The following is a 57,281-nucleotide window of genomic DNA, read 5'->3' on the forward strand; positions in this document are numbered from 1 at the left end:
ATCCAGGCCAAAGCCCAGGGCTACTCGCGTGACTCCCAGCAACTGGCACTGATTCGTTATTACGGCTGGCGCATAACGATCCTGTCGATGTTCCCCAACGTGACAGAGGTTGAGGCGGTGACGAGTCGTGATCAGCCGTTTCCGATTTTTAATACGATCTTTTTTGTGGTGGTGGGGTTGCTGGTGGTGATGGTTGTGGTTGGGGTGAGGAGGCGGTTTCGTAGGCAGCCGCGGGTTGATGGGGTGGCGCGTTAACACTGGGCTTTGAGCTCTGGCTCTCGACGGATGGCTTCCGGTGAGAGCCTTAGTGAGCGGAAGTGTCGGGCTTCACTGCGAGGATACCGCCCAACAGCAGGCAGATCGTAAGTATTGCTTCAGAAGAAACGGTTGCCCATGCAGCCCCCATGGCGCCATGTAGTGGTACAAGCCACGCATTAAGGCACACGTTCGCGAATAACGAAAATGCCGCACTGATCAGAAAGAAACGCTCTTGATGAGTTGCAACTGCGCATTGCGTAAGAACAAAATTTGGGAGAGCAAAGAACAATGAAATCGACAACCAACCCATGATGGGCTGTGTTTCGTCCACATAAGCGCTACCAAAAAGCAGGCCTACTCCCCAGCTGCCTGATATCCAGCCACCGCCTGCCAGCAACGCACCAATCGCAAAAGCGATCAGGATCGCCTTGCGGCTGAAATTAACGCTACCCTCCGGCGTCTCCGCCAGATGCCGCATGCGCCGGAATATAACTAGCGCTACAGGAGTAGCAAGCAGCATGACGCCGTCAATCAACCGGCAAGCAACGGCGTAGGAGCCTACTTGCGGGACATAACCCAGCACGCTATGCAAAATGACGATGTCTACGCGGTGGTAGATTGTTGTAAGCAGGTCTAGCAACAGAAAAACGAACGCACTGCGGTAAGCCCACACGGGCAACATCAGCGGTGCTTTGATCAACGTAGGCAACTCTCGCCGAAACCAAACAAACGTCAATAACAGGCCAAGCCCCCAGGCAGAGAAGATAGCGACCGGTGTCAGGCCGAAGATGGCAATGCTGGACAGGATCATCAGCGCGCTCAAACTTCGAGAGCAAACCTGAAAGAAAGCATCCTTGGAAAACTCTCCAGCGCCTTTTAGCCATGACGATAACCATGTAACCAGCGTAATTGCGCTGAAACAGAACACTGCAGCAGCCAGCGCGAAACCATCTATCCAGCGGGAAGCCAGACAGGCGAGCAGCATTAACATCAGGCTGCTGATTACAAGATGCAATAACGCCTGGCGCGGCAGCGTTTGATTCAACGCCTTCAGGGCTGCCGTAGGAGAGGCTCGCTCACGTAAAAAAAGGGTTTTAAGTCCCGCGTCCTGAATCAGTGCCAGAAACATAGCGAGAACATAAATGTAGGTGTAAGCGCCAAAGGCGTCTGGCCCCATGCTTCTCGCCAGGAGAACTGAGATCCCAAGCGACATTGCAGCGCCGTAAATCGTTGACATCCACTGAACGATCAGAGGACTGCCTTTCCTCAACAGAGAAAATACCGAGAAATTCGATGGAGTTTCAGTGCCCTGTAAAGGCATCTTTGCAGCCATTGAATACTCCGAAAGAAAAATTTTATCCACAACTCACAAAGACGAGTCTCTGCTTACTCGTCTCAGGATCAGGCTACCTCACGCACAAAATGCTAGCACAAGTGTTGTCGTCATCTCGCGGGGGGATCCGCAATAACTCCCTGCATCCAAAAACGTGGAAGATATCGCCCACCGAAATCCTCACTAAATTGCTGTCTGCGTGTGTCCATGTCGGGTACGTCGCGAACAATGGTGTAGAGAATCATGCCCGTCGCAAGCGTCAGGCAAAGCAACCATGCACGACTGAGCGCAATACTGGCCGGACGGGGGGCTATTTGCCATTCATGCAACGCCAGCAGCCAGCCTATAATGATCGCCAGCCAAAGTTGTGAATACGGCATAACTATCACGCCATCAACCATTGACTGGGTAAGGGCACCAATAAGACTGGCGAACAGGCACAGGCGCATCAGGTCTACAGGCTCAAGGGACAGCGCACGCTTACGCACTAGAACAGCGGTGGCGCTCAGCCCATATAACGCCAGACCTGCCACGCATAACGTCGAGGGAATCCCCCACTCACAGGCCCATTGCAGAATGGCCTGATGTGGGTGCGCCGCCACGGCATTCCACATATCAGCGAAATGCATGGGGCCGAAGCCCAATAGCGGGCGCTCTTTGATCATAGCCCATGCTTGTTGCCAGAGGATTTCCCGTGCGGACAGTGACGTGGTCAGGCGGTCGCCGGCAAAATTGCTGACTTCGATACCCAACAGGCCTGGTAGCACGCTGAATAGCAGAGTAAATAGCAGAAGCCCGGCCGTAGCAGCAGCGAGTTGCCAGCCTGACCAGCGTCGCCCTGCATGCCCCAAGCAAAACATTAAGGCAACTGCAACCCCCATACCCAGCCATGTCCCGCGAGTCCCTCCACTGATCGCGATCATCCACCAGAGACTGGTCAGGCAGAACAAGCCGATCTTGATCGAGCGCCGTGTAGAGGTCAGTAGTAGCGGAAGTACAAGTAAGGGCAAAGTGAAGGTCTGAAATTGGCCGTAAAAACGCTTGTTGGAAAAGCCGTCGAGTAGCAGGTCGGTGTCCAGCACATCTGCTGCGCTTAGAAATGCCGCGATAGAGGCGGAAAGAAACTGGGTTGTTTTGACGGCGCAGATGAGAGTAACCGCACCTACAAAGGCAAGATCCAACAGTGCTCCATGAAATCGTCTTTGTTGAGTGAACGCGGTGGCGATGGCGCAGGACAGCAACAAGACTGACAGTTCGGTTAGCGCCCATAGCGGCTGGTGGGCATTAAGACTTGAAGTAACCCCACCAAACAATATAAGAAAAAAAACCACCTTTACCTTCAGCTCCATGGCGCTGACAGCTGAAGACCTGGAGGAACCCAAGAATAGAATTGCGCTGGATAATAAGCCTATAAAAAACTGCCCAATCCTTTGAGAGTCATGCATAGTGAGATCAGAGATACAAGCGCATGCAAATAGGCCAACAAGACACAAGAAAAAAAATATACTATCTCTGGATACTAAAACCAAAATTCTTTCCACCTTAAAGAAAACCCGACCAATGGTGATCGGGTTTCTATTAAGCTAAGCAAACAAGCGCTGACCCTTTTTATTTAGCTGAGCCCAGCACACCGCGTTTCAAGTCACGCTAACCACAAATAACATACTGGGATTACATTCATAAAATGTACTTTCAGACTGATCAGCTGCTTGACTTGCAAGAGCCAGGCATCCAATTGGAAGGTGTACCTATACAAGTCCAGCCTGTAATATCAGTACCACCAGAGTTTTTAGTAGGCGTCATGGTGACAGTTGTGTCATCCGCCACTTTAATAAAGCCTTTCACAGTGATTGCCCCAGTAGTCGCGTTGACGGTCAGGCTTTTTGCATAGGTAGTAGGGACAAAGCCTGTGCCACATGCGTCAAGTGCAAGGAATCCTTTGCTGGCCACAGTCTCAGTCACGCATGTGCGAGCGCTGCTCGCAGCCAAGATCAACTCCGAAGCTTTGGCTCGAGCGGTGTAGTCCTGATAGGCTGGCAGTGCGACAGCAGCCAGAATCCCGATAATCGCAACAACGATCATCAGTTCGATCAACGTAAAGCCTTTTTGCTTTTGCATAAATACTTCTCCAGGCGTCAAAAGGTAGTGCCTTCGCTAAAGAGAAGCATAGCTCGTGCCACAATAAGGCTAGGCTACGATTACGTCGTCTAGCGAAGACCGTCATCGTCAAAAGGTTTCAGAAATTCGCAGAAACTGACAATTTTCGTCACATCTATCACTGCCATTTGGCAGCATCGTCCGACTGCGCTATAACCCTCACACTGTCTGTGTCTGGTGGTTTTATGACTGATGTTGTTCTCACTGGTTTGGCCAAACAACTGGTCCTGGCCGAGCTCCTTACAGAAACTGCCGCGCAGCAGGCCTATCAGCAGGCTCGCCGCGAAAAAGTCTCGCTGGTTAGCTACCTCGTACAAAACAAATTGGTCAGAAGCCTGACGCTGGCGGAAATAGCATCCGATCAGTTCGGCGTTCCATTCGTAGATCTTTCAAGTCTGGACAAGGAAAGCCAGCCTAAAGGGCTGGTGAGTGAGAAGCTTGTACGGCAGCATAATGCCCTCCCTCTATGGAGGCGTGGTAACAAGCTGTTTATCGGTATATCGGACCCGACAAACCATCAGGCGATCACAGACATTCAGTTCAGCACAGGCCTGAATACTGAAGCGATCCTGGTTGAAGATGACAAGCTGACCGTTGCGATAGACCGTTTTTTCGACACTGAAAGCGGCCTTGGGGAGTTAGCTGACATTGATCTGGGTCTTGAAATTGAGCCTGCCAGTGACAAGGAAACCTCGCTTGCAACTCAGAGTGACGCCGATGACGCTCCAGTGGTGCGTTTCGTCAACAAGATGCTGATGGACGCCATAAGGCTCGGTTCTTCCGACCTCCATTTTGAACCCTACGAAAAGATTTTTCGCGTTCGCCTGCGCACCGACGGTATTTTGCATGAAGTGGCCAAACCACCGATCCATCTGGCCAACCGAATTGCAGCGCGCTTGAAAGTCATGGCAAGCCTTGATATCTCTGAGCGGCGCAAACCGCAGGACGGCAGGGTCAAGCTGCGAGTGTCCAAAAATAAAGCGATCGACTTCCGTATGAATACGCTGCCAACACTGTGGGGCGAAAAGATCGTGATGCGGATTCTCGATCCGACCAGCGCACAGATGGGCATTGACGCATTGGGCTATGAGCCGGACCAAAAAGCTTTGTATATGGAAGCCTTGAAACAACCACAAGGCATGATTCTTGTAACCGGTCCCACCGGCTCGGGTAAAACCGTTTCGCTATACACCGGCCTGAACATTCTCAACACCGTGGATATCAACATTTCCACAGCTGAAGACCCGGTAGAGATCAACCTGGAAGGCATCAATCAGGTCAACGTCAACCCGCGTCAGGGACTGGACTTTTCTCAGGCATTGCGCGCATTCCTGCGTCAAGATCCCGACGTAATCATGGTCGGCGAGATACGAGACCTGGAAACGGCAGAAATCGCCATCAAAGCTTCGCAGACTGGCCATATGGTACTTTCCACACTGCACACCAACAGCGCGGCGGAAACATTGACTCGCCTGCACCATATGGGCGTTGCAGCATTCAATATTGCAACAGCGATCAACCTGATTATTGCGCAACGACTTGCGCGGAAGCTGTGCAGCCATTGCAAGAAAGAACTGAATATCCCTCGCGACACACTGATTCAGGAAGGTTTTCCAGAAGCTAAAATCGGCACCTTCAAGATCTTTGGACCGGTGGGCTGTGAGCACTGCAATGGGGGCTACAGAGGCAGGGTCGGTATTTACGAAGTGGTCAAAAAAACACCGGAGCTGGAGCGCATCATCATGGAAGAAGGCAATTCACTGGATATCTCCAGACAGATGCGTAAGGACGGCTTCAATGACCTGCGTACCTCCGGACTGTCAAAGGCCATGCAGGGCATAACTAGTCTTGAAGAAGTCAACCGCGTGACCAAGGATTAAGCATGGCCAGCAAGGCAGTTAAAGTCAGTGTTTACACATGGGAAGGTGTGGACAAGAAAGGCAGCAAGCTCAGTGGAGAAGTGAACGGGCACAATCTTGCGCTTGTGAAGGCGCAGTTGCGCAAACAAGGTATCAACGTCACCAAGGTACGCAAAAAGCCCGTATCAATCTTTGGCAAAGGCAAGAAGATCAAGCCGCTGGACATCGCATTCTTTTCTCGGCAGATGGCAACCATGATGAAGGCAGGTGTACCGCTTCTGCAGTCATTTGACATTATTGCCGAGGGCGCAGAAAACCCGAACATGCGTGCGCTAGTCGATTCACTAAAGCAGGAGGTTTCAGCAGGGAACAGCTTTGCGACTGCTCTGCGACAGAAACCGGAATACTTCGATGACCTGTTTTGCAATTTGGTAGATGCTGGGGAGCAGGCTGGAGCGCTAGAGAGCCTGCTGGACCGAGTGGCGAGCTATAAGGAAAAGACAGAAAAGCTAAAGGCAAAAATTAAAAAAGCCATGACTTATCCTGCCGCTGTTTTGATAGTGGCTGTTATTGTTTCAGGCATCTTATTAATTAAAGTAGTACCACAATTTCAATCTGTATTTACCGGTTTTGGTGCAGAGCTACCGGCGTTCACACTGATGGTCATCGGGCTGTCTAACATCGTACAGGAGTGGTGGTTAGGCATAGTTGGATTATTTTTTTTCGGTTTCTTCGTATTCAAAAAATCTTATAAGCAGTCCCAAAAATTTCGAGACAGCATTGATCGATTTTTGTTGAAAGTGCCTGTCATAGGACCACTTATTTTCAAGTCTTCAGTAGCTCGCTACGCCCGAACGCTTGCAACGACATTTGCAGCAGGCGTCCCGTTGGTAGAAGCACTTGATTCAGTTGCAGGTGCTACTGGTAACGTGGTTTTTAGAAACGCGGTCAATCAGGTAAAACAGGATGTCTCCACGGGCATGCAACTGAATTTCTCAATGCGCTCGACCGGTGTTTTCCCGAGTCTGGCGATTCAGATGACCGCTATTGGCGAGGAATCAGGTGCACTGGACAATATGCTCGATAAAGTCGCGACCTATTACGAAGAAGAAGTCGACAACATGGTCGATAGTCTAACCAGCTTGATGGAACCCATGATCATGGCTGTGCTGGGTGTCATCGTTGGCGGCCTTGTCATTGCGATGTACCTCCCCATTTTCAAACTCGGAAACGTCGTCTGACATGCCCCTCCTCGACCTACTGGCCAGCTCCCCTCTGGCCTTCGTCACCACCTGCTGCATCCTCGGCCTGATCATCGGAAGCTTCCTCAACGTAGTCGTCTACCGCCTCCCCAAAATGATGGAGCGCGACTGGAAAGCCCAATCCCGTGAACTGCTCGGCCTGCCCGCCGAACCCGATCAACCCATCTTCAATCTGAACCGCCCCCGTTCCAGCTGCCCGCATTGCGCACACAAAATCCGCCCATGGGAAAACCTGCCGGTGATCAGCTATCTGCTGCTGCGCGGTAAATGTTCGCAGTGCAAAGCGCCGATCAGCAAACGTTACCCGCTGGTCGAGCTGACCTGCGCAGTGCTATCAGCCTACGTGGCCTGGCATTTCGGCTTTGATTGGCAGGCGGCGGCGATGCTTGTACTGAGCTGGGGGCTGCTGGCGATGAGTCTGATCGATGCCGATCACCAACTGTTGCCTGATTCTCTGGTGCTGCCACTGCTGTGGCTGGGCCTGATCGTCAACGCTTTCGGGCTGTTTACCTCGCTTAACGATGCGCTGTGGGGAGCGGTGGCCGGCTATCTGGCGCTGTGGTCGGTGTTCTGGCTGTTCAAGCTGGTGACCGGCAAGGAAGGCATGGGTTATGGCGACTTCAAGTTGCTGGCCATGCTTGGCGCGTGGGGCGGTTGGCAGATTTTGCCATTGACCATCCTGTTATCGTCGCTGGTGGGCGCGGTGCTCGGGGTGATCATGATGCGTGTGCGCAGGGTCGAAAGCGGTACGCCGATCCCCTTTGGTCCTTATCTGGCCATTGCGGGGTGGATCGCTTTGCTCTGGGGTGGTCAAATAACCGACTCTTACATGCAGTTTGCCGGTTTCAGATGACTCACCCTGATGAAAAACCCTGGATTCTTGGCCTGACTGGCGGCATCGGTAGCGGTAAAAGTGCAGCGGCGAAGTGTTTTAGCGACCTTGGCGTCGACACTGTGGATGCCGATCATGCCGCCCGCTGGGTAGTCGAGCCCGGGCGCCCGGCGCTGGAGCAGATAGCGGCGCACTTCGGTAAAGGCGTGTTGCAGACCAGCGGCGAGCTGGATCGAGGCGCGCTGCGCAAGCTGATCTTCGAAAACCCCGAGCAGCGGCGCTGGCTGGAAGCGCTGCTGCATCCGCTGATCAATCAGGAAATCGTCAGCCATCTGGCCAAGGCCAAATCGCCGTATGCCATTCTGGTCTCGCCACTGCTGGTCGAGTCCGGGCAATACCGCATGGTCCAGAGGCTGCTGGTGATCGATGCTCCGCCGCACCTGCAGATAGAACGCACCATGCTGCGCGACAGCTCCAGCCAGGAGCAGGTCGAAGCCATTCTCAAGGTGCAGATCCAGCGTGAAGACCGCCTGCGTCATGCCAATGATGTGCTGGTCAACGACCGCGATCACGCCTGGCTTACCAGCGAAGTCGAGCGGCTGCACCACTTTTACCTTACTTTGCGTGGAGGCCAATCATGAGCCAACCAATGACCGTTCAATGCCCAACCTGCGACGCCCCGGTGGAATGGAGCGCAGCCAGTCCGAGCCGCCCGTTCTGCTCCGAGCGCTGCAAACTGATCGACCTGGGAGCCTGGGCTTCTGAAGAGCATGCGATCCCGGTGAGCCCGGATGCCGAGGATGAGTTGTTCTCGGGTGATCTGGAGGCTCCGCACAGGGGACATTGATAACACGTCGATGTGAAGCAACTCGCTTTACGCAACTACGAGGGCTATCTTTCAGCCGCATCTCAGGACGCCTGTGATGGCCCTTTCGCGAGCAAGCTCGCTCCCACGACGCTAATGTCCCGCGATTATTTATGCTCCAACGCAGCCCTCAACGCATCAGCACTGCCAAACTGTTGCTGGCTGACCAACTGCCCGTCGCGCAACTGTAACCACAGCACTTTATCGTCATCGCCTGCGTACTGCGGCACGATGCGCGCGTCTCGATCGAGCATTACGCGGTAGCTGTAATCGCGCATTTTGGGGATGGCGAACATTTTGGCGATGATGGTTGGCATTTTCTGGATGTCAGCGACATACACCGTGTGGCGTGATTCCAGAAAGCCTTTTGGCTTGTCCTGAAGGGCAGCGTTGACTAGTTTCGCGGCGTCCATGCTGCGTGCGACCAGCAGGGTTTGTGTCTGGTTGTTCAGGGTGTAGGGCTGGTCGTATTGATCGAGCAGTGTCCAGGAAGACAGACGCTCGCCGACTTGCAGGGCGTTGGCGGTGAGGGGCAGCAAGGCAAGCAGCAGAATGGGCAGAAGCTTCACAGGTCGATCCTCGATAAAAACGGCGCCTGCGGGCATTTTTTCGCAAGCGATCAAAAAATGAATTGCCAGTCTACACCCCTGCATTCACTCTTCCAGTCATGGCAACTTGAACGCTAAGCTTGGCCCTATGGATGACTCAGACTACCTGCGCCTGTTGACGATCCAGGCCGAACAAGCCAACGCCTTTCTTTCCAATGCGCGGAAGTGGGAGCGTGAGCGTTGGGTTTGTCAGCGCCTGTTGCAGGGGCTGAACATTGCGCATCGCAATGAGGACTTCACGCCTGCCAGTCAGGAGCCGCCGGATGTGCTGTTTCGTGACGGGCGCTTCGAGGTGTTTTTCGTGCTGGATGAGGGGCGGCGTCTCAATGACGAGTGGCGCGAGGAACTGGCGCGACGACGAAGTGCGTTCTCGTTGAGCCAACTGGTACGTCGGGAGGCCAAGCCCAAGCGGATTCCGGCCTCTGAACTGCTGCACCGACTTGCCCCTACCCTGCGCAAGAAATCCACCAATTATCGCGAACGCGGCATCGACTTGGGCGGGCTGGATATCATTGCCTTCGCCAGCCTCAAGCGCGAGGTGCTGGACCTCAACAGTCACTTTCCACCACCGACCGAATACCTGCGTCAGGGCTGGCGCTCGTTGTCGCTGGTGGGGCCGACCTTCGCTCGGGTATTGTTCGCGCATCCCGGCGCACCGGATTTTCTGCGTACCAATCTGGGGCGCAGTGTCGTTTTCGATGTTGGAATCAGTTTATGAGCCCCTTGCAGGAACTGCTGGCCGATGTGCCGCAACAAGGTCGCGTGCGCTGGATAGGCGTGCGTCCGCAATCGCGGGTCGAGATGATCGAGCTGGATGCCGTGGAAGCGCGTCGCGAAGCGGGTCTGACCGGCGATCACTCGCGGCCCGGCCCGCGCAATGCGCGGCAGGTGACGCTGATCCAGTGGGAACATCTGGCGGTGGTTGGCTCGTTGCTGAACCGCGCGGCGGATAACCCCATCGTGCCGCAGGATTTGCGGCGCAATCTGGTGATCAGTGGCATCAACCTGTTCAGCCTGAAGAATCGACGCTTCCGGATCGGTCAGGCGATATTCGAAACCACCGGCTGGTGTCAGCCGTGTGCGCGACTTGAGCAGCGCCTTGGTCACGGGACGTTCCAGGCGGTGCGCGGGCATGGTGGAATCACCGCGCGAGTGTTACAAAGCGGCATCATCCGCCTGGACGATACGCTGCAGGTCGAGCCGCTGGAAATCACCGATCCCTGGCCCCCTGCCCGACAGCACGCCTGAGACAACGGATAAATTGAGCAGACACCTGAACCCGGAACCGCAAAGGTGTGTCGAAGAGTACCTTCAGGCACACCGGCATCCAGTCGAGCGCAGGCCGCTCCTGAACCGGACAGTGTGGTGATGAACCCTTTATTGAGCCTTCTGACGCTATGAGCTGCCTTGCGCTCGCGAAGATCGAGCTCCCCCCGAATTCCTTAAACCTTCCGAGTAATCCTTATGACGCATCGTATTGTTATCGTTGGCGGAGGCGCTGGCGGTCTGGAGCTGGCTACCAGTCTGGGCAAGACCCTGGGCAAGAAAGGCACGGCCAGTGTCACGCTGGTTGATGCCAACCTGACGCATATCTGGAAACCGCTGTTGCACGAAGTGGCTGCCGGTTCGCTCAACTCGTATGAGGACGAGCTGAACTACGTGGCTCAGGCCAAGTGGAACAACTTTCAGTTTCAGCTCGGGCGCATGACCGGGCTGGATCGCGCCAGCCGCCAGATTCATCTGGCCGAGACGCTGGATGAAAACGGTGCAGAACTGGTTCCGGCACGCAGCCTGGGTTACGACTCGCTGGTCATCGCCGTGGGCAGCACCACCAACGACTTCGGTACCACGGGCGCGGCAGAACACTGCCTGTTTCTCGACAGCCGCAAACAGGCCGAGCGCTTTCACCAGCAACTGCTCAACCACTACCTGCGCGCCCACGCCGGCCAGGCCGACAGCGCACAGGAAATCACCGTGGCCATCGTGGGTGCCGGTGCAACCGGTGTCGAGCTGGCGGCAGAACTGCACAACGCGGCGCATGAACTGGCGGCTTACGGGCTGGGCCAGATCAAGCCGGAAAACCTGCGCATCACGGTGATCGAAGCCGGTCCACGGGTGTTGCCCGCGCTGCCTGAGCGCATCGGCGCGCCGGTGCACAAGACGCTGGAAAAACTCGGCGTGACGGTGCTGACCAATGCAGCAGTCAGTGAAGTGACGGCTGATGGTTTGATCACTGCTACCGGGCAGGTCATTCCGGCGAGCTTGAAGGTCTGGGCGGCAGGTATCCGTGCCCCGGCCTTCCTGCAGGAACTGGATGGCCTGGAAAGCAACCGGATCAATCAGTTGCAAGTGCTGCCGACGCTGCAAACCACCCGTGACGAAAATATCTTCGCCTTCGGTGACTGCGCGGCCTGCCCGCAAAAAGGCACCGACCGCAACGTCCCGCCGCGCGCTCAGGCCGCCCACCAGCAGGCGTCCTTGCTGGTCAAATCGCTGCGCTTACGGATCGAAGGCAAGACGTTGCCTGAGTACACCTACAAGGACTACGGCTCGCTGATCTCGCTGTCGAGCTTCTCGGCGGTCGGCAATCTGATGGGTAACCTGATGGGCAGCGTGATGCTTGAAGGCTGGCTGGCGCGCATGTTCTATGTATCGCTGTACCGCATGCACCAGATGGCGCTGTACGGCACCTTCCGTACCTTGATGCTAATGCTGGGCAGCAAGATCGGCAAAGGCACCGAGCCGAGGATGAAGCTGCACTAAGGTACGCCAGACGAGAGGCGTACGGGAGAACACCGCCGTGCCCGTGCTTCGCGTGGGCATGCCGTTCTGGACGCGCTGCGTTCGCTCTTGACTGTGCGACGCAGCGTAGAACTTGCGACGCAGAGCGTCGTGAAATGCATTCCCACGCTGGAGCGTGAGGACCGATCACCTCACTATCGTGCGGCGCTCTGCGTCGCATGCCATTCCGGACGTTCCGCGTCCTCTTGCGACGCAGAGCGTCGTGAAATGCATTCCCACGCTGGAGCGTGAGGAACGATCATCTCACTATCGTGCGGCGCTCTGCGTCGCATGCCATTCCGGACGTTCCGCGTCCTGTTGCGACGCAGAGCGTCGTGAACTGCATTCCCACGCTGGAGCGTGAGGAACGATCATCTCACTATCGTGCGGCGCTCTGCGTCGCATGCCGTTCCGGACGCTCTGCGTCCTCTTGCGACGCAGAGCGTCGTGAAATGCATTCCCACGCTGGAGCGTGAGGAACGATCATCTCACTATCGTGCGGCGCTCTGCGTCGCATGCCGTTCCGGACGCTCTGCGTCCTCTCCTAAGTGAATCCGACTGTTCTGCCAACGCGTTTGCTGCGCCGACTTGCGGTGCCCCGAATACCCGCTATTTTTAACAGGATCGGGTTGTGCGCCAAGCAATCGGACGGAAGGCTCTCGTACTGTTATCAAGTTTGTCTGCAGCGCGCAGATAACCATTGAGTCGTGTACAACGCTGCACTGTTCAGGGATCGAACCCATGATGTCGAATCAATTCAGTAGCACTCCTGCGCAACGTCATCCGCGTTTCATCTGGTTCTCACTCATTCCCGTCGTCCCCGCCATTGCCTGGATTCTCTCTCAGTTCGGCATGGGCACCGACAATCTGGTGGCTTGCGCTGCATTGCTGGTGATCGGTTTCGGCGCTTGTGCCTGGTCTGCCCGCTCACAGCAGAACGAAGTGCGCCACGCAGTGGCTCAGGCGCTGGACCATCATCAGGCACATAGCGCTCAAAGCAGCGCCATGGCCTCCAGCGCCCAGTTCAATGAAATCCTCCTTGGTGCCATGCCGATCTGGGCCAAGCAGGTCGAGAGCTCGCGCCAGCAGACCGAAACCGCCATCGTCGAGCTGAGCACGCGTTTCATGGGCATTTCCGAGCGCCTGCAGGAAACCGTGCAGGCGTCGCAGCACGCTGCCGGTGAACTGGACGGTCAGAACGCCGACGGTGCGCTGAAAGTGTTGTCGCAGAGCGACAGCGAACTAAGCCGGGTAATCGACTCGCTCAAATCCACCCAGGCCAGCCGCGACCAGACGCTCTCCCAGGTGCGCAGCCTCACCGCCTACACCGGCGAATTACGCACCATGGCCGCCGACGTTGCAGCGATTGCCGCACAGACCAACCTGCTGGCCCTCAACGCGGCCATCGAGGCGGCGCGTGCCGGTGAAGCGGGCCGTGGCTTTGCCGTGGTGGCCGACGCGGTGCGCAGCCTGTCGAGCAAGTCCAGCGAAACCGGTCAGCAGATGTCCGCCAAGGTCGACATCATCAACAACGCCATCACCCAGCTGGTGCAGGCTGCATCGAGCGGCGCCGATCAGGACAGCCATTCGGTGGCCGCTTCCGAGCAAAGCATTCAGAACGTACTGGAGCGCTTCCAGAGCATCACCGGTCGCCTGGCCGAGTCCGCCGACCTGCTCAAGCAGGAGAGCTACGGGATTCGCGACGAAATGACCGAGGTCCTGGTGAACCTGCAGTTTCAGGACCGGGTCAGCCAGATTCTCGCCCACGTACGCGACAACATCGACTCGTTGCACGCGCACCTTCTGCAGGCTAGCCAATCCCCTGATGAGGCGGTCGCCATCGACGCCCGGCAATGGCTGGCGCGCATGGAGTCCACCTACGCGACCGACGAGCAGCGTCGCACTCACCGAGGTGAATCGGCAGCACAGCAGGATTCGCAGGAAATCACGTTTTTCTAGGAGTAAATCATGGCTAAGAGTGTATTGGTGGTCGACGATTCAAGCAGCGTCCGGCAAGTCGTCGGTATCGCGCTGAAGAGTGCCGGATACGACGTTATCGAAGCCTGTGACGGGAAGGATGCACTGGGCAAGCTCACCGGGCAGAAAGTGCACCTGATCATCAGCGACGTGAACATGCCGAACATGGACGGCATCACTTTCGTCAAGGAAGTGAAGAAGCTGGCCAGCTACAAGTTCACGCCCATCATCATGCTGACCACCGAATCCCAGGAATCGAAAAAGGCCGAAGGTCAGGCCGCAGGCGCCAAGGCGTGGGTCGTCAAACCGTTTCAGCCGGCACAAATGCTCGCAGCGGTTTCCAAGCTGATCCTGCCCTGAGACTCAGGCCCCTGGAGGCCAGCATGCCCACGCCAGACGAGAGCACCAACGACACTGCACGCGTGCAGATAGACGGCGAGTTGACGATCTACACCGTGACCGAACTGGCCGCCAGATTACTGCCACAGATCGGCGCTGCTACACGCCTGGAGGTTGATCTTTCACAGGTCACCGAGATGGACGGCGCCGGCCTGCAACTGCTGGCAGTGATTCAGCGCGAAGCCGGCAAGACCGGGACTTCGCTGCACCTGACCGGGCAAAGCAAGGCGGTCAGCGAAACCTTCGAGTTATGTAATCCGGGTGTGGTGCTGTAGCGCGTCCATTTGCAGTACGGCCCAGTGATCGATCAAGGAAGTCATCGTGAGTATTAATCTCGATCAGGCACAGCAGACGTTCATCGTTGAAGCGCGTGAGCTGTTGCAGGCCATGGAGGAATCCCTCCTGCAACTCGAAAGCGAGCCCGGCGACCAGGACGCGATCGGCGCGGTTTTCCGCGCAGCGCACACCATCAAAGGCTCGGCCGGACTGTTCGGGCTGACGCCTATCGTCAGTTTTACTCACATCGTCGAAGACGTGCTGGATCGTCTGCGTGAAGGCAGCGTTTCGGTAAGCGCCGAGCTGATCGCCGTGCTGCTCAAATCCGGCGATCACATGCTTGAGTTGATCGACGTGGTTGCCAGCCGTGGCGAGCAGTTGCAGCCGCCTGCCCTGGAGCGTGAGGTGGCGTTGCGTCAGGCATTGCAGGTCTTCCAGGCACCGGCCAGCGCCGGGGCCGCTGACAGCACCAGTGCGTCGGTCGTCAGTGATGATGAACAGTCAGCTGAAGTGCTCTGGCATATCTCGCTGCGCTTTGGCGTGGATGTTTTTCGCAACGGCATGGACCCGCTGTCGTTCCTGCGCTACCTCAATACCCTGGGGCAGATGGTCCAGGTCACGACGGTAACCGACAGTATTCCGGCAGTTGAGGCGTGGGACCCGGAATCCTGCCACTTGGGTTTCGAGATCGATTTCCGCTCTGCTGCCGGGCACGCCGCGATCAACGAAGTCTTCGATTTCGTGCGTGAAGACTGCGCCGTGGAAATCACCCCGGTGAACGAGACGCCAGACCACCTTGAGCCTACCGGCACCGAACTGGTCTCGCAGCCCGAGCACAGCCCTCTGGTGGCCAGCGGCGAACTGCTGGGCGATCAGCGCGCAGTGCCTCGTACGCCCGCAACGGCAACGGCAACGGCAACCGTTGTAGAGCGCCCCGCTTCGGCCAGCGAGCAGAAAAACAAGGATGGCCGCTATGTGCGGGTCAACGCCGACAAGCTCGACGAGTTGATCAATCTGGTCGGCGAGCTGGTCATTGCCAGCGCTGGTGCCAGCCTGCTGGCCAAGTCGTGCGACAACGACCCGCTTCAGGAAGCCAGTTCCACCGTATCGGGGCTGGTCGAGCAGATTCTGGATGGCGCGCTGCACCTGCGCATGATCCCCATCGGCGATACCTTCAATCGCTTCCGCCGTGTGGTGCGCGATGTCAGCCAGGAACTGGGCAAGGACATTGACCTGATCATCAATGGTGCGGAGACCGAACTGGACAAGACCGTCGTCGAAAAGATCGGCGACCCGCTCATGCACCTGCTGCGCAACTCCATGGACCACGGCATCGAGAGCGCCGAAGCACGTCGCGCAGCAGGCAAACCGGCCAAAGGTCATTTGAGCCTCAACGCGTACCACGACTCGGGCAGCATCGTCATTGAAATCGCCGACGACGGGGCCGGACTCAACCGCGAGCGCATCCTCGACAAGGCCCAGCAACGCGGACTGGTGGCGGCCGGCGCAAGCCTCACCGATCAGGAAATCTACAACCTGATTTTCGAGCCAGGTTTTTCCACTGCCGAGGCCGTCACCAACCTTTCGGGGCGCGGTGTCGGCATGGACGTGGTCAAGCGCAACATCACCTTGCTGCGCGGCACGGTGGATCTGGACAGTCAGCCCGGTCAGGGCACCATCGTGCGCATCCGCCTGCCGCTGACGCTGGCGATCATCAACGGTTTTCTGGTCGGTATCGATCAGTCGACGTACGTAATCCCGCTGGACATGGTGCAGGAATGCATCGAGCTGGACGAACACAACCGGCAGTTGACCCGCGACAGCGGCTACCTGGACCTGCGTGGCGAAGTGCTGCCGCTGGTCTACCTGCGTGACCACTTCAATCATGAAGGCCCGGCCGCCAGGCGCCAGAACGTGGTGGTGGTGCGTTACGCCGAGCACAAGGCCGGTCTGGTGGTCGATGACCTGCTTGGCGAGTTCCAAACCGTTATCAAACCTCTGGGCAAGCTGTTCGGCGCGCTGCGCGGCATCAGCGGCTCGACGATTCTGGGCAGCGGCGCGGTGGCGTTGATTCTCGACATACCCGCCCTGCTTAACCAGATCGTACACATGGAGGCCCGCTCGACCCAGGCGCCTCAATCCCTGTTGCCCACTTCTCGCTGACGGATTCGCAATTCCCAAGGAGTTACTTCAATGAAATGGTTCTACGATCTGAAGATTTCCACCAAGCTGATTACCTCGTTTCTGGTGGTTCTGGCGTTGACCGCGGCCATGGGAGTCTTTGCCATCATCCAGCTCGGCCAGGTCAACCAGGCCGCTCAGGACATCAAGGAAAACTGGATGCCGTCCATGCGCGCGGCTTCGGGCATGCGCTTCTTCGCCGCCAACTATCGCTTGAAGGAAAACCGCCATATTGCAGCCGACACCGCCCAGGAAAAGGCGCAGATGGAGCTTGAAGCCGCAGACTCTCGCAAACAGTTCGAAACCCGCCTGGCCACCTATGACAAGCTGGTGGTCAGTGACGAAGATCGCCAACTGTTCAATGGCGTTACCTCGACATGGGCTGCGTACCTCAAGAGCAGCAACGAGTTGTTCGACATGTCCCGTCAGGGCCTCGAAGCCCAGGCACGAGCGCTGCTGAAGGGCGAGTCCAAAACGCATTTCGACGAAGTGACCAGTCAGTTGCAAAAAATGGTCGAGCTCAACGACGCCGGGGCGACTGCTGCTGGTGACAAAGGCACCACGCTGTACGAAAACGCACGCATCTCGATCGTCGTCGTGCTGGTTGCAGCCTTGTTGATCGGTCTCGGCCTGGCGCTGTTCATCGCCCGGATCATCTCCCGCCCGCTGAAAGAGGCTGCAACGGCCGCCGAGCAGCTGGCAGAGGGCAACCTCAACGCCCACATCGGCCACGGTTCCAAGGACGAGACCGGCATGGTGCTCAACGCCATGCGCAACATGGTCGGCAAGCTGTCGCACATCATCGGCGAAGTGCGTAATGCCGCCGACAACCTGGCCAGTGCCTCGGAAGAAGTCAGCGCCACCGCTCAGTCGATGAGCCAGGCCACCAGCGAACAGGCCGCCAGCGTCGAAGAGACCAGCGCGTCGGTCGAGCAGATGAGCGCCAGCATCAACCAGAACACCGAGAACGCCAAAGTCACCGATGGCATGGCCAGCAAGGCCGCCAAGGAGGCCACCGATGGCGGAGAATCGGTGCAGCAGACCGTTGTGGCGATGAAGAAAATCGCCCAGCGCATCAGCATCATCGACGACATCGCTTACCAGACCAACCTGCTCGCCCTCAACGCTGCCATCGAAGCCGCGCGTGCCGGCGAACATGGCAAGGGGTTTGCGGTTGTGGCCGCCGAGGTGCGCAAGCTGGCCGAACGCAGCCAGGTGGCCGCGCAGGAAATCGGCGAGTTGTCGTCGAGCAGCGTGGACATGGCCGAGAAGGCCGGCAAGTTGCTGGACGAGATGGTGCCCTCGATCAACAAGACCTCCGACCTTGTGCAGGAAATCAGTGCCGCGTCGGAAGAGCAGGCAGCCGGTGTGGCGCAGATCAACACTGCCATGACCCAGCTCAACCAGGTCACCCAGCAAAACGCATCGAGCAGCGAAGAACTGGCGGCCACAGCTGAAGAAATGAGCAGCCAGGCCGAACAACTGCAACAGGCCATGAGTTTCTTCACCCTCGACGCATCGCCACGGGCCGTCGCGCAGAACGCTACGTTCGACAGCCGCAACAGCCCGAACCGTCAGCCTCCGCGCCCTCCACAGCAGGCTCCGCGCAAGGCATTTGCGCAAAGCATGGCGGGCGCCCCGGACGAATCGGAATTTACCCGTTTCTGATTGCCGGCTTCGATAGAGACTCCAAGGGAGAACGACATGGGCTCATTGGTCACGACTCGGCAGACCGCAGCGACGGTCGAAGAAGAGGCGCAGTACCTGACTTTCATGCTCGGTGGCGAGATGTTCGCCATCGGCATTCTGGGCATCAAGGAAATCATCGAGTACGGCAGCCTGACGGTGGTGCCGATGATGCCCGCCTTCGTGCGCGGGGTGATCAATCTGCGCGGCGCGGTGGTGCCGGTGGTCGATCTGTCGGCGCGCTTCGGGCGGCAGAACTCGGATATCACCCGGCGTTCGTGCGTGATCATCATCGAGGCCAACAGCGAGGACGGCCAGCCGCAGGACATCGGTCTGCTGGTCGACAATGTCTCGGCGGTGCTGGAGATTCCGGCGTCGCAGATCGAGCCGCCGCCGAACTTCGGTGCGCGAATTCGCGCCGACTTCATCAGCGGCATGGCCAAGGTCGACGGCAAGTTCGTGATCGTTCTTGAGGTCGACCGCGTGTTGTCCATCGATGAAATGTCCAGCCTTGCCGAGGCAAGCCAGTCGCTGCCGCCCGACGTCGATGCGACGTGAGGTCTGCACATGCCTGATACAGCGTCGCTCACCGATCGCGAATTCGGCCAGTTCCAGAACTGGCTGTACAACGCTGCGGGCATCAAACTGACGCTGGCCAAGAAAGCGCTGGTCGCCGGCCGCCTGTTCAAGCGTCTCAAGCATTACGAGCTGGACAACTATGGCGAGTATTTCAAGCTGATCATGAACGATCAGCGCAACGGCGAGCTGCAAGTGGCGCTGGACCTGCTGACCACCAACGAAACGTATTTCTTCCGCGAACCCAAGCACTTCGATTTTCTGCGTCAGCAGGTGCTGCCCAAGGTCACGCACGGCAAAATGTTCCGTATCTGGAGCGCTGCCAGTTCGTCTGGCGAAGAGCCCTACAGCCTGGCCATGACCCTGGCCGAACAACTGGGCACAACCCCTTGGGAAGTGGTCGGCTCGGACATCAGTACCCGCGTGCTGAGCAAGGCGCGCAGCGGTCACTACCCCATGGAACGCACCGAGACGTTACCGCAACCTTTGCTGTTCAAATACTGTCTGAAAGGCATAGGTCGCCAGGAAGGGACCTTCCTGATCGACAAGTCGTTGCGCAGCCGGGTCAGTTTCGTGCAGGTCAATCTCAATGACACCCTGCCGGATCTGGGCGAGTTCGACGTAATCTTCCTGCGCAACGTGATGATTTATTTCGATCAGGAAACCAAAAGCAAAGTGGTGGCGCGGTTGATCCCGCGTCTCAAGCCAGGAGGCTATTTCATCATCAGCCACTCAGAAAGCCTGAACGGTGTAAATGACATGTTGAAAATGGTCTCCCCTTCGATTTACCGCAAACCATGAACACGCCTGTCGGTGTAGCCGAAATAGTGCTGGGGCCTGGCGAAGTGGTCTTTCAGACCCGGCCGACTCGCCTGCGCACGTTGCTGGGTTCATGCGTGGCGATTACCTTCTGGCACCCGTGGCGGCGTATTGGCGGCATGTGCCACTTCATGTTGCCCGGGCGCATACGCAGGCATCAGCCACTGGACGGCAGGTACGCTGACGAAGCGATGGAAATACTCATTCGCCATGCGCTGGCCAATGGCACCCTGCCGGAGGAATATCAGGTCAAACTGTTTGGCGGCGGCGAAATGTTTCCAGCTCATCGCCATGACCCGCACATGCAGAACGTCGCTGACAGCAACGTTCATGCGGCGCTTGCGCTGGCCGAACAGCACCGCTTGAAGCTGATGGCTCAGGATCTGGGCAGCACCGGCCATCGCAGCATCATCTTCGACCTGTGGGACGGAAACGTATGGGTCAGGCACCAACCAATGGAAGCAATGGAAAAAGATGCCAAACAAAAAAATCAGCGTACTGCTGGTCGATGATTCGGCCGTGGTACGCCAGGTGCTGGTGGCCATTCTCAACGACACCCCCGATATTCACGTGATGGGTGCGGCGTCAGACCCGATATTTGCCATGAGCAAGCTCGCTCAGGAATGGCCGGACGTCATTGTGCTGGACGTGGAAATGCCGCGCATGGACGGCATCACCTTTCTCAAGAAGATCATGAGCGAGCGGCCGACACCGGTGGTGATCTGCTCGTCGCTGACCCAGAAAGGCGCGGAAACCTCATTGCAGGCGCTGTCTGCCGGGGCGGTGGAAATCATCACCAAGCCCACCACCGGCCTGAAGAACTTCCTCATCGATTCGGCTGCCGAGCTGGTTGCAGCAGTACGCGCAGCAGCCAACTCCAACGTCAGGAACCTCGGCAAGCGCACCGCCGCCCCGGTGCTGACCCCGGCCAGCAAACTGACCGCCGATGCCATTTTGCCGGCTGCCAGCGGCCATGCCATGGCGCAGACCACTGAACGCATCGTCGCCATCGGCACCTCGACAGGCGGTACACAGGCACTTGAAGCGGTTCTGACGGCCCTGCCCCGCGTCTGTCCCGGCATGGTCATCGTCCAGCACATGCCGGAAAAATTCACCGCATCGTTCGCCGAACGCCTGAACAGCCTGAGTCAGATCGAGGTGCGCGAGGCCAGAAACAACGACCGCATCCTGCCCGGCCTCGCGTTGATCGCCCCCGGCGGCAAACACATGATGGTCACGCGCAGCGGCGCCTACTACCACGTCCAGGTCATCGACGGCCCGCTGGTCAACCGCCATCGTCCTTCGGTGGACGTGCTGTTTCGCTCGGTGGCCAAATTCGCCGGCAAGAACGCCACCGGCATCATCATGACCGGCATGGGCGACGACGGCGCACGCGGGCTCAAGGAAATGCTTGATGCCGGCAGCGCGACAGTGGCTCAGGACGAAGCCAGCTGCGTGGTATTCGGCATGCCCAAGGAAGCGATCAAACTGAACGCGGCGCAGCGGATCATCCCGTTGCAGGAGATTCATCAGGTGATCCTGCACCGGTGAACCCGAAGCTGTCGCCGTGCAGCCAGCGTTTCTTTCGACACTCACATTTCACTGTAGAAACCCCGGGCGCACGGCAGCGCTCAGAAAAACAGCCTTATCGGGCCCACGATGGTGTCAGCAAAGCCTGATGGCCAGCGCTGGACCTGGATGACCCTGAAGCCCCGTCAGAGAATGAGACCAACTGGAAAAAAGGCTCTGCCTCCAGGTTCCTGTGCTGATTGGAAGTCCCTGATCTGTTGCTTTTATGCTCATTGCGGTAAGACGCATAGCTCCAGTGCCCAGGGGAGACATCGGAGTCCGGGCGATGGCTGCTCTGCCTCACACCGGCGGCGCTCAACTCCTGTTCGATACTGCTGATCATCCCCCTCATTTTGCCCATGTACTCTGGGCTGTAGGTGTTATCTGCACGGTCAGGCTTGGCGTAGATTGTGAACTGAGCGCCCAGCGCCACACGCTGCTTTGCCGCCGGCATCTCTGCCTGCAGGCACTTCATGTCAGTCACTTTCCACGAGTCCACCGGGCTGTCGCTCGCCTGCAGTATTTTGCCTATCGCATTGAATGCGTTCGGTACATCCTCAGGCGCCACGCTGAGGTGGATCTTGTCTCCGGCAAACTCTCCCTTGCAGTTCGGCTCCAGGCGATCCATATGGATGAAGACTTCAGACCCCGTCATCTTGAAATGATTGGCGGCAGTCCAGCCACCGTGATTTTCGCCCAGCGCGCTTTGCGCGACGTCATAAGTGGGGGCACGGTGATTAACGGCAAAACGTGTCTGTGTGTTGGCACGCACTTCGCTCTGATTCAAACGGCGCAATTCTGCACCTGCATCCTTCTTCACAGTCGGCTGGGCAATTGCCGTATTGAGTTTTAAATTGAAGGCGGGTCTGTTGATAGGCATAGCTTTTATACCTGCTACTTATCGGTCATGAAAAAAGGGGGTTGCGCAGATAGCGCAGCCTCTGCGCAATCTCTCCAACTCGCCGCTCTGCACTGGTCGTTGACGACCTCGCAGATAGCTGCCCGCTGAGTGGTCAACAGGCACATCAGGTTCCATGAAACAGGATCAGGAAAACTGATCGCCTTTCGAGAAACCGACATCGTGTTTGATCTTGCCGTTCTCGAACTGGTCCATCCATGGCAGCACATCGGCACCGGCCGCTTTCAGGGCGCCCATGTTGTCTTTCACGGCCTGGTTGGCGCCGTCGCGCTGTTCGAAGTTACCGCCTCCGGTCCAGTTGGCGTTGCCGACTTCACCGATTTGCGGCTTGAAGCCCGCGCTCGTAAGCGCCTTGATCTCCGATGACAGACGCGAGGAGGCATCAGCACCGCTGGCGTACTCATGGATGCTGCCGATCAGGCCAGGGTTGTTGCTGCCGTTGGCGGCTTTCAACTGATCAGCGTATTTGACCAGTCCGCTTTCCCCGCCGGCTGTCAGACCACCACCCCAATTGCTGTCCTCCACCACGATGTCGCCTTTGTAACCTGCGTCGCGGGCGGATTTGATCAGCGTGCTCTGCATATCGGCCCAACCTTGAGTGGCACTCTTGCCGCCCTCATTGAACGTATCGAGTACAAAACTCGGATGGTTTCCAAGGGCAGATACCACGTTTTTGACATCGTCGGCGGCTTGTCGGAGCTTGTCGCCGGACAAGACGTTGCCACCACCGCCATTGGCGTTGTCACGAAACGTAAACTGAATCCTGACCCCTTGTTTGTCGCCGGCATGGACCATCGCCTTGAGCTTGGCCATTTGCGCCGGGTCATTGATCTGGTCATGGGTCATCTGGATGCGAAGTGTTTCCCCTCCGGCATTTTTCACATCTTCGACCATTTTTTGCGCTGCCTCAGGAGACGCAATTCGGTCAGGAACCGTATTCGCGCCGCCATGAGAACCCAAGCCAGTGTTATTGAACGGTTGGGCTTGATTTGACTGCTCAGACAGTCCTGAGTCTGGCGTCGAACTGGCAGCGCTGCCGGTAGAAGCAGAAGCTCGACCTGGCCCGGACGAAGCGGGGGACGGGTTCTCGGAAGGGTTATTTGCAGAAGAATTACTTGCGGAAGAATCACCGAGCAAGCGTTTCAGCAGCGCCTGAATCAGCGTCGTCAACGCCTCGATCAAGTCACTTTGATCGCCCCCTCCTGCTCGTCCATTCCCGGCGGTGGCGGTTGTCGGCGCGCCATTCCCCCAACTCACCGTGTTCGGCGCGTGCCGGGTACTTTCCGGAGGAAGAAAGTGCACGGCATTGCTCGACGATTTACCTGAATAGTCCGGACTCGGAGCCTGGTTGCCCGATGAAACAGGGGACCACCCCGGGCTGTTGTTGCTTACAGAGGTATTCATACTCATTTCATTACTCCTTTTTGTGGAGGTAACGCGTTTGGGTGAACGGGTTTTTGTGCAGGGCTTCAGAAATCCTCTTTATCGTCTGTCAGCGCTCAAGCAGAGGGAGATTCATTAAAAGGGGCCCTTTAGATAAGCCCGCTCTGCGTCTCGCAAGATGGCAATATCCACGGCGTTGGGTAGCAGTCTTTTGGCCTCGGTAATGTTTGCCAGCTTGACGCTTTGAGATTCAAAGCCCATATCGGACGGTGTTCCATCGATCCGTTTGGCAAGGTAATAACGAGTTCGGGATGTTGTTCGGTCGTAGTCACCGATGAAGCCGTGGAACTTCACCAGAAGCCCCGTCTCTTCGTAGACTTCCTTGAGTGCATTGGTCCTCAAGTTCAAACCGGCTTCCTGCTTTCCCTTGGGAAAAGCGTGCGTTGCGCCGAACGGGTGATTGGTCGGCTCGGTGATCCACACCCTGCCGTCGGGCTCAAAAATGATCGCTCCACTGGCGGGAGCAAGGTGCTGGGAACGCTTAAATTCCGGCTCTGTGAAGTTGACCGCCCGGGTTGTAAATCGGCGCCAGCCATCCATTGTGTTGGGGGGCGTAAATGATCTGAACGGCAGGTTGTTCATGCTGCCACGTACAGCGCTGTGGGGTACAAAAACGGCTGTGGCGTATCGATCACGCCACGTATCCAAAGCGCTGGGAGACGTGGGATTTTTAACAGTGACAACATTGCCGCGCTCGTTCTTTTGGCGATGAATATAAGGAAGCGTCTGCTTCATATCGACCAGCCACTTCTTCCGACTGATCAGTCTTTTACCGAGCTCAATGCGTTCGCTGTGATTGCCAGGACCGTGCTCTGCGCAAAGTGCGGCAATACGCGCATCCGGTATTTTTTCTATCGCTGCAATACCCTCGCGGATGTCATTACGCTCGATGTTCCGAAAGACGCGACTGGACGAATTGTCTTCACGAGACAGCATCGTGACCAGTTCCATGGGCGTGGTACCGAACTGATTACCCTTGTGCTCCCCTTGGGCGCGGAAAACCAGCGCGCCGCCAAGGTCGATGCGCACAGGTTTGTTACGGTGATTGAAGATGACATTGTCCCCCGTCAGACCGATGACATCCCAGTTCGCCAGCCAGGCATCCACAGCAAAGCCGCACTTCAACTGGCTATTTTTTGCCAGCGTATCGAGGTCTTTGGGGTTCCCTACTATCAGTTTTGAAATCAGTGCGGGCTTGCCTTTGCGGGACGCCAGCTCTATGTCAGGAACATCGATTCCTGCGGCACGGTACAGCCTGGAGGCAAGCACCTCGTTTCGAAGCCTATTGGCAGACGGGTTGGTTTTCACATACCACTTAACGCCATTGGGCGCTTGAAACAATCCACCTGGATTAGAGCCCTTGGCGCCAGAGAGTTGTTTCCATTTGTCAGTCTCGACGAGAGCGAATTCACCTCCCCTCTTGGACCGTCCTAAAACCGTCATGTCGACGACAATGAACTCACCGCTCCGGCGAGCCTGCGTAATCTCGTACCGGTTGGTGATATCCAGAATGACTTCATGTTCACTCTTGCTGGCCACCGATAACGGCAACCGGCTCTCACTGAGTGTCACCCCCTTCGCACCACTGTGGTTGAGCGCGGGAACGGCAGGCATCGCTTTCAGTACAAAAAGAACCGGTGTTTCTTTTTTCCTGTTCGCGTTCACCAGCGCAAAGCCTTGCGAAACGGCTGACACTGTCGAGGCACTGGCCACCCCGGTCGCGGTGTAAACGCCTTTAACCACGCGCAGGCCGTGAATAAGACCATGGGCTATTTCGCGACTGCGGTAACCCTTGGAGGTATTCAGTAACAGCGACGCAGTCTCATCATCCAGAGATATCCCCCGATAAAGCACTTTAGGGTGATCCGACTCGGCCAACTCAATGGAGTAGCGCGGTATGGCGGCCCTCAGATCCGCAAATTCTTCTTCGGTTGTTTCAGAGGCCGTGTACTTCTGCAGCAGTCGCATGAACTCTTTGCCGTCTATCGAATCCAGTACGCTGTCCTGCCGCCCCGCCAAACGACACTCTTCAACAGTATTGAATTGCTCCACTGGAACTCCCTTGCCTCGCCCTCGCGAAACAAAGTTGGGCACTTTATTACTGGCAGGCCCCAGTGCTGAGGTACTTTGAGCGTTTGAAAACCCAAGGTGACTGAAATTGTGTTTTACGGGATTTATCATTAAGCCCTCCTGAACGTTCGTCTTGCGGCACGCGATGAACATTCGTCCCTGGAGTTACAGGCATCAGGACCGTTATCAGACTTGAATGCCATCAACCGATACTCACAAGGCAAATAGCCACTTTTCGGGTTGATCCACTCATGGATAACGCCTGCTGATAATGAAGAGACCCGAGAAAGCAGCCAGTCGCTATCACCGAGAGAATATTGAAAATAAGCAGAGCTTATAATTGGCTGAATGGCATTCATCGCAAACACTCATCGCCCGCATTTACTGGAAAATTGAGTAAATGAGTGTCGCAGTGTGCTGTGCGGTTCCATTAAGCAAACAAGAGGGACTTCTTCAATGGAGAACCATCACTGTAAGTGATCGACATTCGTGGCGAATGTCTTAAAGCCAATGCAATGAATACCTAAGCTACTTGCGTGATCGTAGTGTGTGAAGTGATCAGACATAAGTCATACGACAACATATACATAATGCGCCATATTCAGTGACCCACTAAAAGCTCCAGACCGCACACATTTGCCCGAGCAGAGCGTGTCGCCAACGTGCAAAAGGTTAACGAGATCTGGCCGACCAACGCCCCACATGGATTTTTTCGACGTCACCCGCAGAGAAAATCGTCGGGCTGTTCGGGCACGCATGAGAAGATACCGGCACCTCACGTCAATGCTTCGTTTTTCAGGTATAAAATCCGACCGCCATGACCAGACCCGTAACACTTCAGGATGTCGCCAACCATGCCGGCCTTTCCAAGGCTGCGGTGTCGCGCTACCTGAATCGAAGTATCAGCCTGCCGCCGGAGACCGCGAAACGTATCGACACGGCGATCAAGGCGCTGGACTACCGGGGCAACAGTCTGGCCCGGCGCCTGAGCAAAGGCGGCAGTGAGACCATTGGTCTGGTGCTGCCGGACATCGCCAACCCGTTTTTTGCCGAGCTGGCAGACGCGGCCGAGGAAGAGGCGTCCGCCAACGGGTATAACCTGGTGCTGTGTGTCACCCGCAACCTGCTTGAACGTGAAAGCACCTTTGTGCGCTGGCTGGATTCACGTAACGTCGATGGCTTGCTACTGGTCAGCAACCGTCCGGACGACGGCACGCTGGCCAGTCAGTTGGCGAGCTACCGCAATATCATTCTGCTCGACGAAGACGTTCCCGGCACCTCGCAGCCCAAAGTGTTCGCCGACAACCATCAGGGTGGTCGCCTGGCGACTGACTATCTGATCCGCCATGGCCATCGACGCATCGCTCATGTGTCCGGGCCGTCGGCCTTGATGAGTGCCCGCGAGCGCTATGCCGGCTACCGGGAAGCGCTGGCGCTGGCGGGCATCGCAGAGGTGCCGGAATACCTGTGCTTCGGGGATTACAGCCGTGAGTTCGGGCGTATCGCAACCGCTCAGCTGCTCACCCTGCCCCACCCTCCGGAGGCGATTTTCGCCGCCAGTGACTTCATCGCTCTGGGCGTACTCGATGTCCTGCGTGAGCGCAATATCAGCGTGCCCGGCGCCATGTCGCTGGTGGGGTTCGACGACGCCGTGTATGCCAGTCTGCTGACCCCACCGCTGTGTACCATCCGCCAGTCCTCCAGGGAGCTTGGCCGTCTCGGCGTGGCGCAATTGCTGCAGCGCATGGCGGGCGGCGACTGTACACAGGACGTCGTGCGCGTACCCGTAGAGTTGATCTGCCGGGGCACGGTAGCAACGCGCAGTGACTGATTGCGGGGCAACCAGTAACACCCGGCCTTAAATCGGTGCACTGCCATCGGCATCCTGAAAAGCCGATGATTGCGGAAAACTGTGGCGCATCAAGGACGTACGGTGACTGGCCGGGATCGTGAAAAAAATGGCACACAATCTGCTTTCTCCAGTTCTCAAACCTGAAGACAAAGCTCATTTGTCTTTTTTTTGAAACGGCTGGTAAACCGGTTTACCGATCTGATTTGCCGCACCGGCAAACAGACTAGGAGGATGGCAATGCTGCGTTTTAGCAAGCGTTTCACCCTGACCCTCGGCGCTGTTCTGGCCTTGGCGTTGTCACCCATCATTCAGGCCCAGACCGGCAAACGTCTGGCTCTGGTACAGGTCAACCAGCAGGCGCTGTATTTCACCCAGATTACCCAGGGCGCACAGGCTGCGGCGAAAGCTGCCGGAGCAGAGCTGGTGGTGTTCAACGCCAACGACAATCCGTCAGCCCAGAACGACGCCATCGAGGCCTATATTCAGGACAAGGTCGACGCCATTCTGGTCTGCGCCATCGACGTCAACGGTATCAAACCTGCGGTCACCGCAGCTGCGCAGGCGGGAATCCCGGTGGTGGCAATCGACGCTGTGATTAATGGCGACAATGCCGTACAGGTCGGCGTGGATAACCGCGAGGCAGCCCGACAGATCGGCCAGTACACCGGCGAATACATCAACCGCGAACTGGCGGGCAAGGCCAGCATCGGCGTGGTCGGAGCCCTCGGCTCTTATGTACAGAATCTGCGTCTGGACGGTTTCCGCGAGGGCCTGGCAAAGACCGCCAGCCAGGCGAAGATCGTCAATACCGTCGACGGTAACAATGTGCAGGACACCGCCCAGGCGGCGGCGGAAAACCTGCTGACCGCCAACCCTGATCTGCAGATCATTTATGCCACTGGCGAACCCGCCCTGATTGGCTCGGTTGCCGCGAGCATGTCGCAAGGTGCGGGCGAGCGGGTCAGGATTTTCGGGTGGGACCTGTCCTCTCAGGCAGTGCAGGGTCTGGATGACGGCTCTGTCGCGGTGGTGGTGCAACAGAACACGCAGGCCATGGGCAAGACGGCGGTGGAGTCGGCACTGGCACTGTTGTCCGGAAAAACCGTGGCTCGCGAACAGAGTATTCCCGTCACGCTGGTGACCAAAGCCAACCTGGCAGCCTATCGCGCCGAATTCAAATAAGGGGCTCAGCATGCAGACGCCTGGCGAAGTGCCTCGGGTACAGATGAGTGCCATCACTAAACACTATGGCTCGATAGCCTCGTTACGCGGTGTCGACCTGCTGTTGCAGCCCGGTGAAGTGCTGGGGCTGGTGGGCGACAACGGCGCAGGCAAATCCACGCTGACCAAGATTCTGTCAGGTGCGGAGTTACCCACCAGCGGACGAATCGCCATCGATGGCGAGGAAGTCAGTTTCAGCGGTCCGGCAGATGCACAGCGCTGCCATATCCAGATGGTGTATCAGGACCTGTCGCTGTGTGACACCGTCGATGTGGCCGGAAACCTCTTCATGGGCCGCGAACCGATGCGCCGCGTGCTCGGCGTGCCATTGCTCGATGAGACGCGCATGCACCGCGAAGCACGGCAGATTCTTGAAGCATTGGGCATCACCATTCCGGATACCCGCGCGCAGGTACGACACCTTTCCGGTGGCCAGCGCCAGGCCGTTGCGATTGCCCGCGCGGCCGCCTTCGGGCCTAAGGTTCTGATCATGGACGAGCCCACCGCTGCCCTCGCGGTAGCCGAAGTCGAAGCGGTGCTGGAGTTGATTCGTACCATCAGCCGCCAAGGCGTCAGCGTGATTCTGATCACCCACAGGTTGCAGGACCTGTTTCTGGTCTGTGACCGCCTCATGGTGATGTATGACGGCGCCAATCTGGCCGAGCGAAGGATCGCCGACACCGACCTCAACGAGGTCGTCGAACTCATCGTCGGGCACAAATTCACTGCCCGCTCCGCTAGCGCCTGAAAGGATATGACGCCATGAAAACGCTCGATCTCACGCGCCAACGCATTCTGCCGCAGTCGCTGTTCAAGCGCCTGCTGCACGACTTTCCCGGCGTGGTCAGCATCGGCCTGTTTTTCGCCCTGTGCTTTGTGCTGTTCGCGCTGGTGACCGATAACTTTTTAAGCGGTGCCAACCTGCTCAACGTTATCCGGCAAAACGCGCCGTTACTGATTGTCGCGGTGGCGATGACGCTGGTGGTCACCACCGGCGGCATCGACCTGTCCGTTGGCTCGACCCTGGCGCTGGTCGGTGCGCTGGCAGCCATGGCGCTCAATGCCTGGCATTTGCCCTGGCCGCTGGTTCTGCTCGGCGGGCTTGCCGTCGGCGCGATGATCGGGGCGCTGAACGGCTACTTCATCGCCTACGCGGGCATCCCGGCCTTTATCGTCACCCTGGCCACCCTGACCATTATTCGTGGCCTGGCGATGCTGCTGACGCAAGGCTATTCGATCCCCGTTCCACGCGAGGAAGCAGCGTTTCTGGCCTTGGGTCGCGGCTGGTTTCTCGGCGTGCCGCTGACCGCCTGGCTGGCCTTGCTGGTCACACTGGGCGGGGTGTTGGTGCTCGGCAAAATGCGCTTTGGCCGCTACCTCACGGGTATCGGTGCCAACGCTGAAAGCGTGCGCCGTGCCGGGGTGAATCATCGCGGGGTGCTGCTGCGGGTCTACATGCTCAGTGGCATGGCGGCCGCCCTGGCCGGCATGATCGTCACGGCCAGGCTGGGCAGTGGCTCCTCGAATCAGGGCGAAGGTTTCGAACTGGAAGTGATTGCCGCCGTGGTCCTCGGCAGCACCAGCCTGTTCGGTGGCTTCGGCACGATTGTCGGCACACTGTTGGGGGTACTGACCATGGCAGCGATCAAGAACGGGCTGATTCTGGCCCACGTCTCACCGTTCTACACGCAAATCGCCACGGGCCTGATCGTACTATTGGCGATCTGGCTGAACACACGCATTCTACGTACCGGCCGCCCACTCGGGAGGGCTGGAGCATGAGCCTGTTTCGTCATCCTTCACCCCTTCCACTCGGCGTCGACAGCGGCCATGCCATGACGGTGCTGGGGCCAATGCCGGTCGAGCGCCTTGGCGTCACTTTGATGCACGAACACATTCTGCTCGACGCATCGGGCAAATGGGTCGCACCCAGTTGCTGCGGCGAACGGCACCTGGCCGAGCGCCCGGTGAGCATCGAACTGCTCGGCGAGCTGCACATGAACCCGCTGGTCAGCCGCGACAATTGTCAGTTGTTCGATGTCGACCTCGCGTGCGAAGAACTGCTGAAGTACCGGGCGCTGGGCGGGGAAACGGTGGTCGATCCGACCAATCTGGGCATCGGCCGCGACCCGCAGGCCTTGCAGCGGATTTCCCGTCTGACCGGCCTGAATATCATCATGGGTGCCGGTTTCTATCTGGAACCCTCGCACCCGCATTACGTGCACGAACGCTCGGTTGAACAACTGGCGGAGCAGATCATTCATGACGTGGGCGGCGGTGAAGAGAAGCCCGAGGTGATTGCCGGCCTGATCGGCGAGATTGGTGTTTCTGCCGCGTTCACGGCTGACGAAGAAAAATCACTGCGCGCCGCAGCCCGTGCAAGTGCTGCGACCGGCGTGCCGCTCTCGGTGCACCTGCCTGGCTGGGAGCGCCTCGGCCATCGGGTACTGGACATCGTTGAGGCTGAAGGCGCCGACCTGCGCCATACGGTGCTGTGCCACATGAACCCTAGCCACAGCGACCCTGCGTATCAGCATGCGCTGGCGGCACGCGGCGCGTTTCTGGAATACGACATGATCGGCATGGGTTACTACTTCGCCGACGAGCACGCGCAGTCGCCCAGCGATGAAGAAAACGCGCGGGCCATCGTCGCTCTGATCGAGCACGGCTTCGGCTCGCAGGTGCTGTTGTCTCAGGACGTCTTTCTGAAAACCATGCTGACTCGCTATGGCGGCCATGGTTATGGCTACCTGCTGAAACACTTTGTCCCGCGCCTGCGCCGTCATGGCGTTACCGGTGAACAACTCGAAAACCTTTTGATCGACAACCCGCGCCGGGTCTTCCAGCGCGGCTTCCAGGCTCCTTTTTCATCGCAGAGGAATGCAACGTCATGAAACAGTCCGTATTGCTGGCTGGCGAATCATGGGTCAGCACGTCAACCCACATCAAGGGCTTCGATCAGTTCGACAGTGTCACCGCGCACAATGGCGCACGGCGTTTGCTTGCGGCGATGGCAGACAGCGACTATCAGATCACGCAGATGTGCGCCGATCAGGCACAGACCGACTTTCCGGCCACGGTTGAAGCACTCAGTCAGTATCAGGCGGTGATCCTCTCCGACATCGGTGCCAATACCCTGCTGCTGCACCCGGACACCTGGCTGCGTGGCAAGCGTACGCCCAACCGCCTCAAAGCTCTTCGCGAATACGTCTTGCAGGGCGGTGCATTGATGATGGTCGGCGGCTACTTCAGCTTTCAAGGCATCAACGGCGGCGCGCGCTACCGCGGAACGCCTGTCGAGGAAGTCTTGCCTGTGCGTTGCCTGCCTTACGACGATCGTGTCGAAGTGCCGGAAGGCTTTCTGCCGCAGATCAACAGCGATCACCCGATACTGCAAGGCCTGGGCGGCGAATGGCCGTACCTGCTTGGCTACAACGAAGTTGAGTTGCATCCCGAAGCTCAATTGCTGGCCACGGTCGAAGGCTCTCGGCACCCGCTGCTTGCCGCGCGTGAAGTCGGTGCAGGTCGCACGCTGGCCTGGACCAGCGACCTTTCCGAACACTGGCTGCCGGAAGCTTTTCTCGACTGGGAAGGCTATCGCCGCTTCTGGATCAACAGCCTGGACTGGCTGACCCGCCGTACCTGACCGGAGGCTCCGATGCTCGATGACCCGATAACCCTGACCCGTGCATTGTTGGCGTTCCAGACCCTCAACCCGCCGGGCGACGAGGAAGCGTGTGCGGCTTTTCTTGCCGAGCAGCTGAGCCGCCACGGTTTTGTCTGCGAGCTGCAGCGTTTCGGTGAGCGCCGTTTCAATCTGGTCGCCTGGCTTGAGGGCGACGGCCCCGGCAAACCGCTGGGGTTCACCGGCCACCTGGATACCGTACCGCTCGGCAATGCCACCTGGAGTCACTCGCCGTTTGCCGGTGAGATTGCCGACGGCCGGCTTTACGGGCGAGGATCCAGCGACATGAAAGCGGGCATTGCCGCCTTCATCGTGGCCTGCCAGCGCAGCCGTGATTCCATTCGACGCGGGCCCGGCGTTCGCCTGATACTCACCGGCGGAGAGGAAACCGGCTGTGACGGCGCCAAGGCACTGTGCAGTGACGCGCCCCACTTGCTCGGTGAACTGGGCGCACTGCTGATCGGAGAGCCGACGGCCAACTACCCGATACTCGGGCACAAAGGCGCGTTATGGCTGCGCTGCGCCAGCCATGGCCTGACGGCCCACGGCGCCATGCCGGAAGAAGGCGTGAACGCTATCTACCTGGCCGCCGAACACATTGGCCGCGCGCAGACCTTTGAAGTAGGCCCTGCACATCCACTCATGCGCAAGCCGACGCTGAACGTCGGCACCATCAGCGGCGGCCTGAACATCAACTCGGTGCCGGACTACGCAGCGTTCACCCTGGACCTGCGCACTGCACCGAATCTGGACCACGATGAAATTCGCGGACGGCTGGCGGCCCACCTGGGCAGCAGCGCGGAGTTGAGCACCCTGATTGATCTGCCTGGTATTTGTGCCAGCCCCGACGAGCCTTGGGTGCAACAGGTTTTTGCACGCTGCCAGGCCTTGCATGACGCTCCCCTGGAGGAAAAGGCAGTGCCCTACTTTACCGATGCTGCCGTGCTGCTCCCCGCCATCGACTATCCGCCCACCCTTATTCTCGGCCCGGGGGAGCCCGCTATGGCGCACAAGGTCGATGAGTATTGTGAAGTCGACAAACTTCACCAATGCGTCGAGTTGTATGCCGGATTGATCGAAGACTGGACAGCCCTGCACGTGTGATGCGGAGCGTTGCGCAACTCTGCCAGTGCGTGCCGTTTAGCACACCTGCACTATTTGATTTAACTGCGCACTCGTTGAGTATTGTCGCTGCCTTTAGCGCGGAACAGGCTGTGTCTGAACAGCCTTGACGAGCATCGGCTTACTTACCCGTCAGGTAGTAACTGACTCCATAAAAAGGTAATGATCCATGAATAAAGAATTGATGATGCGCGAACTCAACGAGCAGGAAATGTCACAGATCAACGGTGGCATGAGCACCGGCGAAGGCGTTGCGGCCATTGGTGTGGTGGTGGCGGCTACCGCTCTGGCGCCTGCGACTGCGGTCGGTGCCGGAGTGATACTGGCCGGTGTAGCAGCTGTCAGCGCTTTTGATGCGTTCCAAAGCTACCAGATGGCGCAATAACACGTTTTGTCATGCTGCGTGAACACTGTGCTACAGGCACTTATGCAGTACTTAGGAGAACCCTATGACATCCGATCGTTATAAAGTATTTGGGAAAGCCGTCAATTCGTCATTACTGTTCTGGCTCACAGCGGTTTCTTTTCTGATCGCCGCCAGCCTGGACTTTCAATGGAGCTACATTGGATTCGCCGGTATGTTTGCAGCTGTCGCTGTTGGCGGCCTCAGTGAAAACGCTCATAGCGACCAGGAGAGTTGACATGATGTCCCGGCCCCTAGAAACCATTAACACTCATGAACTGACAGATGCCGAATTGCAGCGGGTGTCCGGTGGTGCTGATTTCACCATCATGCCGGTACCCGGTGTTGGCGTGATCAAGCCTGATCCGGTCTGCGTCTATCCATTCCCTGACGTGCCTCCACCGTCAGACATTCGTGGGCCATTCATTGGTTGATGCCCTGTGTGCCCTGGCCAGATCAGGGCACATTCACCCGCCTCTCGCGAACCGACAACAGGTTCAGGCGCAATTCCGATGGTCGCAGCGGCTTGGACAGTACGGACACTTCCGCGCCATGCAACGATTCAAGAACGACGTCCATCTCTCGCCCGGTGACGATGAGTGCCGGTACGTCCCAGCCTCGGGCAGCCCTTATGCTTTCGATGCAATCAAGGCCGTTGGCCGTCGTACCCAGATCATAATCGGCGACGATGATGTCGCAATTGGTAGTCAGGCCCTCGGCTGAAAGCGCGGTCTGGACTTCGCACCCCCATCGCTCCAACAATGCGGCGGTGGCCATCAGCACGTTGCGGTCGTCTTCCACCAGACAGATCCTGACGCCTTTTAGCAGGCTGTCGCCCAATGGTTTTCTGCGCACAGGCTGTACCGGAGCACTCACTTCTTCAAGTCCGTGAATGGTCACCGTGGTGCCGCGGTTGACCCGCGAATCGATAGTGATCTGTACTTCCAGAATCTGACTGAGTCGCTTGACGATGGACAACCCCAGCCCTACGCCTTCCACGTCCTTGTCGCGCACATGCCGGATGCGGTAAAACTCGTCGCAGACTTTGGGCAGATGCTCCGCCGCAATGCCACGCCCCTGATCGTGCACGCTGATCGACAAGCCACCGTTGCGGCGACGCACACCGATCAGCACCGGGTGCTCGGGGGCATATTTGAGTGCATTGGACAGAATGTTCTGCACCATCGTGGCAAGCAAGGTGGCATCGACTCTGACCCAGCGTCGACAAGGCCGGACTCTCAACTCCACGCCGGCCCATCGGGCAGCCGCCGTATTTTGCTGCACGATTTCATTGAGCATGTCGCCCAGATTGACCACGTCCGACTTGGCCGACACCTTGCCGCTGTCCAGCGTGTAGATATCCAGAATCGAGCGAAACAACTGCGAAAGGTTGTGCAGGGAACGATCGATGTTGTCGACCAGTTGCCGCTCGTATTCGCCAAGCGGGCTGGCGCGCAGGCACGCAGTGAACATGCCGATGGAGTGAATGGGCTGGCGCAGATCATGGCTCGCCTGGGCGAGAAAACGCTCTTTTTCACGGTTGGCGACAGTCGCCTGCTCTGACGCCTGCCGAGCCCTTACCAACAAAATGTGAGCGTAGCCGGGCACCAGAATTGTGACAGCGATCAGCATCAGTACCACAAATGGTTGCGCCTGCCAGTAAGGCGTCAATTGATAGATGATCAATATCGCCAGCAGCGCGAGCGAGGCTGCAATCGCCAGATAACGCGAGCCGAAGCGCATACCGTTACCCAGGGTCACCCAGACCATCACACTGAAAATCGGCAGCGTTGCTTCACCACCCACGACCAGGCCGACGGAAATTGCGGTGTAGTCATGCACCATCCCGAAGACACGGCGCACCGGAAACACACCCGGGTAAGTGATGATGTGCTGGCGCAGAATCAGAGACACCACCAGAAAGGCGACGTAATAGAGAATGATCGGTTGATACTTCGCTACATCGAGCCCAGGCAGAAACCCCACCAGCGACACATAGATGATCGCGCAGGTTGCCACGATCAGCCTCAGCGTTGCCTGATCCCGTTCAGCGTTTTTCCGGTCGTCCATCAACGCACCTCGATTTACTGCGAACTCATACCGCTTGGGATCGTGCGCAGTACAGGCTTGTGGTGTGCCATCTTGCACGGCAACTTAATTACACTTCAGTCGCCACCATCATCTGATTGGCGTCCTGCAAACCGGCCTTTCCAGAGTGTCGCGGCAGCGCGTAAATAATGACTCTAATTTTGTATCACAGGCGATACATATTGTTGCTATCGAGTATGATAACCCGACTAAAAATTCGGAAGCAGAGGCATGGCGTGCAGAATCATAGTGGCTGACGACCACCCCTTATTTCGCGAAGGCATGTTGCGCACCATCGAACGTCTACTGCCAGAAGCACTCATTGAGCAAGCCGGCAATTTCAATGAAGTGCTGACGCTGGCGCGCTCCGGTGACGAAGTTGACACACTGATTCTCGACCTGCGCTTTCCCGGTCTGGAGTCGATGCACACCATCGCCGAACTGCGCAATGAGTTCCGACGCACCTCGATCATCGTGGTCTCGATGATCGATGATCCGGAGACCATCTCCCAAGTCATGTTGAACGGCGCTGATGGCTTTATCGGCAAGAACATCGACCCGCAGGAAATAACCGACTCCATCGTCGCTATCCGTCAGGGCGAAGTCGTCGTCAAGTACAAGTCTGAAGGATCAATTTTCAACGAATCGGCCGTTAATGCGCTAAGCCCTCTTACTGCCCGCCAGAAACAAGTACTTGGCCTGGTGGCTGCCGGTAAAACCAACAAGGAAATCGCCAAGGATCTGGGTATCTCGCCTTTCACTGTGCGTATACATGTTTCTAGCCTGCTCAAAGTGCTGGGCGTGTCCACCCGAGCGGCCGCCGCAGCGCAATTCTCCAGCCTGGCGATCAAGTAAGTGCTTGAAAAACGTTCAGTCGTCGATGTTCAGACTGCCAAGGTCAGATGCCAGTTGCAGCTTGGCGTTATGCCAGTTGACCAACGATTCCACACGTTTCTGAGTCGCTGAGGCCAGATCATTCTGCGAGCGCAGAAGCTCGAGAATACTGCCCACCCCGGCTTTGTAACGCCCTTGGGCAATTTCATAAGACTTGCTCGCACTCTCGACAAACAGACGACTGATGGCCAGTGCCCGGGTTCTGGATTCCAGCGCCTGCTGACTCTTCCAGACGCTCAACGCAATACTGTTTTCAACCTCATGCAACGCCTGTTCGCGAGCAGCGCTTTCGTAACTGGCAGCCTTCGCCCTGCGCCGATTGAGAAAGCCATCGAAAATCGGCACCGTGATTTGCACACCGATTGTCCAGGTGTCTATCTCCTGACGGGTGGAAACCTGCTCGATGGGCGTATCCTGGCGACTGTAGTTACTGAACAGCGAGATGGACGGTCGGCTCTGAGCTTTCGCCTCATCAACTCTTGCCTGACTCGCCGCCCAGTCCGCACGGGCTTTTTCTATAGAGGGATGCAGCGCCCTGGCCTGCTCCATCAATGCATTGACGTCCCCCAGAAATGCTACGTCCTCACTGCCCGGCTCATCCAACGCAACCAGTTTGAGCGGGGCACCGGGTGATAACCCGAGCTGGCTGGCCAATTCGCCGCGCGCCGCTGCCAGGTCGCCTTCCGCCATCACTCGATCCAGCTGCGCTTCGGCAAAATCGGATTGTGCCTGCAGACGATCAGTCTGCTCACCGGCGCCAGCACGGTATTTCGCGTCAGCAGCTTTCAAGCTGTTGTCGGCAAGACGTTCTGCACTGACTTTGGCCTGCAACAGCGCGGTGTTGGCCTGCACCTGGTAAAAGACTCTGGCGGTGGCAAGCATCGACTTCTGCACTTCCTCAATGCGGCTGCTACTGGCGGCGTTCAATAATTGCCGGGCACTTTCGACTTTTGCGGCGCGAAGACCGAAGTCAAATAGCACCCAGCTCATGTTCACGCCGTAGATGCTGGTACTGGCGTTCAGCCTTGAATTGGCTTCGGAGAACCCCGGATAACGCGTGGTCTTACCGGCCCGGCCTTTTTGAAACTGCCCTTCCACGGTCGGGTAGTAGGCCGAATGCTCGGCGTCCATCTCCGCTTGACGCGCCAGCTCGGTCAGCCACGCTTCACGCAACTTGGGATCGGCACACAACGCGACAGACACCGCCGTCGCGAGGTTCAGGGTATCGGGAAGCCGACTGGAACCAGGGCACGCCGGTACGCGGTTATCCGCCATGCACAGCGACGCCAGCAATATACCCGCGACGCTCGACAAGGCCCATTTGCCGACACGGCGCATCACGGCTCGGAGCCCTGCGCTGAAGGCTCTCCGAGCACGGGGCCGTCGTAGGCAATTCGACCATTGGCCAGCGCCACGACCCGATCCGCCGATCGAATGGTTTCCGGTCGGTGGGCGACAATGATCCGGGTGATGTTCAGCGTCTCAAGCGCCTGATTGACCGCCGCTTCGCGAGTAATGTCCAGATGGCTGGTCGCTTCATCGAGAAACAGCAACTGCGGTCTTTTATAAAGCGCCCGGGCCAGCAATACCCGCTGCTTCTGACCGCCGGACAATACAGTCCCCATGTCACCCACCAGCGTGTTGTAGCCCATCGGCATCTGGGCGATGTCATCGTGGACAGCGGCCAGCCGTGCACACTGCTCAATCCATTGCTGGTCGGCACTGGTCTCGAAAAAGCTGATGTTGTCGCCAATCGACCCGGCGAACAGCACATCATCCTGAAGTACCGTGCCGGTCAGGCGCCGCAGCCTGCTGACATGATCAGGCCCGACCGGCTGTCCATCCAGCAGAACACTACCGGCGCTGGGTGCCAGGATGCCGAGCATGACGTTGAGCAAAGTGCTTTTGCCGCCACCCGACGGACCGACGATGGCGACCGACTCGCCAGCGCGAACATGGATCGACACACCATCCAGCACGTAAGGTTCGTACTCGGAATAGCGAAAGCGTACATCACGTACTTCAAGGCTGGGCACGTTCTCACTGCTGGCGTCATCCGACCCATCCAGTCCCGAAACCGGCTCGGCGTCCTGCAGCACAATGTCGGCCAGGCGCTCACCATGCAGGCGCAGCATGATCACGTCGACGATCTTGTCGATCAGCCCGGCGACACGGCCGTTGAACTGCTCTTTGTACGAGTTGAATGCAATCAGCATCCCGGCACTGAACTGCCCCTCCAGCACCAGCGTGGCGCCCAGCCAGATCACAATGATCGTCACCAGCCCGAACAGTACGCCGTTGAAGGTGCGATAAGCCAGTTGCAGTTTCTGGGGGTGCAAGCCGGCGTTGATTTCCTCCACCAGCAAGGCGCTCCAGGCGCTGCAACGCTGCTCAGGACGATTGAAAAGCTTGATGGTGCGCACGCCGCGCACGCTTTCCAGAAAGTGTGATTGTTGACGAGCCGCATGGACCAGCTGATTCTCGCTGGCACGCCGCAACGGCCCGAACCATGCCCAGCGCGCCAAGGCATAAATCACCATCGCCACCACGGCTACCAACGCCAGTTTAGGGCTGTAAGCGATCATCAGTCCCAGCGTAATGACCGTCATCAGCCCGTCGAGTATGGCTTCAATGAACGACGTGGTGACTGTCTGCTGGATCGACTTCAGAGAGCCGAAGCGCGAGACGATATCGCCAAGATGGCGGCGCTCGAAAAACGCTACTGGCAAACGCAGCAGATGAGTGAACACATTAATCTGCCACTGCGCACCGAGCATTGTACTCAGGTACATAAGCGCCCACCCACGGGCCAGCGCAACGGTATGCTGCATGATCAACAGAATGCCGAAGCCGATGGCCAGCACCGCCAGCAGATCCAGATCAGCGCTGACCAGCACCTTGTCGATCACGGTCTGCATGAAAAACGGGCTGAGAATAGTGCACAGCTCCAGCGCCAGTGCCAACAGCAGCACGTGGGTGAGCACCCGGCCAAACCCGTGCACTCGCCCCAGCAACTTGCGCAACGAAATCGGCGGCCGGGCAGCCACTGGCTGGAAATCACTCTCGGGCCACACCTCCAGCGCCACGCCGGTAAAGGCCGCCGACACCTCATCCAGAGACAGCTTGCACAGGCCACGCGCAGGATCGTGCAGCACCACGCCGTACGCCGTAACCTCCCTGAGCACCACGAAGTGATTAAAGTTCCAGTGCAGCACACAAGGCAGTTGCAGTTGACCCAGCGCACTCAGTTCAACGCGCAATGCCCGGCTGCCAAGCCCGAGTTGCGCGGCCATGCTGATCAGTTGCTTGAGGTTCACGCCTTTCATCGACGGCGAAAGGCGCTTACGCAGAGAAAAAAGGTCGCTGTGCTGTCCATGGTAACGGGCAATCATGGCCATGCACGCCAGACCGCATTCAGTGGCTTCGGTCTGCAACACCACCGGCAGTTTGGTTCCAACCCCGAAAGTGAACGCATTTTTGAGGTTCAAAGGCGTTTTCCTATTCCGCGCAAAGGCTCGAGCAGCCACTCATAGAGCGGCAGCTTTTCCTGCATGATGTCGGCGTCAAGCTGCATGCCGGAGCGCAAGCGCTCGCGTTTGCCCTGACCCTCGATGACTTGTGACGCCAGCGCGACCGTGACCCGATAGAAAGGGCCTTGCTCGCGCATCTGCTCGGAAACATTGCCCAGCGTCATGACTTCCTCAGCAGGCAATGCAGTACGTGAAATCGACGACACCCTGCCCGGCTGCAGGCCGAAGCGCTGATAGGGATAGGCTTGGTAACGCAACATCACGGTATCGCCGGCGCGCACAAAGCCCACCGAGCGACTGGGCAGATACAACTCCGCGTGCAGCTTTGCATTGGCAGGCACGATGCTCAGGAGCGGCCGCGCACTGTCGACCCGTGAGCCGTTGGAGACCGCGATGGCGGTTGCCTCACCGGCCGTTGGTGCAGTAATCAGGACCTCCCGTTTGGTTTCACTTTCGACCAACTGGTCCTGATTCTCGGCCAGCCTGCGTTGCAGATCGGCCAGTTGCTTGCTGTGGTTGAACGGCAACTCGACCAGCTCCGCGCGCAGCCTGGTGCTTTCGGCGCGCACTGTCAGCAGCGAGCGATTCAGCTCTTCACCACGCAGGCGCATGTCCAGCACGGCGTCTTCTTTTTCCTGAAGCTGATCACGAGACACATAATCCTGGCGTTGCAGGTTGGCGTAGCGTTCGGCAATCCCTTTGGTTAACGCCAGCCGCTGACGCGCCAGGTCGATTTGCGCGAGTATTTTCTGCTGTTCGGTTTCCAACGCTTCGACTTGACGCTTTTTGCCTTCCAACTCCTGCTGATGCAGGGCCAGGGTCTTGTCGATCTCCTGAGTCAGGCTTTCCTGACGTCGTTTGATCGAGAGGCTGATCGCCCGTTGCGCACCGCCCGCTTCGCCGTTTTGCGTATCGCTGGACAACGCCATCAACACAGCGTCGGCATTCACCGGCTGCCCTTCGCTGATGCCCAGGTTGTTGACCACCCCGGCTTGCGGCGCATAAATCCTGATCAGACCTTTTTCAGGCAGCACCACACCGCTCGCCGCCGTACGTTTGGTGTATGTAGCGAAAGTCAGAAACAGCCCCATGCAGATGCAGAACAGTAGCGCGACGGCGGCTGCCAGGCGCATCGATACCGGGCTGATCAACAAGACCGTACCCAGCGTGCTGCGCTTCTGAGCGGCGAGCGCTTCAGGTCGAAAGAGCATAAATATGCATCGCGTCGATCATCAGGAATGCGCCATAAGAAACCACAGGGCTCGACAGTATTTAAAGAGAGGGGCGAATAGAAGCCGGACAGTTTCATATAGCCGTCACATGAGTAACGGGCAAACCCTTCACCGACCGACTGAACGTCACCGTATTTAAAGCGCGACGTATTAAAGCGTTGGCGACCGACCACCTCAATAGCACACATGAACTAGTCGCCAAAAGACAGCGGCACAGATAGCTCATGTGTACTATTGCTACTCGCGTCAGGGGATGATTTTAATAACGCTCTCTGCCGTAGGTCGCTGCTACGGAAGACTTGACTTTTCAATGACCCGCTTAGAGGAAATGACGCGATGACTCAAGCAATTAACCCAAAAAAAGCACACGAAACGCTTCATACCGGTCAGGCAGTTCGACTGTTGAACGAGGCAGAGCTGGACTGCGTGGGAGGCGGTATTGAGTTCAGTGCTTTTGGTTATACCTTCGCAGGCGGCGAGTCGTTTGCCCCCGGCTATAACTACGCCTCTATCACCAACTCGCGCGGTATTCCAATTTATTACACCACCTGGCAGAACTGATAAGGCCATCGCATGCAAGTGACAGGACCCGGACTGCCTCCGGGTTCCGTACTCACGAACATCTAAAGCCTGCGTTATACAGCGCGCCGACATTGCCAGGTTCTGGACGAAACGCCGGCGCGAAGGTCAGGCAAGGCAAAAGCAGTCGCGCAGCGGCCGAGGTCGCGTTCGACGCTACGTGATGTAAAGAGCATGCTGACTGGACGCGCATCCCACCCCGTTTCTTTAACGCAACGTCCCCAAGCGCACCCACTTTTCGTACAGAGCCTGCCCCCTTTTCTTTTATACAATATCTGTGTACCGCCATCGACGCGCTGAACACATGACGTGCCTCTCAGCAGTACTGGACTGACCAGGAAAACGTGATGTCGATTCTCTCCCGATGCAGAGACCTGGAAATGATCCAGGCGTTGTTGCGCATGGCAGTGATTGCCACCTCTGCACTGTACGCATTGATCATGCACGCACTGGACGACATGTCCGGCAGCCGAATGTGGGTCATTCTCGGCTATTGCCTGGGCTTCGCCATCGTTGGTATCGGGCTTATCTGGCGTATTGCAGTACGGCCCGGTGTGTCTACCCGGCGCAGAATGTTCGCGCTGGTCGTCGATAACATGGCCGGGATCGTCACAATCACTGTGGGTGGCGAACCGATGCTGCCGGTTTACTCGGTAATGCTCAGCATGACGGTGGGGTATGGCATGCGTTACGGGCGCAATTACCTGTTGCTGGCGACCGGCTTTGCCTTGTCGTCTTTGTGCCTGATCATCCAGCTCACCCCTTTCCTTCAAGAGCATCCCGCCGTTGCGGTGATGATGATCCTGACCATGCTGGTGCTGCCGTCGTTCGTTTACTTCCTGCTCTCGCGATTGCACATCGCACTGAATGAAACCCAGGCGGCCAATGAGGCGAAATCAAGGTTTCTTGCCGAGGCCAGCCATGACCTGCGGCAACCGATTCACTCCATCAGCCTGTTTACTGCCTGTCTGCGCGACGCTTCATTGGGCACAGACGAGCGCCGCCTGGTCGATAACATCGACCGGGCACTCAGCGCTGTAGAACAGCTTTTCCGCTCTCTGCTGGATATCTATACCCTCAATCAGGGAGAAGTGAGTCCACGCCTCGAGACGATTGATGTGGACGCATTAATCAATGGCCTGGTCAGCCAGAACAGTGAGGCGGCCAGCTGGGCCGGTGTCGAAATCCGCGTGCGCCCGTGCCGGCAACAGATACGCAGCGACCCTGCGCTGCTTCGCACCCTGCTGCAAAACCTTATCTCGAACGCCTTTAAATATGCCCCCGGCAAACCCCTGCTTATTGCTTGCAGACCCCGCAAGGGGACGTTGGACATCGGCGTCTACGACATGGGCCGCGGTATTTCGGAAAAGCATCTCCCTCATTTGTGCAACGAGTTTTATCGCGTCCGCGAAGAGCGTGATCAGGACATTGAAGGCGTAGGGCTTGGGCTAAGTATCGTCAAACGCATCGCCGGTCTGCTGAAGCTGCACATCCGGATTGGTTCGCGCCTGGATAAAGGCACTGCGGTTGTCATCAGCGGGCTACCGATTGTGGCGGCACGGCAAATCGCGCACGCTCCGGACATCGACTGGAACAAACACCTGTTGGGCGGTTTACGTGTTCTGCTGATCGAGGATAATTACAACGTGCTGCAGGCCACCGCGATGCTGCTGCGCAAATGGGGCTGCGACGTCCAGACCGCTTCCGCCACCCCTCAAGCGAGCGTCGATTGCGATCTGGTCGTTACCGACTTCGACCTAGACCGAAGCGCCACAGGCGCAGACTGCATTAGCTACCTCAGCCAACTGCATGGCCGCCGGATACCTGCAATCGTCATCACTGGCCACGAGATTCAGCATGTACAGCAATCGCTGAATGACCCACAGATACCGGTTCTGTCCAAACCGGTACGGCCTGCGGAGTTACGTTCACTGCTCCTGAGTTTCAAGATGGACTTGATACAGACGACACGTCGCGCGTCTCTTACCGGGTCATGAGTGCGACAGTCAGCCAACAGCGCACGTTAGTTTGATTACAACGGCGTTATAGTTCGCTAGTACACCTGTACTATAGTGAATACTTACGCCGTTAGCCTAAGCTAAGAAAGAAATGACTTCATTATATATAGACGCTGAAAAGCTTTTCACCGCAAGGCTTTTTCGCACGTTTCTGTCTGTCTATAAAAACTTTCAACAACTGATTTACCATCAGGGGCATTCGGCATGGGCAATTATTATTCACTGGCGCGGCTAAAAGGTTTAGCGGTTGCGATAACAGTCATGGCCGCTTTAACGGCCTGTTCGACGGGGGGCAGTAACCCTCTTGGCGGGCTGGATGCGTTGACGGGTGAGCCTAAGTTTGAGCCTGACTATATAAAAGCCAATATCATTCCCAAAAAATCGACCAAATCTCAAATCCGGGCGAAATTTGGTGCTCCTAATTCGGCGGAAGATGATGTCGGCGACAACTCCGCACAGTGGTCATACGAGCGTGGCGAATCAGGCGTGGCAATGCTGAAGAAAATGGCCTACAAGTACAGTTACAAGTACGGCGCCGGAACGTCGAACTCAGTATTGGCGCAGGCAGATGGTCACTTGGGAGATGCCGAAGATGTGATGGATGACGTCAGTACCGTCACAGGAACGAAGAGTACGGGTATGAAGAAGGTGATCAACAGGATAGTCATACTTTTCAACGGCGAGACGGTCGACCGGTTCTATACATACTGACCGCTCAGCAATAAGTGTGAAGCCGGTAATGCTGCGATTACCGGCGGTTCAGCCTGTCATTTTTGAAGCGTAAACTCGGCCTTGTCGAAAGACAGCCAGCAGGAATCGTTGTCGGTCCATTTTGACTCGCTGGTGCCGAGAACACCCTTCATCAGAATCTTGTCGCCTTTCTTTAATCCGCTGATCTTCTTCTTGTTCACCAGCAGATCATCGCGGGTCAGCCCTTGACCGGTGCATTTGGGGTTCTTGGGGTCGGTGAAGATGATCGCAATCTGATTCTGACCGATGGCTGTTCCTGTCTTGGTAATGCGCTGCACAATGCCAGGGATGATCAGCGTGTTAGCGTCCCACTTTTCCTTGGCAGTGACCTCATTGGTTTCCCAGTCGTTCCAGATTTCCGTCAATGTCGTTTGCTTGGCAGTTGTCAGCCCCCGAAGATCCCCGCTCAGCAAATCTCCGGTCTGATCAAAGACCCCGTTTGTCACCGACATGGCCTGATCAAGCCCCGCGCATCCTGACAAGGCCAGAACTAACGGAAACAAGGCTGCACTTTTCATTCACATACTCCGCCGACTGATCGATGCAGGAGTTACCCACGCATCCATTATTTAAGTAACCACGACATGCACATCGCACGGGACTGTATCTACGACCTGAGGGCGTATCAATAGTACAGATGCGCTATACGGCGTACTGTTTTTGATCACAGAAGCAAGCCATCAAATTTTTATGTCACCCCCGCAAAAACCTGGACCTTCCTCGAGCCGGTCCAGGCTAACTGACAGGCATTAGAACAACGCCTGGAAAATTTAACCGGGCGTTATGAGAGTCTCTTTCAGGATCAGAATCTATACGTCGCCCCAATACCGTATAAACTCGCACGGCTTTTGTACGTCGCACTGTAACTGCCCAGTGCATTGGCGCGACTGACATCGACACTTTCTTCCTGAAGATACGAATAGGCGACATCCAGGCTCAGTTGTGGCGTGACGTCATAACCCGCCCCTACGCTGAAGACCTCGCGATCCCCGGTCGGCGTACGGGGTGAACGCCCGGTATTACCGGTCGGCGACTGATCGATAATCACGCCCGCACGCAACACCCACTGCGGATCCAGCCGATACGCAGTACCGAGCGCGTAAGCCCATGTATCGTGCCAGTTCAGGCCTTCCTGAATGGAGCCGGTCAGTGCCGAAGCCAGCGTGCCGCCTTGCGCGGCCGAGACCGGTTGATTGCGCAGGCTCAAGTCCTGCATGCTGCTCCAGCCTGTCCAGGTCGCACTGGCGTAAAGTGTCCAGGCGTCACTAAGCGCCTGAGTCACTGAAAAATCGTAAGACTCCGGCGTGGCCACTTTCAACGTACAGTCGTAACGGTTGCTCGCAAGCAACTGCGGCGGCGTTCCTGCGCCGGTGGAAACTTGCGTGTGACAGCCCAGCTTGTAATCGACCTTGGAATGGTAGGTCAGGCCTACGCGGGTGGAGTCGGTTGCGTTGAATAACACGCCGATATTGAAGCCCACGGCCGTGTCATCACCTGAAACCTTGACACGGGTGTCAGCAATGGCCGGATTAAGCGTGATGTCTGATTCAAGCGTTCCGGCAATTCGATTGAACGTCGGACCGAAGCCAATCGACAGCCTGTTATTGAAGGCGTAGCTGATGGTGGGTTGCAACGTCACCACCTTGATCTCGCTTTTGCTGGCGAACATGCGCCCCTGAAAACTGCTTTCATAATCGGTGGACAAACCGAAGGGTGCGTAGAGCCCCAGGCCGAACGCCCAGTGCTCATCGATTTTCCGGGTGTAAAAACCGAACGGCACCGTGCTGAAGGGCACCATATTGCCATCATTACTCCCTTGTGAGCGACCGGCGGCATGGCTGATGTCAGTGGATGCGTCCACGAACGCGGCCCCCATGGTGATTTGGCTGTTGTCCAGCCGCGCCATACCTGCCGGATTACCGTACACCGTGCTGGCGTCCTCAGCCATCGATGCACGGCCAGCCTGACCGCTGCCCATACCGGCGATACTTTGCTCGGTACGGGCGAAGCCGCCAGCAAGAAGTTGAGTGGATGCCAATACAGCGGCAAGGCCAAGTGTAGTTTTCAACAGGGTCATTTTAATCTGCGGCCGTTGTGATTTATAAGCGTCCATGGCGAATTTGCAACTGTCAACGTTACCCGAGGCCACGCCGATTTCTAACGTTTCAATAAAACCGCGCGATGATAAGAGTCGCCGACACCTACTTCCATAGTACAGATGAGCTATTGAATAACTGCCTGCCTGTTGATCGGAACTTATATAATCAGTAATAGGCCGCCGCTAGTACATCCGTGCTATATCCACTGCACCCTCCCCTCCTGATACTCCCGTTGTTGGCAACCCGCCGAACGGAAACGCTTAAGCCCTCGGGGCTGGCAGCCACCCTGGTGGCTTTTATGGAGTATCTGGAGTCGCTATGAACCCCCTATTCAGAATATCCCCTCTTGCTTTTGCAATTACTCTCGCACTGCTTCCAGAGGCTCAGGCCGTTGACTATGTGCTCACTAATGGTCAGGAAACCTTTAACAGCGACCGTTTGATCGATGGCGCGATCGACGTCAATGCAACTGACGGCAACACTTCTACCCTGACAATCAACAGCGGCGCAACCGTGACCAGCGAAGGCGGCAGCATCGTTGGCCAGGCCAGCAGAACCGGCGTCAATATGGCTCAGGCCAATGTTGTGGTTGAAGGGGCAGGTTCGCGCTGGGTGGTGCCTCGCACCTCATTCGTTCTCGGTAACTCGATCGTTGTCGGTGGTGTCGGCCAGGGCGATCTGACGGTCCGTAACGGAGGGCAGGTGTCGGTTCGGGATCTGGATATGGGTGAAGTTTTCGGGTCCCGTTCCAACGCATTTTCGAACGCGACGCTGTCGGTGAGTGGTCAGAACTCCCTGGTCGATGCGGTCAACATCCAGGCTGGCGGAGTGTTTGTCTATCGCTCGAGCATCACGGCCAATGACGGCGGCAAAATCAACAGCCAGCAGGTCGACATAGACTCCGTCGTCAAGCTTTCAGGCGCAGGAACCCGCTGGGACAACAGCGGCTCCTTTGTGAACAGAAACGACCTGACCCTCGAGAACGGCGCAGTACTGACGAGTAACGAGCTGCGACTGGGGTCGGCCGTTATCAACCAAAGCAATCAGGTCAATGTTACCGGACAGGGTACCCGTCTCGACGTGCAATCGCTGACGCTCGGCACCAACGTTGTCCGTACTTACCTGTCTCTGGCCGACGGTGCCGAACTGAGCGCCACTAACGGTATGCTCATCAGCTTCGTGAACGACAGCAACTCGGCGACGCGCGGCACGTTTACCATCGGCGGCCCGGTCGCGGTGGACCCTGACCGTACCGATGTTGATTCCATGACTGCAGGAGCAGCTCTGGCGGCAGGCCGACTGAACCCGCAAACCGCCGTCAGCTTTGGCACCGGCAACGGTTCCCTGGCGTTCAACCATACTGACACCGATCTGCAGTTCGCCAACACGCTGAATGGTACGGGTCGAGTGTATGCATTCAGCGGCAATACCACGCTGAGCGGCGACACCTCGGGATTGGCCGGTAGCGTCGTTGTGCGCGGCGGGCGACTGGTGTTGGCGGGGAACGTCGACCAGGTCAATCAGCGCGGCAACACAGCCACCACCCAAAGCGTTTCGCGGTTTAACGTAGGTAACGGCACATTGGTGGTCAACGGCATTGCGGGCCGCACTGAGTTCGGGACTTACACAAACAGCGCTCAGGTACTGGACGGAGGTATTCTGGCCGGCGTCGGTCAGGTGGGCAGCACCCAGGTCGCCTCCGGCGGTACGCTGTCGCCAGGAGAAAGCGCCATAGGTGCGCTGGCGATACAAGGCAACCTCGAGATGGCCGCCGGTTCACGCTACGCCGCAGACATCGCGGGCGACGGCAGCGCAGACCGGATCAACGTGAGCGGCACCGCAACCCTGCGCGGTACGCAAGTCAACGTGACCGCGCTGGATCCCGCGCAGAGCTATCAGAGCGGCAGAACCTACACGCTGCTCTCCGCCCAGGGCGGTTTGGTCGACGGCGCCGCCGCAGGCACTGCCTATGCCCAGGCACTTACCAACTCGGCGTTCCTGAATGTCGGGCTGCAACGCACAGCCAATGACCTTAACCTCACCATTGAACAAAAAAGCGTAGAACCTACGCCAACTCCAGAACCGACTCCAGAGCCGACTCCAACTCCGGAGCCTACACCTGAACCAACACCAACACCAACACCAACACCTGAGCCGACTCCAACACCTGAGCCAGAGCCGACCCCCGCGCCAACACCGGGTATCTTTCAAACGGTCATGCTGACCCAGAATCAGTTCAATACAGCGGGTGCGCTCAGCGTGCTGGAGCAAAGCGGCGAACCGCTGCGCCTCTATAACAATCTGTTGATTCTGGATGCCGAAAGCGCGCGTAATGCTGCCGATCAGCTGTCCGGCGACACGCTCGCCAGTACCTCGACCGCCCTGATCGCCAACAGCCAGGTGGTGTCCGGAGTACTGGGGACTCGTGTGCGTAATCTTCTCGATACCGGGACATTGCGGATGCCAGCCATGGCACTCAATCTGATGCCAACCACTCCACCCGCCGAAAGCGGTGCCTGGGTGCAACCATTCGGCAACTGGACCAAAACAAGCAGCAACAATGGCGCAGGCGGTCTGCATCAAAGCACAGGTGGCCTGCTGTTCGGTGCGGACGGCAGCTTCACCCCGGATTGGCGCGGCGGCGTCTACGCTGGCTATAGCCGCTCGAAGTTCGACGCCGATGATCGCGATGCCGACGGCCACAGCGACAACTATCATCTTGGCCTGTACACCGGAGCCCAGATCGATGCACTGCGCCTCAGTGCCGACGTCGGCTACACCTGGCACAAGCTGGAGAGCGAGCGGAATGTGGCCTTCGCCGGATTCAGTGATCACTTGACTGGCAAACGCGACGCGAAATCGTTGCAGGCCAGTGGTGAAGCGGCCTACCGCATACCGCTTGGCAGCGTGGCTCTGGAACCTTTCGCCGGGCTTTCCTATGTTCGCTACGACGCCAAAGATCTGCACGAAAAAGGTGGGCCAGCCGCGCTAGACGTGTCCAGCGACAAGCAGAATACCGTCTTCTCGACGCTCGGCCTGCGCGCATCGACGAACACCCGAGTGGCCAACCTCGATACCCAGGTCTACGGCTCACTGGGATGGCGACGCGCCTTTGGTGATCTGGATCCGCGAAACGAGCAGAGCTTTGCCGGCGGTCCAAACTTCGAAGTGCAAGGCGTAGCTCAAAACCGCGACACCGCCTTGACCGAAGTCGGCGCGAAGCTGCGATTGAACCGTCAGACCGATCTGGGCTTGTCTTACCAGGGGCAGTTCGGCACTGACACTCGTTTCCACTCGGTGAATGCCGGCGTGACGGTCCGCTTCTGATCGTAATTGCAGCATCGGGCTGGATAACCATTTGCACAGGCTCGCCTGGAGTGGCATCCAGCCCGAATTCATTGGAAGGCATTTACATAGTGCGATCCCGAATCCACTCCGCGTTATCGTCCTACGCGCCGATCAACGACTAACGCAAGACACTCGAACCGCCCCTTCATCGCCCTCCTGTCGGCATTCGCTCGGCTAACGTTCAAACCGTGCTCCAGGCCATCAGATTACCTGCGAGTGATGCGGCCATTTATCTCAAACAACACGACTGTTACAGGCAAGCGCTCAATCACATGCGGTGAATCGCATCTACGCCATTACGCCAGAGCTTCTGGCAGTCACTCACCAGGAACGTCAAAACCATGGCAAGGACTTAAACCGTTCTGGACAGCGGGCCGGTTGGAAGCGTAATAAGGTGCCTACAAAATTTCCCTAATGGACAGCACGTTAATGGCACTACGCGGTGATGAGGCGGACGACCATGAGTTCCGCAGCCGGTCATATCCCGTCGAGGAAGATATGGCGCAGCAGCGTCGAGTCTGGCGCTTTGAGCGCATCGGTTGGGCTGGCCTGATTGTGCTGATAGTGCTGACCCTCGCCGGCTTGTTTTCCAAAGGGCCATTGAGCCAGGTGGAGCCCGAAACGGCAGATGGCAAACTGCAGGTGAGCTACGAGCGTTTCAGCCGCAACGGCAGTCAGGACGATATGATTGTCACGTCCAAAGGCGCCCCCTCCGAAATGCGTTATCTGGTCGTCGGCAGTGGACTGCTCGAAGGCGTGTCGATCGAGAACCTCAACCCCCAGCCCGCGCCCCTTCACAGCGAAGGCCGTGATCTGGTTATTCCGATGCAGGCCGACAAGGACGGTCTGGCCACCTTGTACCTGACTGTTCGCAGTAACGGGGTGGGACTGTACCGAGGGCAAATGCATATGCTGGGTGGCGAAACGCTGCCGATGCCCAGGTTTATCTACCCGTAGAGAGAACGCGATTTATGGATGCAGTGCTCAGAGCAGCAGCGATTTATTTTGTATTGATGGTCTTGTTTCGTATTGCCGGACGCCGCTCTCTTACCGACCTCACCACCTTCGATTTCGTCTTGTTGCTGATCATTGGCGAGGCCACTCAGCAGGCGCTGCTGGGCGATGATTTTTCGGTGACTAACGCGATACTGATCATCTCCACCCTTATCGCCATAGACGTCGGCTTTTCCCTGGCCAAACGCCGATCAAAGCGGTTGGCAAAGTTTCTGGATGGCGGCCCCACGGTCATTGTGGAAGACGGCAAGCCACTGACCCAACGAATGAGAGAGGCGCGTATCAGTGAATCCGATGTGATGGAGGCAGCACGAACCACGCAAGGGATAGTGGAGATGAAGGACATCAGGTACGCGATCATCGAAAGGAACGGGGAGATATCGGTCATACCCTTCAAGTGAAGGTCTGCAAGTGATCAGGGATGGCTGCAGGCCGACTCCCGAATCAGTGCTAAAACGGACCTGCGCAGAGTTTCATGGCGACATCCTGAACATCTTTACCGATCAAGTCAGGCTGGGTGCCGAGCGGGTTGAGCACCTTCCCCGGGCGCTCGACAAACGCGGTGCGACACCCGGCCTGGGCAGCCCCGGCGATGTCCCAGGCGTGCGCTGCGACCATGATCATCTGATCCGTAGCGATGCCCAAGCGCTGTGCGACCATTTGGTAGGTTGCTGCGGCTGGCTTGAATTGACTGATTTCGCTGCCTGCCATGATGTGCTCGAAGCAGTCGGTCAATCCTGCAAATTCGAGCTGTTGCTGCAGCGCCTCCAGCGCGCCATTGCTCAGGGCAATGAGCACAAACCCGTAGTCCTTCAATAACTGCAGTGCCTGATGAACGTCCTTATGCGCAGGAAGAGATTTGATGCCTGCGGCCAGGGCCTGGCACTGATCGTCGCCCACGTCCACCTTGTGCCGTGCGGCAACCATTCTCAAAGCGCCCTGCGCCAGATCACCAAACGCCTGATACTGGCCGGTTATGGTGTTGGTCATCCAGCACTCTTGCAGTGTCAGGAACCATTCGGTGCGCACACGGCTATCGTCGAACAGTCCCTCGAAGAAAGCGTCGAGCGCGGCCAGATCCAGCAGCGTCTCGTTTACGTCAAAAATGATGTGTTTGAGCATGCTATAGGCCCCTGTTGCCTGCCTGAAGTGATGGCATCGAATGCGCCACCTGGCGGTGCTGACATCAGCCAGCACCGCCAAAGGTCACGATCAGGTCCCTGGCTTACGCCTGCTCTTCCTGCTCGTCATCATCGTGCTTGAGTGCCGGCTTCATCCCCGGCTGAGGCGCGTGCTCGGCATTCGGCGCGATTTCTTCGCCGTGGTTCTTTTTCTCTTGCTGGACTTTTTTGTCGTGAGCAACGTTACGTGGATCGGTCATGGGAATTCCTTGATTGGCAGAGGATTCGAACACCCATCGACGTGATGCATTGTTTGAGCGCCGGGGCAAGATTTGGAGTCAGGGCGTAGCCAGGCGTTCAGTGCATTTGAACCGGCACGCGAATAGCGGGTTGGGGCCTGAGTTCAGGTGACGGCGTCACGACTCCGCGGACGACAGCGTGAACGCTGGCGACTGAACCAGCTCCATGATCACTTCGCGCAAGGACTGCGCACACGGAGACAGCTCGCGATACGCCAGCGCCAGCACATAGGCGACAGGTGTACCTGGGCCCGTCAGCTCACGACAGGCAAGCCGCCCCGGCTGACGTCGGGCATAGCGCTGCGGCATGAGGGCCACACCCATGCCTCCGGCGACCAGCGCGGCGGTGGTCTGCATCTGGCGAGGCTGTTGCACGACCCGAGGAGTAAAGCCAGCGTTGGCGCAGGCCAGCAGAATGTGCGAGTGCATGCCCGGGCCATGATGCGGGGCGAACAGAATCCAGGGTTGGTCTGCCAACGCCGCAAGACCGATGGACGCACGCTCGGCCAAGGGATGATCCTGCGGCAGCACCGCAACCATGCGATCCTCGAACAGCGGCTCGATATGGATATTGCCCGGGTCTATGACCGGCAACACCAGAATGCCAACGTCCAGCCGGTCGTTGCGCAGGCCTTCAAGTTGCTCGGGAGGGGTGGCCTCCTGCAGTTGAATATCGACGTTCGGGTTCGCTGCCTGATAGCGACGCAGCAACGCCGGCAGCAAACCATCGACCACGCTGTCGACAAAGCCCAGGCGAATCGTGCCGAGCATGCCTGCCGCTGAGCGACGTGCCATTTCACAGGCCCGTTCGGCCTGCAACAGCGTTTGCCGCGCCTCGGCCAAAAACACGACGCCCGCAGCGGTCAATTGCGTGGAGCGCGTACTGCGCAGCAACAACTGCACGCCCAGGCATTCTTCCAGACGACGAATCGCAACGCTCAGGGGCGGCTGTGACATGTTCAAGCGCTGCGCGGCCTTGCGAAAATTCAAGGTTTCAGCGACCACCACGTACTGGCGCATCAATTTCAAATCAATCATCTGATATTTTTTTAGTATCAATGAGCTATCAAATTAGTATGTTACAAATAAATGAGCGTTGCACATACTTCATGGTAAACGGCTAGAGCGAGATCGCTCACAGCCTGGTCTATCGAAGAAGGGGCGCTGATTTGAACACGCGAGCGTATGGTGTCGCCGCACTGGCCGGCTTTGTTGGAGGCAATGTTTCCAGTTTCATCAAATGGGGTACAGAGATCCCCTTCCCGCCTCGCACGCCGGACCGCCCGGTCCCGCCCGTGGAGATGCTTGATTCGCTGGGCATCAACGCTCAGCAGCTGACTTATGTGTATTCAGAGCATGTGGTGAATTACGGCAGTGCCCTGGTCCACCATGGCTTTTCCATCTTCTTCGCCATGTTCTATTGCCTGCTTGTACTCCGGTATCCGCGCGCCGCCCTGTGGCAGGGTCTGGGTTTCGGCCTGTTGGTGACCCTGGGGTTTCACGGCGTCATCCTGCCTGCGTTCCATTGGGCACCGCCGCTGTGGGAGCTGCCTACCTCGGAGTTGTTATCTGAAACGTTCGGGCACTTGCTGTGGATGTGGGTGATCGAAGTCATACGGCGGGATTTGCAGCAGCGCTGGCTGCCTCACACCCGACCGGCCTGAGTAGCGCGCTGTCTTGCGACAGACACACGGAATTTCCCTGTAAACGGAGTGACCCGATGAAATCTCTATACACCCTGGCTCTGGCCTGCGCCGCCTGCGCGGGCATGGCGAGTGCCAATGCCGACGTGCAATCGGTGCCGAAAGAGTCTGCGCAAATGACTCACAGTAACGGTCAACTGCAACCACCTGTTTCATATGCCACGCTGTGGGCTGACGAAAACGGTGCCACGCATGTGGGCCACTGCCGCCTGGAAGGCCTGGAGTTCAAAAGCTATGCCCCGCCAGCCGCGCCGCAATGGGTCGGCGTCTCCCCTGACGATATCGAAAGCATCGCCTACGCGGTGCTGCCGGTGGGATACGTCGGCAACTGGCACCACGCGCCGGGGCCACAATGGGTCGTCACCCTGCAGGGGCAATGGTCGGTGGAGACCACCGATGGCAGTGTGCTGGTGCAAGGACCGGGAGAGATGCAGTTCAATGCCGACACCCGGTCCCGGCCGCGTCCGGATGACGAACGTGTAGGCCACCTGACGCGCACCGTGGGTGATCAACCCAATGTTCAACTGATCATCAAACTTAAACCGGGTGCGGCTGACAAACGTACCAACGGCAGCTGTGCCTACTGATCGCATACGGACCTGAACCTATGAAACCGACCCGTAAAAATCGCTTTCTGCGCCCCTCCTCATGGCTATTGGGCAGTGCGCTCCTGGCTGCGGGTTCAGCAGGCGCAACCGACGCCGTCGCCCCTGTCCGGCAAGTCGTTATCGACCCGGCCTTCAGCCAACTGGTTGCCCCACAGGCCCACGTCGAGCTGCTCACCGATCAGGCGAAGTGGGCAGAAGGCCCGCTGTGCCTGGCCGATGGCCGTTTGATCTGGAGTGACATCAAGGCCAACAAGGTCAGCAGCTGGCAGGCAAAGGATGGCGTGTCCACCTGGCTGGAAAAAGCCGACTTTCAAAATGGGCATACGCTCGACGGCCAGGGCCGTGTGGTGGCGGCCTCCCATGGCAAGCGCGGCATCGTGCGGCAGGAGCCCAATGGTGAGTGGCGTACATTGGTCGACACCTACCAGGGCAAACGGCTGAACAGTCCGAACGATGTAGTGGCGGATAAAAGCGGCGCTCTCTGGTTTTCCGATCCCACCTTCGGGGTGTTGAGCAAAAGCGAGGGCTATGGCGGCAAGCCTGAGCAAGGCGGCGAGTTCATCTATCGCTACGTACCCGACACCGGGCAGATCACCCGTCTCGACACTCCCGAAGTCCACTCGCCCAACGGCCTGGCCTTCTCGCCGGATCAGCAGCTGCTTTATATAGCCGACTCACAAATGGCCCACGACTTCACCAACAAGAAGCTGGCACATCGCATCATGGTCTATCAGGTGCGCGACGGTCGCTTGATCAACGGCAAGGTGTTCGCTGACATCCAGCCCGGCATCCCTGACGGGATCAAAGTCGACGCGCTTGGCAACCTGTGGAGCAGCAGCAAGGAAGGTATTCAGGTATTTTCCGCAGCAGGCAAGCCACTCGGAAAACTGCTGGTCGCGGCTGCCGATACCAGCAACCTGACGTTCTGCTCCAGCGAGCAGGCAAGCTGGGCGTACATTACCGCTGCCAACAAGGTGCTCAGGGTGCAGGTGATGAAGAGCGTAGCTGGTCAGTAGGACGAACTGTCCCGATGCTCATCGGGTAGCCGTAAACCGATTCAAAGCCCGGCACACGGTGCCGGGCTTTACCTGCAGAGCCTAGAACCAGGTCTCCATCTGGATGCCGAACTGCCAAACACCACCGGAGTTGAAATCACTTTTGCCGAAGTTGCCGGTCGTGCTGTAGCGGTCCAGATCCGAAGACCAGTTCATGAGGCTTGCGAACACTCGCAGTTCGGGACGTGTGAGCAGGTCACCCATGTCCGGCTTGAAGGTCGGCGCAACCGTAAACTTCCAGAAGTTACCGTCAACCGCATTGCGTTGCAGATAGCCTTTGGGGTCGAGGTCCATGGTTTGCCAACTCAGCTCGTAGGCCATCTCGAAGTTGCTGTTGATCTCATTGGCCAGGCGCATGTTCAGCGTGAGCCAGCGGTAATCGTCGCCTTTGACGTAGCGGTCTTTGCTCTGCTCGGCCAGCAGGCTAGGGCCGATGCGCCATCCCGGCGCGATAGGTGTCTCGCCATACATGGCCAGACGCACTGCGCGGGCGTCGTCGATCAGTTCGCCATCCGCGCCAATGTCCTTGACCTGCGCACCCAGGCCCTGCCCATAGAGCAACGCCGTCTTGAAGAAGCCTTCCCGACCGAAAAAGTCCTTCTGGTGATTGGCCAACATGGTGTGCAGGCCTGAATCTGCGGGCGCAAAACCGGCTTGATTGGTGCGCGTACCGACGTCGTTTTTCTTTGCACCAATGGCGTTGAACATCCACTGCCACTGACCATTGTCGAAGAATTGGTTGGAGGTCAGGATATAGCTTTCCACATCGGCATCGACGCCGCCCTCACTG

At 57.7% G+C, this 57,281-nt stretch carries 55 protein-coding genes (2 of these 55 cut by a window edge); 38 read left to right on the forward strand and 17 right to left on the reverse strand.

Annotated elements, in window-relative coordinates:
* Nucleotides 1-255, forward strand: partial view of a DUF1523 family protein gene (locus BLR16_RS24810; RefSeq protein WP_046719958.1) — the end only. The gene continues 291 nt to the left of window position 1, outside the view; 255 of the gene's 546 nt are visible here — the last part of the coding sequence; its start codon lies beyond the left edge, outside the window; it ends in the stop codon at nt 253-255.
* Between the two features lie 49 nt (nt 256-304).
* Here the strand turns inward: BLR16_RS24810 and BLR16_RS24815 are convergent, their stop codons facing one another.
* The 3 genes from BLR16_RS24815 to BLR16_RS24825 form a co-directional block, all read right to left on the reverse strand.
* A complete protein-coding gene (locus BLR16_RS24815; RefSeq protein ID WP_046719959.1) occupies nt 305-1,591 on the reverse strand; it encodes a lipopolysaccharide biosynthesis protein in 1,287 nt (428 codons plus the stop codon).
* Nucleotides 1,592-1,701: 110 nt separating this feature from the next.
* Complete coding sequence (locus tag BLR16_RS24820; protein ID WP_198729440.1) at nt 1,702-2,940, reverse strand: O-antigen ligase family protein; 1,239 nt, start codon at nt 2,938-2,940, stop codon at nt 1,702-1,704.
* Nucleotides 2,941-3,292: 352 nt separating this feature from the next.
* On the reverse strand, nt 3,293-3,709 hold the full coding sequence (locus tag BLR16_RS24825; RefSeq protein WP_032697899.1) for a pilin: 417 nt from the start codon (nt 3,707-3,709) through the stop codon (nt 3,293-3,295).
* Between the two features lie 224 nt (nt 3,710-3,933).
* Here BLR16_RS24825 and pilB point away from each other — a divergent pair, with 224 nt between their 5' ends.
* From pilB to yacG, 5 genes are read left to right on the forward strand one after another with little or no spacing between them, the layout of a single operon-like run.
* Entirely contained in the window at nt 3,934-5,628 is a 1,695-nt protein-coding gene (gene pilB, locus BLR16_RS24830; protein WP_074809145.1) for a type IV-A pilus assembly ATPase PilB, read from the forward strand.
* 2 nt (nt 5,629-5,630) lie between these two features.
* Nucleotides 5,631-6,848, forward strand: a complete 1,218-nt coding sequence (locus tag BLR16_RS24835) for a type II secretion system F family protein (RefSeq protein ID WP_004409926.1) — start codon at nt 5,631-5,633, stop codon at nt 6,846-6,848.
* A 1-nt stretch (nt 6,849) separates the two neighbouring features.
* Entirely contained in the window at nt 6,850-7,722 is an 873-nt protein-coding gene (locus BLR16_RS24840; protein ID WP_074809143.1) for a prepilin peptidase, read from the forward strand.
* Nucleotides 7,719-8,342 (forward strand): dephospho-CoA kinase, encoded by a 624-nt coding sequence (coaE, locus tag BLR16_RS24845; protein WP_074809140.1) that lies wholly within the window; start codon nt 7,719-7,721, stop codon nt 8,340-8,342. The genes BLR16_RS24840 and coaE overlap by 4 nt, the downstream gene beginning before the upstream one ends.
* Nucleotides 8,339-8,548: a DNA gyrase inhibitor YacG gene (gene yacG / locus BLR16_RS24850; protein WP_002552020.1), complete on the forward strand. Its 210-nt coding sequence runs from the start codon at nt 8,339-8,341 to the stop codon at nt 8,546-8,548. Before coaE ends, yacG begins: the two co-directional genes overlap by 4 nt.
* Nucleotides 8,549-8,673: 125 nt before the next feature.
* Here yacG and BLR16_RS24855 read toward each other — a convergent pair whose 3' ends face one another.
* Complete coding sequence (locus BLR16_RS24855; RefSeq protein WP_058397529.1) at nt 8,674-9,135, reverse strand: hypothetical protein; 462 nt, start codon at nt 9,133-9,135, stop codon at nt 8,674-8,676.
* 127 nt (nt 9,136-9,262) lie between these two features.
* Between BLR16_RS24855 and BLR16_RS24860 the strand changes: the two genes are divergently transcribed.
* The 12 genes from BLR16_RS24860 to BLR16_RS24925 all read left to right on the forward strand — a co-directional run bounded on the left by BLR16_RS24860 (nt 9,263) and on the right by BLR16_RS24925 (nt 21,420).
* Nucleotides 9,263-9,892, forward strand: a complete 630-nt coding sequence (locus BLR16_RS24860; RefSeq protein ID WP_003345130.1) for a DUF1780 domain-containing protein — start codon at nt 9,263-9,265, stop codon at nt 9,890-9,892.
* Nucleotides 9,889-10,422, forward strand: a complete 534-nt coding sequence (locus tag BLR16_RS24865; protein WP_003317783.1) for an MOSC domain-containing protein — start codon at nt 9,889-9,891, stop codon at nt 10,420-10,422. Before BLR16_RS24860 ends, BLR16_RS24865 begins: the two co-directional genes overlap by 4 nt.
* A gap of 216 nt (nt 10,423-10,638) precedes the next feature.
* Nucleotides 10,639-11,937 (forward strand): NAD(P)/FAD-dependent oxidoreductase, encoded by a 1,299-nt coding sequence (locus tag BLR16_RS24875; RefSeq protein WP_074809134.1) that lies wholly within the window; start codon nt 10,639-10,641, stop codon nt 11,935-11,937.
* A gap of 1,143 nt (nt 11,938-13,080) precedes the next feature.
* Nucleotides 13,081-13,914 carry a methyl-accepting chemotaxis protein gene (locus tag BLR16_RS24885; protein ID WP_370661173.1) on the forward strand — a complete coding sequence of 278 codons (834 nt, stop codon included), beginning with the start codon at nt 13,081-13,083 and terminating at the stop codon, nt 13,912-13,914.
* A gap of 9 nt (nt 13,915-13,923) precedes the next feature.
* Nucleotides 13,924-14,292, forward strand: a complete 369-nt coding sequence (locus BLR16_RS24890; RefSeq protein WP_002553206.1) for a response regulator — start codon at nt 13,924-13,926, stop codon at nt 14,290-14,292.
* 23 nt (nt 14,293-14,315) lie between these two features.
* A complete protein-coding gene (locus BLR16_RS24895; protein ID WP_092194505.1) occupies nt 14,316-14,606 on the forward strand; it encodes an STAS domain-containing protein in 291 nt (96 codons plus the stop codon).
* A gap of 46 nt (nt 14,607-14,652) precedes the next feature.
* Nucleotides 14,653-16,770: a chemotaxis protein CheA gene (locus BLR16_RS24900; protein ID WP_074809131.1), complete on the forward strand. Its 2,118-nt coding sequence runs from the start codon at nt 14,653-14,655 to the stop codon at nt 16,768-16,770.
* Between the two features lie 30 nt (nt 16,771-16,800).
* Complete coding sequence (locus BLR16_RS24905; protein WP_054082221.1) at nt 16,801-18,456, forward strand: methyl-accepting chemotaxis protein; 1,656 nt, start codon at nt 16,801-16,803, stop codon at nt 18,454-18,456.
* Between the two features lie 36 nt (nt 18,457-18,492).
* Nucleotides 18,493-19,032 carry a chemotaxis protein CheW gene (locus tag BLR16_RS24910; RefSeq protein ID WP_005745466.1) on the forward strand — a complete coding sequence of 180 codons (540 nt, stop codon included), beginning with the start codon at nt 18,493-18,495 and terminating at the stop codon, nt 19,030-19,032.
* A 9-nt stretch (nt 19,033-19,041) separates the two neighbouring features.
* Nucleotides 19,042-19,851 (forward strand): CheR family methyltransferase, encoded by an 810-nt coding sequence (locus tag BLR16_RS24915; RefSeq protein WP_003371237.1) that lies wholly within the window; start codon nt 19,042-19,044, stop codon nt 19,849-19,851.
* On the forward strand, nt 19,848-20,381 hold the full coding sequence (gene cheD, locus BLR16_RS24920) for a chemoreceptor glutamine deamidase CheD (RefSeq protein ID WP_003371235.1): 534 nt from the start codon (nt 19,848-19,850) through the stop codon (nt 20,379-20,381). The genes BLR16_RS24915 and cheD overlap by 4 nt, the downstream gene beginning before the upstream one ends.
* Nucleotides 20,344-21,420: a protein-glutamate methylesterase/protein-glutamine glutaminase gene (locus BLR16_RS24925; protein WP_003430751.1), complete on the forward strand. Its 1,077-nt coding sequence runs from the start codon at nt 20,344-20,346 to the stop codon at nt 21,418-21,420. Before cheD ends, BLR16_RS24925 begins: the two co-directional genes overlap by 38 nt.
* A gap of 94 nt (nt 21,421-21,514) precedes the next feature.
* Here BLR16_RS24925 and BLR16_RS24930 read toward each other — a convergent pair whose 3' ends face one another.
* The 3 genes from BLR16_RS24930 to BLR16_RS24940 form a co-directional block, all read right to left on the reverse strand.
* Entirely contained in the window at nt 21,515-22,318 is an 804-nt protein-coding gene (locus BLR16_RS24930; protein WP_003430753.1) for a type III secretion system effector phosphothreonine lyase, read from the reverse strand.
* Between the two features lie 165 nt (nt 22,319-22,483).
* Nucleotides 22,484-23,767, reverse strand: coding sequence for a cellulase family glycosylhydrolase (locus BLR16_RS29395; RefSeq protein ID WP_074809129.1), 1,284 nt, complete (start codon nt 23,765-23,767; stop codon nt 22,484-22,486).
* 108 nt (nt 23,768-23,875) lie between these two features.
* Entirely contained in the window at nt 23,876-25,981 is a 2,106-nt protein-coding gene (locus tag BLR16_RS24940; RefSeq protein WP_161437953.1) for an NUDIX hydrolase, read from the reverse strand.
* Between the two features lie 706 nt (nt 25,982-26,687).
* Between BLR16_RS24940 and BLR16_RS24950 the strand changes: the two genes are divergently transcribed.
* The 10 genes from BLR16_RS24950 to BLR16_RS24995 all read left to right on the forward strand — a co-directional run bounded on the left by BLR16_RS24950 (nt 26,688) and on the right by BLR16_RS24995 (nt 34,587).
* Nucleotides 26,688-27,701 carry a LacI family DNA-binding transcriptional regulator gene (locus tag BLR16_RS24950; protein ID WP_003430758.1) on the forward strand — a complete coding sequence of 338 codons (1,014 nt, stop codon included), beginning with the start codon at nt 26,688-26,690 and terminating at the stop codon, nt 27,699-27,701.
* 258 nt (nt 27,702-27,959) lie between these two features.
* Nucleotides 27,960-28,904, forward strand: coding sequence for a substrate-binding domain-containing protein (locus tag BLR16_RS24955; RefSeq protein WP_003371225.1), 945 nt, complete (start codon nt 27,960-27,962; stop codon nt 28,902-28,904).
* 10 nt (nt 28,905-28,914) lie between these two features.
* On the forward strand, nt 28,915-29,691 hold the full coding sequence (locus BLR16_RS24960) for an ATP-binding cassette domain-containing protein (protein WP_003371222.1): 777 nt from the start codon (nt 28,915-28,917) through the stop codon (nt 29,689-29,691).
* A gap of 14 nt (nt 29,692-29,705) precedes the next feature.
* Nucleotides 29,706-30,725, forward strand: coding sequence for an ABC transporter permease (locus BLR16_RS24965; protein ID WP_003371220.1), 1,020 nt, complete (start codon nt 29,706-29,708; stop codon nt 30,723-30,725).
* Nucleotides 30,722-31,837, forward strand: a complete 1,116-nt coding sequence (locus BLR16_RS24970; protein ID WP_044310429.1) for a phosphotriesterase family protein — start codon at nt 30,722-30,724, stop codon at nt 31,835-31,837. The genes BLR16_RS24965 and BLR16_RS24970 overlap by 4 nt, the downstream gene beginning before the upstream one ends.
* Complete coding sequence (locus BLR16_RS24975) at nt 31,834-32,589, forward strand: glutamine amidotransferase (protein ID WP_044310430.1); 756 nt, start codon at nt 31,834-31,836, stop codon at nt 32,587-32,589. The genes BLR16_RS24970 and BLR16_RS24975 overlap by 4 nt, the downstream gene beginning before the upstream one ends.
* Before the next feature lie 12 nt (nt 32,590-32,601).
* Nucleotides 32,602-33,732: a M20 family metallopeptidase gene (locus BLR16_RS24980; RefSeq protein WP_074809121.1), complete on the forward strand. Its 1,131-nt coding sequence runs from the start codon at nt 32,602-32,604 to the stop codon at nt 33,730-33,732.
* A gap of 187 nt (nt 33,733-33,919) precedes the next feature.
* Nucleotides 33,920-34,135 carry a hypothetical protein gene (locus BLR16_RS24985; RefSeq protein WP_003371213.1) on the forward strand — a complete coding sequence of 72 codons (216 nt, stop codon included), beginning with the start codon at nt 33,920-33,922 and terminating at the stop codon, nt 34,133-34,135.
* Between the two features lie 64 nt (nt 34,136-34,199).
* The gene (locus BLR16_RS24990) at nt 34,200-34,391 is read left to right on the forward strand and encodes a hypothetical protein (RefSeq protein WP_003430765.1); all 192 of its coding nucleotides are present in this window, start codon (nt 34,200-34,202) and stop codon (nt 34,389-34,391) included.
* A gap of 4 nt (nt 34,392-34,395) precedes the next feature.
* Complete coding sequence (locus BLR16_RS24995) at nt 34,396-34,587, forward strand: hypothetical protein (protein ID WP_096120350.1); 192 nt, start codon at nt 34,396-34,398, stop codon at nt 34,585-34,587.
* Between the two features lie 22 nt (nt 34,588-34,609).
* On the opposite strand, the gene BLR16_RS25000 is transcribed toward BLR16_RS24995, so the two are convergent.
* Nucleotides 34,610-36,223 carry an ATP-binding response regulator gene (locus BLR16_RS25000; protein WP_003371205.1) on the reverse strand — a complete coding sequence of 538 codons (1,614 nt, stop codon included), beginning with the start codon at nt 36,221-36,223 and terminating at the stop codon, nt 34,610-34,612.
* Between the two features lie 249 nt (nt 36,224-36,472).
* Here BLR16_RS25000 and BLR16_RS25005 point away from each other — a divergent pair, with 249 nt between their 5' ends.
* A complete protein-coding gene (locus BLR16_RS25005) occupies nt 36,473-37,096 on the forward strand; it encodes a response regulator (RefSeq protein WP_003430766.1) in 624 nt (207 codons plus the stop codon).
* A 15-nt stretch (nt 37,097-37,111) separates the two neighbouring features.
* Here BLR16_RS25005 and BLR16_RS25010 read toward each other — a convergent pair whose 3' ends face one another.
* From BLR16_RS25010 to BLR16_RS25020, 3 genes are read right to left on the reverse strand one after another with little or no spacing between them, the layout of a single operon-like run.
* Entirely contained in the window at nt 37,112-38,473 is a 1,362-nt protein-coding gene (locus tag BLR16_RS25010; RefSeq protein WP_003371202.1) for a TolC family protein, read from the reverse strand.
* A complete protein-coding gene (locus BLR16_RS25015) occupies nt 38,473-40,623 on the reverse strand; it encodes a peptidase domain-containing ABC transporter (RefSeq protein ID WP_074809119.1) in 2,151 nt (716 codons plus the stop codon). Before BLR16_RS25015 ends, BLR16_RS25010 begins: the two co-directional genes overlap by 1 nt.
* Nucleotides 40,620-41,876: an HlyD family secretion protein gene (locus BLR16_RS25020; RefSeq protein WP_003371197.1), complete on the reverse strand. Its 1,257-nt coding sequence runs from the start codon at nt 41,874-41,876 to the stop codon at nt 40,620-40,622. The genes BLR16_RS25015 and BLR16_RS25020 overlap by 4 nt, the downstream gene beginning before the upstream one ends.
* A 357-nt stretch (nt 41,877-42,233) precedes the next feature.
* On the opposite strand from BLR16_RS25020, the gene BLR16_RS25025 reads away from it, so the two are divergent.
* The 3 genes from BLR16_RS25025 (at nt 42,234) to BLR16_RS25035 (ending at nt 45,205) form a co-directional block, all read left to right on the forward strand.
* On the forward strand, nt 42,234-42,458 hold the full coding sequence (locus BLR16_RS25025; protein ID WP_024662187.1) for a hypothetical protein: 225 nt from the start codon (nt 42,234-42,236) through the stop codon (nt 42,456-42,458).
* A 398-nt stretch (nt 42,459-42,856) separates the two neighbouring features.
* Entirely contained in the window at nt 42,857-44,473 is a 1,617-nt protein-coding gene (locus BLR16_RS25030; protein WP_161429463.1) for an ATP-binding response regulator, read from the forward strand.
* A 225-nt stretch (nt 44,474-44,698) separates the two neighbouring features.
* Nucleotides 44,699-45,205 (forward strand): hypothetical protein, encoded by a 507-nt coding sequence (locus BLR16_RS25035; RefSeq protein WP_003371192.1) that lies wholly within the window; start codon nt 44,699-44,701, stop codon nt 45,203-45,205.
* A 56-nt stretch (nt 45,206-45,261) separates the two neighbouring features.
* On the opposite strand, the gene BLR16_RS25040 is transcribed toward BLR16_RS25035, so the two are convergent.
* Both BLR16_RS25040 and BLR16_RS25045 read right to left on the reverse strand, forming a co-directional pair.
* The gene (locus tag BLR16_RS25040) at nt 45,262-45,762 is read right to left on the reverse strand and encodes a hypothetical protein (RefSeq protein ID WP_024662189.1); all 501 of its coding nucleotides are present in this window, start codon (nt 45,760-45,762) and stop codon (nt 45,262-45,264) included.
* Nucleotides 45,763-46,046: 284 nt separating this feature from the next.
* Entirely contained in the window at nt 46,047-47,315 is a 1,269-nt protein-coding gene (locus BLR16_RS25045) for an OmpP1/FadL family transporter (protein WP_058396831.1), read from the reverse strand.
* A gap of 427 nt (nt 47,316-47,742) precedes the next feature.
* Here BLR16_RS25045 and BLR16_RS25050 point away from each other — a divergent pair, with 427 nt between their 5' ends.
* The 3 genes from BLR16_RS25050 to BLR16_RS25060 all read left to right on the forward strand — a co-directional run bounded on the left by BLR16_RS25050 (nt 47,743) and on the right by BLR16_RS25060 (nt 52,106).
* Entirely contained in the window at nt 47,743-50,670 is a 2,928-nt protein-coding gene (locus BLR16_RS25050) for an autotransporter family protein (protein ID WP_161437954.1), read from the forward strand.
* A gap of 450 nt (nt 50,671-51,120) precedes the next feature.
* Nucleotides 51,121-51,648 (forward strand): hypothetical protein, encoded by a 528-nt coding sequence (locus BLR16_RS25055; RefSeq protein WP_003371185.1) that lies wholly within the window; start codon nt 51,121-51,123, stop codon nt 51,646-51,648.
* Between the two features lie 14 nt (nt 51,649-51,662).
* On the forward strand, nt 51,663-52,106 hold the full coding sequence (locus BLR16_RS25060) for a DUF421 domain-containing protein (RefSeq protein ID WP_003371183.1): 444 nt from the start codon (nt 51,663-51,665) through the stop codon (nt 52,104-52,106).
* A 49-nt stretch (nt 52,107-52,155) separates the two neighbouring features.
* Here the strand turns inward: BLR16_RS25060 and BLR16_RS25065 are convergent, their stop codons facing one another.
* The 3 genes from BLR16_RS25065 to BLR16_RS25075 form a co-directional block, all read right to left on the reverse strand.
* Entirely contained in the window at nt 52,156-52,827 is a 672-nt protein-coding gene (locus tag BLR16_RS25065) for a haloacid dehalogenase type II (protein WP_003371181.1), read from the reverse strand.
* Nucleotides 52,828-52,930: 103 nt separating this feature from the next.
* Nucleotides 52,931-53,086, reverse strand: a complete 156-nt coding sequence (locus tag BLR16_RS25070; protein WP_003317799.1) for a hypothetical protein — start codon at nt 53,084-53,086, stop codon at nt 52,931-52,933.
* A gap of 156 nt (nt 53,087-53,242) precedes the next feature.
* Nucleotides 53,243-54,163 (reverse strand): LysR family transcriptional regulator, encoded by a 921-nt coding sequence (locus BLR16_RS25075; protein WP_024662192.1) that lies wholly within the window; start codon nt 54,161-54,163, stop codon nt 53,243-53,245.
* A 131-nt stretch (nt 54,164-54,294) separates the two neighbouring features.
* Here BLR16_RS25075 and BLR16_RS25080 point away from each other — a divergent pair, with 131 nt between their 5' ends.
* Genes BLR16_RS25080 through BLR16_RS25090 form a run of 3 tightly spaced genes read left to right on the forward strand, consistent with a single transcriptional unit; the run spans nt 54,295 to nt 56,452 of the window.
* Complete coding sequence (locus BLR16_RS25080) at nt 54,295-54,789, forward strand: YagU family protein (RefSeq protein ID WP_074809108.1); 495 nt, start codon at nt 54,295-54,297, stop codon at nt 54,787-54,789.
* A gap of 56 nt (nt 54,790-54,845) precedes the next feature.
* Nucleotides 54,846-55,415 carry a cupin domain-containing protein gene (locus BLR16_RS25085; RefSeq protein ID WP_003430782.1) on the forward strand — a complete coding sequence of 190 codons (570 nt, stop codon included), beginning with the start codon at nt 54,846-54,848 and terminating at the stop codon, nt 55,413-55,415.
* Between the two features lie 20 nt (nt 55,416-55,435).
* Complete coding sequence (locus tag BLR16_RS25090) at nt 55,436-56,452, forward strand: SMP-30/gluconolactonase/LRE family protein (RefSeq protein ID WP_074809106.1); 1,017 nt, start codon at nt 55,436-55,438, stop codon at nt 56,450-56,452.
* A gap of 81 nt (nt 56,453-56,533) precedes the next feature.
* Here BLR16_RS25090 and BLR16_RS25095 read toward each other — a convergent pair whose 3' ends face one another.
* A protein-coding gene (locus tag BLR16_RS25095) for a carbohydrate porin (protein ID WP_042930958.1) crosses the window boundary here: on the reverse strand, nt 56,534-57,281 show its end. The gene runs 830 nt beyond the window's last position; only the last 748 of its 1,578 coding nucleotides appear in the window; its start codon lies beyond the right edge, outside the window; the stop codon is at nt 56,534-56,536.

Origin of the sequence: Pseudomonas sp. BS3767, from assembly GCF_900099665.1 — a bacterium.
GTDB lineage: Bacteria > Pseudomonadota > Gammaproteobacteria > Pseudomonadales > Pseudomonadaceae > Aquipseudomonas > Aquipseudomonas cerasi.

Coding starts and splice junctions, on each gene's coding strand:
- BLR16_RS24815 (WP_046719959.1), bottom strand. CDS start 1,591: ATGGCTGCAAAGATGCCTTTACAGGGCACTGAAACTCCATCGAATTTC.
- BLR16_RS24820 (WP_198729440.1), bottom strand. CDS start 2,940: ATGGAGCTGAAGGTAAAGGTGGTTTTTTTTCTTATATTGTTTGGTGGG.
- BLR16_RS24825 (WP_032697899.1), bottom strand. CDS start 3,709: ATGCAAAAGCAAAAAGGCTTTACGTTGATCGAACTGATGATCGTTGTT.
- pilB (WP_074809145.1), top strand. CDS start 3,934: ATGACTGATGTTGTTCTCACTGGTTTGGCCAAACAACTGGTCCTGGCC.
- BLR16_RS24835 (WP_004409926.1), top strand. CDS start 5,631: ATGGCCAGCAAGGCAGTTAAAGTCAGTGTTTACACATGGGAAGGTGTG.
- BLR16_RS24840 (WP_074809143.1), top strand. CDS start 6,850: ATGCCCCTCCTCGACCTACTGGCCAGCTCCCCTCTGGCCTTCGTCACC.
- coaE (WP_074809140.1), top strand. CDS start 7,719: ATGACTCACCCTGATGAAAAACCCTGGATTCTTGGCCTGACTGGCGGC.
- yacG (WP_002552020.1), top strand. CDS start 8,339: ATGAGCCAACCAATGACCGTTCAATGCCCAACCTGCGACGCCCCGGTG.
- BLR16_RS24860 (WP_003345130.1), top strand. CDS start 9,263: ATGGATGACTCAGACTACCTGCGCCTGTTGACGATCCAGGCCGAACAA.
- BLR16_RS24865 (WP_003317783.1), top strand. CDS start 9,889: ATGAGCCCCTTGCAGGAACTGCTGGCCGATGTGCCGCAACAAGGTCGC.
- BLR16_RS24875 (WP_074809134.1), top strand. CDS start 10,639: ATGACGCATCGTATTGTTATCGTTGGCGGAGGCGCTGGCGGTCTGGAG.
- BLR16_RS24885 (WP_370661173.1), top strand. CDS start 13,081: ATGGGCATTTCCGAGCGCCTGCAGGAAACCGTGCAGGCGTCGCAGCAC.
- BLR16_RS24890 (WP_002553206.1), top strand. CDS start 13,924: ATGGCTAAGAGTGTATTGGTGGTCGACGATTCAAGCAGCGTCCGGCAA.
- BLR16_RS24895 (WP_092194505.1), top strand. CDS start 14,316: ATGCCCACGCCAGACGAGAGCACCAACGACACTGCACGCGTGCAGATA.
- BLR16_RS24905 (WP_054082221.1), top strand. CDS start 16,801: ATGAAATGGTTCTACGATCTGAAGATTTCCACCAAGCTGATTACCTCG.
- BLR16_RS24910 (WP_005745466.1), top strand. CDS start 18,493: ATGGGCTCATTGGTCACGACTCGGCAGACCGCAGCGACGGTCGAAGAA.
- BLR16_RS24915 (WP_003371237.1), top strand. CDS start 19,042: ATGCCTGATACAGCGTCGCTCACCGATCGCGAATTCGGCCAGTTCCAG.
- cheD (WP_003371235.1), top strand. CDS start 19,848: ATGAACACGCCTGTCGGTGTAGCCGAAATAGTGCTGGGGCCTGGCGAA.
- BLR16_RS24925 (WP_003430751.1), top strand. CDS start 20,344: ATGCCAAACAAAAAAATCAGCGTACTGCTGGTCGATGATTCGGCCGTG.
- BLR16_RS24930 (WP_003430753.1), bottom strand. CDS start 22,318: ATGCCTATCAACAGACCCGCCTTCAATTTAAAACTCAATACGGCAATT.
- BLR16_RS29395 (WP_074809129.1), bottom strand. CDS start 23,767: ATGAGTATGAATACCTCTGTAAGCAACAACAGCCCGGGGTGGTCCCCT.
- BLR16_RS24940 (WP_161437953.1), bottom strand. CDS start 25,981: ATGATAAATCCCGTAAAACACAATTTCAGTCACCTTGGGTTTTCAAAC.
- BLR16_RS24950 (WP_003430758.1), top strand. CDS start 26,688: ATGACCAGACCCGTAACACTTCAGGATGTCGCCAACCATGCCGGCCTT.
- BLR16_RS24955 (WP_003371225.1), top strand. CDS start 27,960: ATGCTGCGTTTTAGCAAGCGTTTCACCCTGACCCTCGGCGCTGTTCTG.
- BLR16_RS24960 (WP_003371222.1), top strand. CDS start 28,915: ATGCAGACGCCTGGCGAAGTGCCTCGGGTACAGATGAGTGCCATCACT.
- BLR16_RS24965 (WP_003371220.1), top strand. CDS start 29,706: ATGAAAACGCTCGATCTCACGCGCCAACGCATTCTGCCGCAGTCGCTG.
- BLR16_RS24970 (WP_044310429.1), top strand. CDS start 30,722: ATGAGCCTGTTTCGTCATCCTTCACCCCTTCCACTCGGCGTCGACAGC.
- BLR16_RS24975 (WP_044310430.1), top strand. CDS start 31,834: ATGAAACAGTCCGTATTGCTGGCTGGCGAATCATGGGTCAGCACGTCA.
- BLR16_RS24980 (WP_074809121.1), top strand. CDS start 32,602: ATGCTCGATGACCCGATAACCCTGACCCGTGCATTGTTGGCGTTCCAG.
- BLR16_RS24985 (WP_003371213.1), top strand. CDS start 33,920: ATGAATAAAGAATTGATGATGCGCGAACTCAACGAGCAGGAAATGTCA.
- BLR16_RS24990 (WP_003430765.1), top strand. CDS start 34,200: ATGACATCCGATCGTTATAAAGTATTTGGGAAAGCCGTCAATTCGTCA.
- BLR16_RS24995 (WP_096120350.1), top strand. CDS start 34,396: ATGTCCCGGCCCCTAGAAACCATTAACACTCATGAACTGACAGATGCC.
- BLR16_RS25000 (WP_003371205.1), bottom strand. CDS start 36,223: ATGGACGACCGGAAAAACGCTGAACGGGATCAGGCAACGCTGAGGCTG.
- BLR16_RS25005 (WP_003430766.1), top strand. CDS start 36,473: ATGGCGTGCAGAATCATAGTGGCTGACGACCACCCCTTATTTCGCGAA.
- BLR16_RS25010 (WP_003371202.1), bottom strand. CDS start 38,473: ATGCGCCGTGTCGGCAAATGGGCCTTGTCGAGCGTCGCGGGTATATTG.
- BLR16_RS25020 (WP_003371197.1), bottom strand. CDS start 41,876: ATGCTCTTTCGACCTGAAGCGCTCGCCGCTCAGAAGCGCAGCACGCTG.
- BLR16_RS25025 (WP_024662187.1), top strand. CDS start 42,234: ATGACTCAAGCAATTAACCCAAAAAAAGCACACGAAACGCTTCATACC.
- BLR16_RS25030 (WP_161429463.1), top strand. CDS start 42,857: ATGATCCAGGCGTTGTTGCGCATGGCAGTGATTGCCACCTCTGCACTG.
- BLR16_RS25035 (WP_003371192.1), top strand. CDS start 44,699: ATGGGCAATTATTATTCACTGGCGCGGCTAAAAGGTTTAGCGGTTGCG.
- BLR16_RS25040 (WP_024662189.1), bottom strand. CDS start 45,762: ATGAAAAGTGCAGCCTTGTTTCCGTTAGTTCTGGCCTTGTCAGGATGC.
- BLR16_RS25055 (WP_003371185.1), top strand. CDS start 51,121: ATGGCACTACGCGGTGATGAGGCGGACGACCATGAGTTCCGCAGCCGG.
- BLR16_RS25060 (WP_003371183.1), top strand. CDS start 51,663: ATGGATGCAGTGCTCAGAGCAGCAGCGATTTATTTTGTATTGATGGTC.
- BLR16_RS25065 (WP_003371181.1), bottom strand. CDS start 52,827: ATGCTCAAACACATCATTTTTGACGTAAACGAGACGCTGCTGGATCTG.
- BLR16_RS25070 (WP_003317799.1), bottom strand. CDS start 53,086: ATGACCGATCCACGTAACGTTGCTCACGACAAAAAAGTCCAGCAAGAG.
- BLR16_RS25075 (WP_024662192.1), bottom strand. CDS start 54,163: ATGATTGATTTGAAATTGATGCGCCAGTACGTGGTGGTCGCTGAAACC.
- BLR16_RS25085 (WP_003430782.1), top strand. CDS start 54,846: ATGAAATCTCTATACACCCTGGCTCTGGCCTGCGCCGCCTGCGCGGGC.
- BLR16_RS25090 (WP_074809106.1), top strand. CDS start 55,436: ATGAAACCGACCCGTAAAAATCGCTTTCTGCGCCCCTCCTCATGGCTA.